The organism is Rhodococcus sp. MS16 (assembly GCF_013277795.1).
GTDB lineage: Bacteria > Actinomycetota > Actinomycetes > Mycobacteriales > Mycobacteriaceae > Rhodococcus_F > Rhodococcus_F globerula.
In genome coordinates, this window is sequence record NZ_VBTM01000011.1 from 304,853 (window position 1) to 362,523 (window position 57,671).

General features: G+C 60.9%; 52 protein-coding genes (1 of these 52 cut by a window edge). 39 read left to right on the plus strand and 13 right to left on the minus strand.

What is annotated here, in order from left to right; translation table 11 throughout:
* The 9 genes from FEZ60_RS24035 to FEZ60_RS24075 form a co-directional block, all read left to right on the plus strand.
* On the plus strand, positions 1–750 hold the 3' portion of the coding sequence (locus FEZ60_RS24035) for an NADP-dependent oxidoreductase (RefSeq protein WP_172937166.1). 285 nt of this gene lie to the left of the window's left edge; the window shows 750 of its 1,035 coding nt (coding positions 286–1,035); its start codon lies off the left edge, out of view; the stop codon is at positions 748–750.
* Positions 747–1,604 (plus strand): alpha/beta hydrolase, encoded by an 858-nt coding sequence (locus tag FEZ60_RS24040; RefSeq protein WP_172937167.1) that lies wholly within the window; start codon positions 747–749, stop codon positions 1,602–1,604. Before FEZ60_RS24035 ends, FEZ60_RS24040 begins: the two co-directional genes overlap by 4 nt.
* A 145-nt stretch (positions 1,605–1,749) precedes the next feature.
* Entirely contained in the window at positions 1,750–2,583 is an 834-nt protein-coding gene (locus FEZ60_RS24045) for an alpha/beta hydrolase (protein WP_172937168.1), read from the plus strand.
* A 135-nt stretch (positions 2,584–2,718) separates the two neighbouring features.
* A complete protein-coding gene (locus FEZ60_RS24050; protein WP_084702556.1) occupies positions 2,719–2,979 on the plus strand; it encodes a DDE-type integrase/transposase/recombinase in 261 nt (86 codons plus the stop codon).
* Positions 2,980–3,574: 595 nt separating this feature from the next.
* Positions 3,575–4,816 (plus strand): M23 family metallopeptidase, encoded by a 1,242-nt coding sequence (locus FEZ60_RS24055; protein WP_172937169.1) that lies wholly within the window; start codon positions 3,575–3,577, stop codon positions 4,814–4,816.
* Positions 4,817–4,827: 11 nt separating this feature from the next.
* Positions 4,828–6,087, plus strand: a complete 1,260-nt coding sequence (locus tag FEZ60_RS24060; protein WP_172937170.1) for a M23 family metallopeptidase — start codon at positions 4,828–4,830, stop codon at positions 6,085–6,087.
* Positions 6,088–6,196: 109 nt separating this feature from the next.
* Complete coding sequence (locus FEZ60_RS24065) at positions 6,197–7,354, plus strand: serine hydrolase domain-containing protein (protein ID WP_172937171.1); 1,158 nt, start codon at positions 6,197–6,199, stop codon at positions 7,352–7,354.
* A gap of 445 nt (positions 7,355–7,799) precedes the next feature.
* Positions 7,800–9,296, plus strand: coding sequence for a hypothetical protein (locus tag FEZ60_RS24070; RefSeq protein WP_172937172.1), 1,497 nt, complete (start codon positions 7,800–7,802; stop codon positions 9,294–9,296).
* Positions 9,297–9,548: 252 nt separating this feature from the next.
* Positions 9,549–9,974, plus strand: a complete 426-nt coding sequence (locus FEZ60_RS24075; protein WP_045065840.1) for a thioesterase family protein — start codon at positions 9,549–9,551, stop codon at positions 9,972–9,974.
* Between the two features lie 189 nt (positions 9,975–10,163).
* On the opposite strand, the gene FEZ60_RS24080 is transcribed toward FEZ60_RS24075, so the two are convergent.
* Together FEZ60_RS24080 and FEZ60_RS24085 are read right to left on the minus strand one after the other, a co-directional pair.
* Positions 10,164–11,156 (minus strand): phosphotriesterase, encoded by a 993-nt coding sequence (locus FEZ60_RS24080; protein ID WP_045065841.1) that lies wholly within the window; start codon positions 11,154–11,156, stop codon positions 10,164–10,166.
* A gap of 566 nt (positions 11,157–11,722) precedes the next feature.
* A complete protein-coding gene (locus FEZ60_RS24085) occupies positions 11,723–12,502 on the minus strand; it encodes a GntR family transcriptional regulator (RefSeq protein ID WP_172937173.1) in 780 nt (259 codons plus the stop codon).
* 471 nt (positions 12,503–12,973) lie between these two features.
* Here FEZ60_RS24085 and FEZ60_RS24090 point away from each other — a divergent pair, with 471 nt between their 5' ends.
* The 3 genes from FEZ60_RS24090 (at position 12,974) to FEZ60_RS24100 (ending at position 16,705) form a co-directional block, all read left to right on the plus strand.
* On the plus strand, positions 12,974–14,524 hold the full coding sequence (locus FEZ60_RS24090) for an FAD-binding protein (protein ID WP_346343402.1): 1,551 nt from the start codon (positions 12,974–12,976) through the stop codon (positions 14,522–14,524).
* A 309-nt stretch (positions 14,525–14,833) separates the two neighbouring features.
* Positions 14,834–15,628 (plus strand): thioesterase family protein, encoded by a 795-nt coding sequence (locus FEZ60_RS24095; protein ID WP_172937175.1) that lies wholly within the window; start codon positions 14,834–14,836, stop codon positions 15,626–15,628.
* Between the two features lie 603 nt (positions 15,629–16,231).
* Entirely contained in the window at positions 16,232–16,705 is a 474-nt protein-coding gene (locus tag FEZ60_RS24100; protein WP_045065848.1) for a hypothetical protein, read from the plus strand.
* A 254-nt stretch (positions 16,706–16,959) separates the two neighbouring features.
* On the opposite strand, the gene FEZ60_RS24105 is transcribed toward FEZ60_RS24100, so the two are convergent.
* Positions 16,960–17,256: an antibiotic biosynthesis monooxygenase gene (locus FEZ60_RS24105; RefSeq protein ID WP_045065850.1), complete on the minus strand. Its 297-nt coding sequence runs from the start codon at positions 17,254–17,256 to the stop codon at positions 16,960–16,962.
* A gap of 348 nt (positions 17,257–17,604) precedes the next feature.
* Between FEZ60_RS24105 and FEZ60_RS24110 the strand changes: the two genes are divergently transcribed.
* The 10 genes from FEZ60_RS24110 (at position 17,605) to FEZ60_RS24155 (ending at position 28,883) form a co-directional block, all read left to right on the plus strand.
* Complete coding sequence (locus tag FEZ60_RS24110; RefSeq protein WP_045065852.1) at positions 17,605–18,744, plus strand: glutathione-independent formaldehyde dehydrogenase; 1,140 nt, start codon at positions 17,605–17,607, stop codon at positions 18,742–18,744.
* Between the two features lie 987 nt (positions 18,745–19,731).
* On the plus strand, positions 19,732–21,606 hold the full coding sequence (gene dnaK, locus FEZ60_RS24115; RefSeq protein WP_045065853.1) for a molecular chaperone DnaK: 1,875 nt from the start codon (positions 19,732–19,734) through the stop codon (positions 21,604–21,606).
* Positions 21,607–21,614: 8 nt separating this feature from the next.
* A complete protein-coding gene (locus FEZ60_RS24120) occupies positions 21,615–22,139 on the plus strand; it encodes a nucleotide exchange factor GrpE (protein ID WP_172937176.1) in 525 nt (174 codons plus the stop codon).
* Between the two features lie 6 nt (positions 22,140–22,145).
* Positions 22,146–23,051 carry a DnaJ C-terminal domain-containing protein gene (locus FEZ60_RS24125; protein WP_007735552.1) on the plus strand — a complete coding sequence of 302 codons (906 nt, stop codon included), beginning with the start codon at positions 22,146–22,148 and terminating at the stop codon, positions 23,049–23,051.
* Positions 23,048–23,377, plus strand: coding sequence for a chaperone modulator CbpM (locus tag FEZ60_RS24130; RefSeq protein WP_045065861.1), 330 nt, complete (start codon positions 23,048–23,050; stop codon positions 23,375–23,377). The genes FEZ60_RS24125 and FEZ60_RS24130 overlap by 4 nt, the downstream gene beginning before the upstream one ends.
* Positions 23,359–25,992, plus strand: coding sequence for an ATP-dependent chaperone ClpB (gene clpB / locus FEZ60_RS24135; protein ID WP_045065864.1), 2,634 nt, complete (start codon positions 23,359–23,361; stop codon positions 25,990–25,992). Before FEZ60_RS24130 ends, clpB begins: the two co-directional genes overlap by 19 nt.
* Before the next feature lie 16 nt (positions 25,993–26,008).
* Positions 26,009–26,461 (plus strand): thioredoxin, encoded by a 453-nt coding sequence (trxA, locus tag FEZ60_RS24140; protein ID WP_045065867.1) that lies wholly within the window; start codon positions 26,009–26,011, stop codon positions 26,459–26,461.
* Positions 26,458–26,724 carry a UBP-type zinc finger domain-containing protein gene (locus FEZ60_RS24145; RefSeq protein ID WP_007735548.1) on the plus strand — a complete coding sequence of 89 codons (267 nt, stop codon included), beginning with the start codon at positions 26,458–26,460 and terminating at the stop codon, positions 26,722–26,724. Before trxA ends, FEZ60_RS24145 begins: the two co-directional genes overlap by 4 nt.
* A complete protein-coding gene (locus FEZ60_RS24150) occupies positions 26,702–28,429 on the plus strand; it encodes an FAD-dependent oxidoreductase (protein ID WP_045065869.1) in 1,728 nt (575 codons plus the stop codon). Before FEZ60_RS24145 ends, FEZ60_RS24150 begins: the two co-directional genes overlap by 23 nt.
* 13 nt (positions 28,430–28,442) lie before the next feature.
* A complete protein-coding gene (locus tag FEZ60_RS24155) occupies positions 28,443–28,883 on the plus strand; it encodes a DUF1931 family protein (protein WP_172937240.1) in 441 nt (146 codons plus the stop codon).
* Between the two features lie 194 nt (positions 28,884–29,077).
* On the opposite strand, the gene dnaB is transcribed toward FEZ60_RS24155, so the two are convergent.
* The 5 genes from dnaB to rpsF all read right to left on the minus strand — a co-directional run bounded on the left by dnaB (position 29,078) and on the right by rpsF (position 32,610).
* A complete protein-coding gene (dnaB, locus tag FEZ60_RS24160; protein WP_080711886.1) occupies positions 29,078–30,484 on the minus strand; it encodes a replicative DNA helicase in 1,407 nt (468 codons plus the stop codon).
* 492 nt (positions 30,485–30,976) lie between these two features.
* Positions 30,977–31,432, minus strand: a complete 456-nt coding sequence (gene rplI, locus FEZ60_RS24165) for a 50S ribosomal protein L9 (protein WP_033237098.1) — start codon at positions 31,430–31,432, stop codon at positions 30,977–30,979.
* A gap of 18 nt (positions 31,433–31,450) precedes the next feature.
* Positions 31,451–31,693 (minus strand): 30S ribosomal protein S18, encoded by a 243-nt coding sequence (gene rpsR / locus FEZ60_RS24170; RefSeq protein WP_003941245.1) that lies wholly within the window; start codon positions 31,691–31,693, stop codon positions 31,451–31,453.
* A gap of 39 nt (positions 31,694–31,732) precedes the next feature.
* Positions 31,733–32,257: a single-stranded DNA-binding protein gene (locus tag FEZ60_RS24175; protein ID WP_033237097.1), complete on the minus strand. Its 525-nt coding sequence runs from the start codon at positions 32,255–32,257 to the stop codon at positions 31,733–31,735.
* Between the two features lie 65 nt (positions 32,258–32,322).
* Positions 32,323–32,610 (minus strand): 30S ribosomal protein S6, encoded by a 288-nt coding sequence (rpsF, locus tag FEZ60_RS24180; RefSeq protein ID WP_003941237.1) that lies wholly within the window; start codon positions 32,608–32,610, stop codon positions 32,323–32,325.
* A gap of 201 nt (positions 32,611–32,811) precedes the next feature.
* Here rpsF and FEZ60_RS24185 point away from each other — a divergent pair, with 201 nt between their 5' ends.
* The 10 genes from FEZ60_RS24185 (at position 32,812) to FEZ60_RS24230 (ending at position 43,732) form a co-directional block, all read left to right on the plus strand.
* On the plus strand, positions 32,812–34,149 hold the full coding sequence (locus FEZ60_RS24185) for a hypothetical protein (protein WP_172937177.1): 1,338 nt from the start codon (positions 32,812–32,814) through the stop codon (positions 34,147–34,149).
* Complete coding sequence (locus tag FEZ60_RS24190; RefSeq protein WP_172937178.1) at positions 34,146–34,739, plus strand: GNAT family protein; 594 nt, start codon at positions 34,146–34,148, stop codon at positions 34,737–34,739. Before FEZ60_RS24185 ends, FEZ60_RS24190 begins: the two co-directional genes overlap by 4 nt.
* Before the next feature lie 357 nt (positions 34,740–35,096).
* Complete coding sequence (locus FEZ60_RS24195) at positions 35,097–36,119, plus strand: response regulator transcription factor (RefSeq protein WP_172937179.1); 1,023 nt, start codon at positions 35,097–35,099, stop codon at positions 36,117–36,119.
* A gap of 288 nt (positions 36,120–36,407) precedes the next feature.
* Positions 36,408–36,803, plus strand: coding sequence for a hypothetical protein (locus tag FEZ60_RS24200; protein ID WP_172937180.1), 396 nt, complete (start codon positions 36,408–36,410; stop codon positions 36,801–36,803).
* Between the two features lie 4 nt (positions 36,804–36,807).
* On the plus strand, positions 36,808–38,343 hold the full coding sequence (locus FEZ60_RS24205) for an Hsp70 family protein (RefSeq protein WP_172937181.1): 1,536 nt from the start codon (positions 36,808–36,810) through the stop codon (positions 38,341–38,343).
* Positions 38,344–38,372: 29 nt separating this feature from the next.
* Positions 38,373–39,491: a J domain-containing protein gene (locus tag FEZ60_RS24210; protein ID WP_172937182.1), complete on the plus strand. Its 1,119-nt coding sequence runs from the start codon at positions 38,373–38,375 to the stop codon at positions 39,489–39,491.
* 2 nt (positions 39,492–39,493) lie between these two features.
* Positions 39,494–40,000, plus strand: coding sequence for a nucleotide exchange factor GrpE (grpE, locus tag FEZ60_RS24215; protein ID WP_172937183.1), 507 nt, complete (start codon positions 39,494–39,496; stop codon positions 39,998–40,000).
* Positions 39,997–42,789 (plus strand): FtsK/SpoIIIE domain-containing protein, encoded by a 2,793-nt coding sequence (locus FEZ60_RS24220; RefSeq protein ID WP_172937184.1) that lies wholly within the window; start codon positions 39,997–39,999, stop codon positions 42,787–42,789. Before grpE ends, FEZ60_RS24220 begins: the two co-directional genes overlap by 4 nt.
* A 302-nt stretch (positions 42,790–43,091) precedes the next feature.
* Positions 43,092–43,421, plus strand: coding sequence for a hypothetical protein (locus FEZ60_RS24225; RefSeq protein ID WP_172937185.1), 330 nt, complete (start codon positions 43,092–43,094; stop codon positions 43,419–43,421).
* A gap of 50 nt (positions 43,422–43,471) precedes the next feature.
* Positions 43,472–43,732: a hypothetical protein gene (locus FEZ60_RS24230; protein WP_172937186.1), complete on the plus strand. Its 261-nt coding sequence runs from the start codon at positions 43,472–43,474 to the stop codon at positions 43,730–43,732.
* A gap of 12 nt (positions 43,733–43,744) precedes the next feature.
* Here FEZ60_RS24230 and FEZ60_RS32650 read toward each other — a convergent pair whose 3' ends face one another.
* Complete coding sequence (locus FEZ60_RS32650) at positions 43,745–43,948, minus strand: hypothetical protein (RefSeq protein WP_242484782.1); 204 nt, start codon at positions 43,946–43,948, stop codon at positions 43,745–43,747.
* A 264-nt stretch (positions 43,949–44,212) separates the two neighbouring features.
* On the opposite strand from FEZ60_RS32650, the gene FEZ60_RS33175 reads away from it, so the two are divergent.
* The 3 genes from FEZ60_RS33175 (at position 44,213) to FEZ60_RS24245 (ending at position 45,854) form a co-directional block, all read left to right on the plus strand.
* Positions 44,213–44,539 carry a DUF4347 domain-containing protein gene (locus FEZ60_RS33175; RefSeq protein ID WP_346343405.1) on the plus strand — a complete coding sequence of 109 codons (327 nt, stop codon included), beginning with the start codon at positions 44,213–44,215 and terminating at the stop codon, positions 44,537–44,539.
* A gap of 52 nt (positions 44,540–44,591) precedes the next feature.
* On the plus strand, positions 44,592–44,999 hold the full coding sequence (locus FEZ60_RS24240) for a hypothetical protein (RefSeq protein WP_172937187.1): 408 nt from the start codon (positions 44,592–44,594) through the stop codon (positions 44,997–44,999).
* A 102-nt stretch (positions 45,000–45,101) separates the two neighbouring features.
* A complete protein-coding gene (locus tag FEZ60_RS24245) occupies positions 45,102–45,854 on the plus strand; it encodes a DUF4190 domain-containing protein (RefSeq protein WP_045066806.1) in 753 nt (250 codons plus the stop codon).
* 7 nt (positions 45,855–45,861) lie between these two features.
* Here FEZ60_RS24245 and FEZ60_RS24250 read toward each other — a convergent pair whose 3' ends face one another.
* Complete coding sequence (locus tag FEZ60_RS24250) at positions 45,862–49,707, minus strand: hypothetical protein (RefSeq protein WP_172937188.1); 3,846 nt, start codon at positions 49,705–49,707, stop codon at positions 45,862–45,864.
* Positions 49,708–49,970: 263 nt separating this feature from the next.
* Between FEZ60_RS24250 and FEZ60_RS24255 the strand changes: the two genes are divergently transcribed.
* Positions 49,971–50,207, plus strand: coding sequence for a LuxR C-terminal-related transcriptional regulator (locus FEZ60_RS24255; RefSeq protein ID WP_346343403.1), 237 nt, complete (start codon positions 49,971–49,973; stop codon positions 50,205–50,207).
* 1 nt (position 50,208) lies between these two features.
* Here the strand turns inward: FEZ60_RS24255 and FEZ60_RS24260 are convergent, their stop codons facing one another.
* The 3 genes from FEZ60_RS24260 to FEZ60_RS24270 form a co-directional block, all read right to left on the minus strand.
* Entirely contained in the window at positions 50,209–51,684 is a 1,476-nt protein-coding gene (locus tag FEZ60_RS24260; protein WP_242484806.1) for a glycosyltransferase 87 family protein, read from the minus strand.
* A 155-nt stretch (positions 51,685–51,839) separates the two neighbouring features.
* Positions 51,840–53,990, minus strand: coding sequence for a transglycosylase domain-containing protein (locus tag FEZ60_RS24265; protein ID WP_033237093.1), 2,151 nt, complete (start codon positions 53,988–53,990; stop codon positions 51,840–51,842).
* Positions 53,991–54,564: 574 nt separating this feature from the next.
* Positions 54,565–55,005: a DUF5318 family protein gene (locus FEZ60_RS24270; protein ID WP_072782680.1), complete on the minus strand. Its 441-nt coding sequence runs from the start codon at positions 55,003–55,005 to the stop codon at positions 54,565–54,567.
* 128 nt (positions 55,006–55,133) lie between these two features.
* Between FEZ60_RS24270 and FEZ60_RS24275 the strand changes: the two genes are divergently transcribed.
* The 3 genes from FEZ60_RS24275 to FEZ60_RS24285 are packed head-to-tail and all read left to right on the plus strand — an operon-like array spanning position 55,134 to position 57,583.
* Positions 55,134–55,973 carry a DUF1707 domain-containing protein gene (locus FEZ60_RS24275; protein ID WP_172937242.1) on the plus strand — a complete coding sequence of 280 codons (840 nt, stop codon included), beginning with the start codon at positions 55,134–55,136 and terminating at the stop codon, positions 55,971–55,973.
* 20 nt (positions 55,974–55,993) lie between these two features.
* Positions 55,994–56,803, plus strand: coding sequence for a DUF1707 domain-containing protein (locus FEZ60_RS24280; RefSeq protein ID WP_172937190.1), 810 nt, complete (start codon positions 55,994–55,996; stop codon positions 56,801–56,803).
* A gap of 9 nt (positions 56,804–56,812) precedes the next feature.
* Entirely contained in the window at positions 56,813–57,583 is a 771-nt protein-coding gene (locus FEZ60_RS24285; RefSeq protein WP_045065885.1) for a DUF1707 domain-containing protein, read from the plus strand.
* Positions 57,584–57,671: the final 88 nt, after the last annotated feature.

Genomic DNA, 57,671 nt, shown 5'->3' on the forward strand with positions numbered 1-57,671 from the left:
ACGTTCGCGGAGCGCATCGCAGTCGCAGAGGCCGATCTTGCCCTCAAACCGGCATCAATCAGCATCGAGGAAGCAGCTTCATTGCCTCTGGTCGCGTTAACCGCATGGCAGGCGCTGGTCGAGCGCGGCAACGTCCAGCCAGGACAGAAAGTTCTCATCCACGCCGGCGCCGGTGGTGTCGGATCCATCGCGATCCAACTCGCCAAACATCTCGGCGCAACTGTGGCGACCACAGCAAGCGCCGCCAACGCGGACTTCGTCCGCGGCCTCGGCGCTGACGTCGTCATCGACTATCGCAGCCAGGACTTCGAGCAGGTCCTCCGCGATTACGATCTCGTGCTCGAGAGCCTCGGCGGGGAGAACCTCGAAAAGTCGCTGCGTGTGCTGCGTCGCGGCGGCAAGGCGATCGGGATCTCCGGCCCCCCGGACCCCGCCTTCGCCCGCGAGAACGGCCTCAATCCGCTACTGCGCCTGGCGATCACCGGCCTCAGCTTTGGCATCCGACGCCAGGCCCGCAAGCTGGGCGTGAGCTACGAGTTCCTCTTCATGCATGCCAGCGGTGACCAACTCCGCCACATCACAGGGCTCGTCGACGACGGCGTGCTCCGCCCTGTCGTCGGACAGGTCTTCCCGTTCCACCAGACCCCGCAGGCGCTCCAGGCACTGAGCAAGGGCGGGATCCGCGGCAAAGCTGTCATCAGTAACACCCGACGCAACGAACCCACCACCGAAACAGGAACATCCCGATGAGTACCGACAACGGCCCCGTCATCACGTCCTACGCGAAGGCGCGCACCCGAACCGTCACCGCCGGCGACGTCACCTATGCGTACCGCGAACTCGGACCGAAGGGCGGAATCCCCGTCGTCTTCTTCGTACACCTCGCCGCGAACCTCGACAACTGGGATCCGCGCATCGCTGACGCCATCGCGAAGGACCACCACGTCATCGCCTTCGACAATCGTGGCGTCGGTGCCTCCACCGGGAAAGTTCCCGACAGTATCGACGCCATGGCCGATGACGCCGTCACCTTCATCAAGGCCCTCGGATTCGACAGGATCGATATTTTCGCGTTCTCCCTCGGCGGCATGATCGCCCAGGCCCTCGTACTCGAGCACCCCGAACTCGTGCGCAGACTCGTCCTCACCGGGACCGGACCCGCAGGCGGTAAAGACATCGACAAGGTCGCCGGCACAACCTATTACGACCTGCTGCGAGCTACTCTGACGCGGTCCGACCCGAAGGAATTCCTGTTCTTCAACCGCAACACCACCGGCAAACGCGCCGCTGCTGCATTCGTCAAACGACTCGAAGAGCGGACCGAAGACCGCGATACATCCGTCTCGGTCAAAGCATTCCAGACCCAACTCAAAGCCATCAAACGATGGGGACGCTCCACACCGGTAGATCTGACTGCGATCAGCGCGCCCACCTTGATCGCCAACGGGGATCACGACCGCATGGTTCCGTCGAACCTCTCCGAAGACTTGCACCGCCGAATCCCCGGAAGCGAACTGATCATCTACCCCGATTCCGGGCACGGCGGCATATTCCAATTCCACGACAAGTTCGCCCCCTCCGCCGTCGAGTTCCTCTCACACTGAACGCAGAAACGGCGCCAAGACAGGTACCGGCTCACCACGGGCAGGTCGTCCTGATCTCGTCGGTGCTCGGCGTCCTGGCTCGCCTTGACCAGCGCGGATCCCAAATACAGACCTCCACCCCGACCACATCACGGAAGAAGATCTCATGACCACCTGGAAAGACGTGCCGACCAGCAACATCAACGTGGACGGAGTACGTTACGTCTACCGCGAACTCGGCGCCGACTCCGAAGTACCGGTGGTCTTCCTGCACCATTTCACCGCAGTCCTCGATGACTGGGATCCCCGCGTCATCGACGGCATCGCCACCCAACACCGCGTCATCGCCTTCGACAACAGAGGCATCGGCGGCACCAACTCCAAGGTGCCCGCCGACCTCGAGCAGATGGGCGCCGACGCTATCGCCTTCATCCGGGCGCTCGGTCACGAGAAAGTCGACCTCTTCGGCTTCTCCGTGGGCGGAGCCGTGGCTCAGATGATCGCCCTACAGGCACCAGACCTCGTACGCCGCATGGTCGTTGCCGGCACGGGACCACGCGGCGGCGGCGGAATCTGGAAGATGCCGTTCATTGTCGGCGGCGCTTACGCCAAGGCGGCGCTGGCCCGCAAGGACGCCCGCCACTTCCTCTTCTTCCCCCGCAACGCGGAGGGCAAGAAAGCCGCAAACGCCTACTTCGACCGCCTCGCCGAACGAACCACCGACCGCGACAAGCCGATCTCGAACCAGGCCCGCATCGCGCAGCTCCGAGCCATCACCACCGGCGGACTCCACGCACCGGACGACCTCTCGAAGATCACCGCGCCGGTCTTCGTCGCCAACGGCGACAACGACCTCATGGTCGCCAGCGAGCACTCCGAGGACCTGGCCAGGCGCCTGCCCAACTCCAAAATCACGATCTACCCCAACTCAGGGCACGGCGGCATCTTCCAGTACCACGAGACCTTCGTCCCCGAAGTCCTGAAGTTCCTAGCCGACTGACGAAATCCAACCCTGGGAACAGCTCGCCCCTCACGGTGAGCTGTTCCCGGTTTTCCGAGAACAGCCAAGGAGCCAGCTCGATTTTCAGCCAATCTGTTCTCCTCGAAGATTCTGCCCGCAAGTACCCCGAATACGATGCCGCCAACTGAGCACCGGCAGAACAAATATTTGACCAATCGGTGCGAGAACTCCCATCAACTGACCCGGCAACGCGAACGCACCATGAAAGGGTTTCGCACTCTCAGCTCAGCCCAACGATTCCTCGCCGTTTTCAGCCGGATCTCCCAACACTTCCACTCGCCCCGTCACCGTATGACCGCCACCGACCACCGCACCGAGATAGCCGCTCGATTCCAAATATGGAATCAGGCTACCGAACTGAACGTCGCTGCTTGACCGATCGCTCCGGGTGATTGCCTGCTATTCCCGAAAACTGCTGCATCCCAAACAACTTGACAGCGCCTGTTTGACAGCGCATTTCGCCGGGGTCGGCGTCGGGCAGCCCCGCTGCGATTGAACGTCCAGCTCTGAGGGAAACGGAAGGCGATTGTGTGCGAATGACGAACTTGCTCAGTGTAATTCTTCAAGCCTAGGTGTCGCTGGAGAAGCCGAAAGCAGCTGCTGCTCTCTGGATCGCCAATTTCTCGTACTACCCCACTGAAGCCGAGGGTGAAACGTAGGGTGAAGCGGAGGGTGAAATATTCCAGTCCGGAAACACGCATTTCTTTGTGAAAGGCCCTGCAACGACGTTGATTACCTGGTCACGTGTGTGCGAGCGAGCTTGGGTGGCCTCGACTACATGTGCGGCTCTCCAGCCGTGCAATTTCGAGATTCGAAATTCATTGATGAAACTGGCAATTCGTGCATATGCTCGAATAATACGTCGACCCGGCATATCTGATTCCGCTCTCGGGTTCATGACGACGAATGGATCTGAAACTGACTGATTTACGGCGGCGAGGAATTGCCTATTCATAAAAGGACACCATCCATGCGTAGAGCTTCACTAGTCCTCGTTGCATGTGCCGCGCTACTTGCGGCTTGCTCGTCAGCTGCCGATTCCACCAAATCGTCGGCGACATCGACCGTCGACCCCCGCGGTGGCATCCCGCCCGGCTACCCGCTTGATGCCGATGTGATGGCGCCACTTGTCATTACGGCACTAGGGCCGGATCCGATTCCGGTTACCGGTACAGACGGCAAAGTTCATGTGGCCTATGAAATTTCGGTACTCAACTTGTCGCCGCGGCCCGCGACCATCACTGAGATCGACACACTGGCCGGTGGGCCGGACGGCGAGGTAGTAGCGAGCCTGACGAAAGACGAGGTGCTGGCCCGTACCTTCCCGTCGGCAAATTTCGAAGCGGCGCCGGTTACCGACATCCCCGTCGGGCGCACTGTTGTGTTGGTACTCGATGGGGTCTACGACACTCCCGCGGACGTACCGGCTGAGGTGACCCATCGGCTGGTCACCTCGTATGGCCCCTTCATCACACAGGATTCCGGCCTCAATGCGAGATATCCGGACACCGTGACTCAGATCGGTGGAGCGGTCAAGACAAGTGCACGTTCGCCAGTGACCATCGGGCCACCCCTCGCAGGTGACGGTTGGGTGGCGGCCAACGGCTGTTGCGTGATCACATCGCACCGTGGAGCGATGATGGCGGTGGGCGGACGGATCAACGGGACCGAACGTTATGCCGTCGACTGGATGCGTATCGATATGAACAACCCGGTTCTCAGTTCCAGCGACGGTGACGGCTCGAAGAACGAGGACTACTTCGCTTACGACGCACCGCTGTTGGCGGTGGCCGACGGCACCGTTGTGTCAGTTGTGTCTGACAAGAAGGACGAGCCGCCGCATCAAGTCAACCAAAGTCTGACGTTCGATCAACTCGGTGGCAACTACGTGATCATCGACATTGGCGGCGGCAATTACGCCTTCTATGCGCACATGATCCCTGGATCGGCGTCGGTAAAGGTCGGAGACAAGGTTTCCCGCGGCCAGGTAATCGGAGACTTGGGCAACTCGGGCAACACCACGGAGGTTCACTTGCACTTCCATGTCTCTCGGGCTCCGGCGCCTTTGTCCAGCGACAACGTGCCCTACGAGATCGACCGCTTCACATTCGTGGGCTCGACGGCCACAGATTCCCTCGTGAAGGGACCGGATGCGGGAGAGCGAACCGATCAGCTCCCGCTCAATTCGGACGTCATCAACTTCCCCAAGTAAGGACACCGACAATGCGAAGGGCCCCAATAGTTCTCGTTACATGCGCAGCCCTGCTGGCGGCATGTTCATCTATCGATTCCACCGACTCGACGACAGCTTCGACACCGACCGTCGATCCTCGCGGCGGGGTTCCGCCGGGGTATCCCCTCGACAAAGATGTGGCGACGCCGTTGGTGATCAACACTCTCGGACCGGATCCGATTCCGGTCACCGGCACCGACGGGAAAGTTCATGTGGCCTACGAGATCCAGCTGCTCAACGTCACACCTCGCCCGGTGACGATCACGCAGGTCGAGACCCTCGCCGACGGGCCTGACGGCAAGGTCGTCACCACCGCAGGACAAGCAGAGGTGGCAGCACGGACTCTCCAGTTCCCGCCGACGTCCGGCGACATAGCCGCGGGTCGCACGGTAGTGCTCCTTCTCGATGACGTCTACGACAGCCGCGACGATGTTCCGGCCGAAGTGACACACCGCATCAGCGCCACGCTCGGCGCGGCGACGCCTGGATCGGAAGCACACGGCGCGTTGTACCCGGACAGCAATACCCAGATCGGCGGGACGGTTCGTACAAGTAGGGCCTCGCCCGTCATCATCGGGCCGCCGGTTGCCGGTGATGGGTGGATTGCCGACAACAGCTGTTGCGTGATGAATGCGCACCGGGGCGTAGTGATGGCGTTGGGCGGCAGGATGAACGGCGCCGAGCGCTATGCCATCGACTGGATGCAAACCAATGAGGGCGACGCAATCGCTGTCGGCGACGGAACCCGAAACGAGGATTACTCCGGATACGGCGCCGAGTTGTTGGCAGTTGCCGACGGCAAGGTCGTGACCGTGGTGTCGGACATGCCGGATGTTCCGCCCAAGATCCTTCCGGAGGGCGTCGCCGTTGATCAGTTGGCCGGAAACTACGTCATTATCGACATCGGTGACGGGAACTTCGCCTTCTACGCACACATGATCCCGGGTAGCGCGTCGGTAAAGGTCGGTGACACGGTCACCCGAGGGCAGGTAATCGGCAAACTCGGCAACTCAGGGAACACGACTGCGCCGCACCTCCACTTTCACGTGTCCCGAGCGCCGCTACCCCTGTCGGGTGACAACGTCCCATACGAGATCGACCGGTTCACATTCGTCGGAGCCGTAGGCGTGGAGGCTTCTTCTACCGGCGAAGGCATTTTCGTCAATGTCTCGGAGGGTCCCGATGCCGGAGAGCGCAAGAATCAGCTCCCCCTGTATTCCACCATCGTCGACTTTCCGCCCGCTGCCTGATGCTCCGAGTATGCACTGCAACAGACGCTTTCGCGACGGGGCCGAATGCCGGTGAACGAACCAACCAACTTCCGCTCAACGACGACGTCGTCAACTTCAGGGAGATGCCATGAAACTCACAGCCACGACACTCGCGATTGTGATGGTGACGCTGACAGCCTGCGCGAGCGGAGAAGCCAGCCAAACCGATTCGACATCAACGGAATTCGATTCTGCACAAACCTCGCTCGAGTCCGCGGTACTACCCGTCATCAACGAGCAGATGGAGGAAATGGGGATACCTGGATTGGTTGCCATTGTCGCCAGTCCCGATCGAGGCACCTACAAGATCGCGGCAGGCGTCGCAAATATCGACACGAACGAACCTATGAAGGTGGAGAACCACTTTCGAATCGGGAGTATCAGTAAGACACTGACCGCGACGGTGGTCCTGCAGCTCGCCCAAGAGGGCAAGCTCGGACTCGATGATGCACTGGCACCCTACTTTCCGACGCTCGATACCAACGGTGCCACCATCAGGCAAGCACTCAACATGACGTCGGGCATCCCCACATATACACCCGACCAATTCTTGAATGATCTTGCGAACAATCCTGCACGAGTGTGGAGTCCGGAGGAACTCCTCGCTACCACGGTCGGTCAACCGGCCGAGTTTACGCCAGGGGCGGGCTGGGATTATTCGAACACCAACTACGTGATGCTCGGTCTTATCGCCGAACAGCACGGCCGTGCCTCACTTGACGCCCTCGTGCAGGATCGCATCTTCAGCCCTTTGCAGATGACCGGCTGTTCGATGCCGGCGCAGGAAGATTCGACGCTTTCCACTCCGTACAGCCGCGGATATCAGTACGGCACCGAGTGGGACAACCCGAGCCCGCCGGCACCGAAACCAGATTTGATCGATGTGACGAACTCTAATCCCTCCTGGGGATTCGGTGCGGGCGAAGCCATTTGCACTGCCGACGATATGGCGATCTGGGGCCGCGCTCTCGTTGCCGGGGATCTCTTGGATCCCGAAATGCAAGAAGAACGACTCGACTTCGCCACCGGCGGAGCGATGCCCTACGGACTGGGCATCGCGAAGCTCAACGGACTCACCGGGCACCAGGGCCATATGAGCGGCTACCAAACCCAAACGACGCGTCGGGAATCCGACGGCACGATCATCGTTGTTCTGACAAACATCACGCAGGCACCGGACGGGGAGTTGCCGGCGACAAAGATCTCGGAGCTGATCTCGCGGGCGATTCCGTTGCAGGACAAGTAGTTCCCAGACACCAACAGCTGCCGTCCAGAACGACACAAGGCTGTCCTGGGACCCGTTATCCACGCGCTTGAAAGCCTTGTCGATCGGATTCGCGTAGTACCCCGAAGGCAGTTTCACGACTGGCCAGCCACCCAGTTTGAAAATCAACTCCGCCAGCTCGTCGCTGCCCTCAACTTCGATGGCGATCTCGCCGAGAAAGACGTCGACGTCAGCCACCGAATCCGGTGCGAAGCTCAACGGTCTACCCGTGTTCGTCTGCACGGAGAACGAAGCCGCGTCAGCCAGATTGCTCATATGCTCGACGACCGGGAGAAAGGGCAGCGCCAGCGGTCTTCCCATTTACGGCCCAGTCATGGCACAAGGCTACTGGGGCAATTATGTCGCCAGTCATTACGCGCCGATTGACGCTGGGTACTGTTGACGCTATGACTTCACCGAAAGGCGCATGCGCCGCCACCGCACGCTCGCCGTGCAGATCGAAGGACTCGCCATCGAAGATGGGGAGATACCGCCACCGAAGATCGGCATGGTGCTCGACTTCCCACTTCACTTCACGGAACTCCCGGCCGAGAACATCGACGCCGTAACGATTCGTGCGGTCCTCATAGCCGATGGGCATCCCCCGATCTTCCAGTACACGGGGGAGGATTCACCGCGCCGCTGGGAATGGAGCGGGGTGCTACGCGGTGACGGGTGGGAGGCGTCGTGGCGAGGATTTCACCCGCGCTCCGGCCACGTAGAGCTGACCGGCCGCTTCTACGGAACGCTGAGTCACCAGTTCACTTCACGAGTGCGTGGCCGTGTGACGCGGGTCCAGTTGCTCAGCTTGCGATACCGGCGAGAACCCGACAGTCACGGGTGGGCGATCGTGCCAGGACACCGCTCACTGCGCGAGGTCACCGAATCACCACGGTTCTTCGACACCGACGTGTTCATGCGCGACGACGTGTACGAGGTGGACCGCGAAAGCGGGGCATGGATCGAACTCGACCTCGACGACGTCGCACCCCACCCCGTTCGGCCGCGTTTCGTTCCGGGTGATGTGAGTGCGGCGGGAGATGTGCTGTGGACGGTCGACAGCGGACTCCCAATCGTGGTCAGCATCGACTCCGATCATGTTGCCACCGAACATGTCCTACCCGGGCCCATCGGAGTCTCACGGCACGTGTGGGCCACCCCGGGCGGATGCTGGGTGGCCGGTACAGACGGAACCTATCAATGCACAACAGGATTCGAACCTTGCCGCGTCAGCGACGTCCCGGTACACGCCGGTGCTGTCGTCGGGGAAATCTTCCTGGCCTGCTCACCGGGCGGAGTGTGGTGGTTGCACACACCGGGGGCGGATCCGATTGCAGTGAAGGCTCCGGACGAGTATGTCAACAGTATTGCTGTAGAGGGTGATTCGTTTCTCGTACTACTCGAGGCGAGAGTATCCGATCGAGAATCGAGCAGACGGCTGATGCGGGTTACCACTGCTGGTGACGTCACCACAGGGCCTGTCCTGTCATCGATTCCAGGCCCGCGTCGGCAGCGTCTCTTCCTCGCTGGATCCCCGCTGCGGCTGTTCAATCACGGTACGGCGTCAACGATCCTCCCCGACCTGTCGTTGGGCGATGAATACGATCTCGATTGGGAACCGTTCCACGTCAGGCAGGTTGGCACCTATGTTTGTACGGTGGCTCATCCATCGAGCGACGCCTCTCCGATCGGACAGCGGCCGGGTGACTGTGATCCGACACGACGGTATCGACTGCTAACGCTCCTGGATGCCGCCACCCTCGAACCGGTGAAAAGCGCACCGATCTTCGCAATCCGACCGGCAATCACTGTCGACGCAACGGGCACAGTGTGGATCATCGCCGACGGCTTGCAGTCCCTGCCTGAGCAATCCATGCAGTGGCCGAATCCGCTGGATGTCGCGGCGCTACTCGACTACCCCTAGTGGCAATATTTCCACATCGGTGAAGGTGTCCGATCCGGACCCCAGCCGGCGTGTGTGGGTAATCCTGCACACAAGTCGTTCCCGGATGGCGGGATGTGCCTCCCTGAGAGTGCTTGGGTGCATTCCGGCGCACTGATCTAGCGAACGTTGATCGGATCACGGCTCGCGAAGCCTGGCTGGGCAAGTCTCCACCAGAAGCCATCCACCCTGCGACAATGACAACCTCACCACGAGCCGAGGAGATTTCCACCGATGACCGCCCGCACCTACACCTCACACGTCATCGTCCGGTGGTCCGACATGGACATCTTCAAACACGTCAACCATGCCCGCATGGTGACGCTCCTCGAGGAAGCCCGCATCGACTCACTGCTATCCGCCGGCCCCGAGATCGCGAACCTCTTCGGGACATCCGTCGTCGCCGGGATCGAGGTCCGGTACCGCACCCCGCTCAAGCACTCCGACAGCCCGCTCGCGGTCACCATGTGGATCGAGAAGCTCCGTGCCGTCGATGTAACCCTCCGCTACGAGGTCCGCTCCGCACACGCCGCACCGGACTCGAAGCCCGCGGTCACCGCCATCACCCAACTCGCGTTCGCCGACCCTGACGCCGGTACGCTGCGTCGCCTGTCCGCGGACGAGCGGGCCGCGCTCTCGGCGTGGACCACCGAAGACTGACCCACGCATCATCGTTGAGCCCGGTTGCGAATCGCACGAGGCACGCCCAGACAATGACTTTCAGCGACATCGACGACACCACCGCATCGTCGCCGCTCAGGTGATCTCAACAACTTGACGGTGCCGCGTCGATACTTCCGGGCTGACGTAGCGTCTTCGCCCAGAAGTACGGCGGCGCGAGAACTCACTCTAGTAAGTGCTGACGTTCTCGAAGTAGCGGCGGGGAACTTCGAACAACATCGCCGTGATCTGCTCCTCGGTGACGCCTTGCTCACGCACGTACGGGAGGACCTCCTTTTCGATATGCAGGTAGTCGAACCCCGGCATCATGTCCTTGAGCGCAGGGTCCATCCAGTCGAAGAAGCAGTTCGCGTCGTGCGAGAGCACCATCTGCTCGGCGTACCCCCGTCGACACATCTCGACCAGCGTGTCCGCCCGCTCTTCGAAAGTGACATTGACGTTGAGACCGAATCGATCCATTCCTAGTATGAATCCGCTCTCCGCCAGTTCAGTCAAATGATCTAGATCCGTGCTATCGCCACTGTGGCCCAACACAATCCGCTCGGGCTTGACGCCTTCCTCGTCACACATCACTCGCTTGACGTCGAGGGCCGTCTTACTCTCCGGATGAGTGTGCACCGTAATCGGGGCGCCGGTCAGGTGGTGCGCCTTCGCCACTGCGCGCATTACTCGTTCCACACCCGGCCTGAGGCCTTCAGCATCGATCGCACACTTGAGCAATGCGGCACGGACTCCGGTGTCGGCAATGCCCACGGTGATGTCCTTGACGAAAAGATCGACCATCGGGTCAGGAACCTCCGCGCCCATCACCGAATTGAGTGCCGGCCCCCGATGTTGGAAGTAGAACGGGACGTCGGTGAAGGTGTAGCAGCCAGTGGCTACCACAATGTTCAACTCGGGTACCTGTTCGGCGATACGCTGGACCCGCGGTATGTAACGGCCCAGTCCCACCACTGTTGGATCTACAATTGTCTGCACACCTTGCGCCGCCAGGGCCCGCAACTTCGCGACCGCGTCCGCGACGCGATCGTCTTCGTCTCCCCATTCCTCTGGAAAGTTCTGTTGCATCTCGGTATTGAGAATGAAGATGTGCTCGTGCATATAGGTTCGTCCGAGCGCGGACGTATCAATCGAACCTCGAACGGTCTCAACCTGTGCCATTTCTGACTCCTCATCGGGGAACTACGCCGCACCTATTCATTTCAAGTGCAGGATTGAATACTTGTGCATGTGTTTGTTTCACCGGAGACAAGGCGAAGGAACGCAGACTTCGTCCAGACCTAGAAGCAAAATGCGGGTTACGCTGTGCCGGAGTAGTTTTCACATTCTTGTGCTATCGAGACGGCAAATCCAACAGGAAGGGCCTGGCAGCAACGAGTCGGGCACATCCGATCCGTAACTACAACCACCGCGCATACATGGACAGCAGCATCAGTCTCCATGAACTAGTACATAACGAGCCGAAACACCGCCATTCGCATAGACACTGGCGATCCGTCTGCGTCATGATTACGATCCAACGCACACCAGGGTGTCCCAGGTCTCACTCAGTGAGAACATGCCGCTAGGCCAGCCGGTCCGAGCATCAACCAACTGCCTTGAACGCTTTTGCCGGGGGCGCCCGAACGCCACCGTCGAGGTTGGTGACCACCAGGTCGCACGACGCCTCAGCTGGCACCCCGCGACGACGGCCGGTCTCAGCACGGCCATCGCACACCCTTAGGCAGTCACTGGATTCGGTTCGGTCTTTCGCCTCGTTCAGGGACAGCTGTCCTGTCGAAAGTTGCTGCGCCCCGCGCTGAATGGGAAACGACCCGCAAGCGGTCGGGTCGTGCGTGGGCAATCGCGTAGTTGAAGACTCGCCCCGGCATGTCTCGGATGGTTTGTTCCAACAACAGCAAGGGCGCCCCCTCGGTGGTTCTCAATACCGACGCCAGAGTTTCATCTGAGAGCACCGCACTGACCGTGAAATCGGACCCACCGATTTTCACTCCCGCACTCGAAAGGTAGGCATACCAATCGACAACGAAGGGAGTGTCGATCAATCGCTGCGCTTCCGGGAACAAAACGTAGTTGGTGGCCGCAGCGTCTACGTCTCCACTGATCGTGCCCGCCGCGTAGTCCACGCGCAAACACGGTGTGCCGGTTTCCACCTCGAGCGCCCTCGATGCAGCAGCGGGCGCTGAGATCACTGTGCTCTCGAAGGATGTCAGAAGCAACCTCCCATTGAAGTGATTGCCGCTCTTCAATTCTGCGATGCCTTGAATGTCTTCGAGTCGCCTGTGAGCGGTAGGGGCGACGACGTGTGTCCCCACGCCCTGAGTCCGTGCGATCAACCCTTCGTCCCGAAGGAGCGTCAGAACTTCGCGGACGATCCCCCGGCTCACCGAATAGGAACCTACGAGTTCGCGCTCGCCCGGAAGGATGCCGTCGACGAAATCTCCACGCAGCACCGCTGCCCGGAGAAGATCCCTTGTTCGTCGAACCGAATCAGGTCTTGCCTTCATCCAACCTACCTCGCGCTCCAACTCTGACGAGTCTCGACGAAGTGTAGTACAGATTTTCAATTATATTGTTGCCCCGCATATTACGCCGTTAATGTATTTTTCATAACGCTGCGAGCTGGTGTTTTGATTCTCAGTTTCGCCGATACGCCGAAACTGTTCGGCGCAGCGCACTGAGCATTCCCATGCCGCTTCGGAGTTCGCTTGTCGCAATAGGTGTGATCACCTATTGTCGGCGTGAGGCGCTGCAGGAAGTGAACCCATCTGCCGAGAAATTTGACTGCGACACAACGATTTCCGAGAGATATTCTCTATAGAGTTTTGGCGGGGTTGCCATGGCATGCAATTCATCTTCTTGTATGAACTCTTCTGCGACGGTTTCCCAACCGATGCGCTGAGACGCTCCTCGCCTGTCGACACAACACCCGGGGCGTTGGCCCTCTTCCATCAAAATCAGTATCAATCGAAAGGACAGTGACGATGGTCAACTGGAACGAAGAATGCGACGTGTTGATAGCGGGTTCGGGTGGCGGCGGCCTCACCGGCGCATATACCGCGGCGAGAGAAGGACTCGAGGTGTTCTTGGTCGAGGCCACCGACAAGTTCGGGGGCACCACCGCCTACTCCGGCGGGGGCGGTGTGTGGTTCCCATGCAACCCGGTCCTGCAGCGTGCCGGCACTGACGACACGATCGAAGACGCGCTCGAGTACTACCACGCGGTAGTTGGCGACCGCACCCCGCGCGAATTGCAGGACACGTACGTCCGGGGTGGAGCACCGCTGATCGAATACCTCGAACAGGATGAGAACCTCGAGTTCGAAATGCGGCCGTGGCCTGATTATTTCGGTAAAGCGCCGAAGGCCCGACTCGACGGCCAGCGACACATCGTCCCGACGCCGATTCCGGCAGTAGAGGTGGGAGACCTCCGCGCGTCCATGCGAGGACCTCTCGACACGGAACGTCTCGGGGCTCCGCTACCCGACGTGCTGGTCGGGGCCCAGTCGCTCATAGGTCGACTCCTCAAAGCAATTGCGAAGTATCCGAACGCCGACCTGCGGTTGAACACACCACTTGTCGAGCTCGTAGTCGAGGAGGGTGTTGTCGTCGGCGCAATGGTCGATCACCACGGCGAGCGCCGGGCCATCCGGGCCCGCAAAGGCGTGTTGCTCGCGGCCGGCGGCTTCGAGGGCAACGATGAGCTTCGCCTGAAATACGGTGTGCCCGGCACCGCCCGCGACACCGTGAGCCCCCGGGGCAACCTCGGCGCGGCGCACCAGGCTGGAATGGCAGTCGGTGCCGACATCGACCTGATGAGCGAAGCCTGGTGGGCTCCGGGGATGACTCATCCGGACGGCCGCTCGGTGTTTGCGCTGTGGTTCACCGGCGGAATCTTTGTCAATCAGGACGGCAAGCGGTTCGTCAACGAATCGTCGGCCTACGACCGCCTCGGCCGTGATGTCATCGACCAGATGGAGGATGGCTCGGTCACCCTGCCGTACTGGATGATCTACGACAACAAGGAGGGCGAGCGTCCACCGGTTCGGGCCACCAACGTCTCCATGGTCGAGACCGAGAAGTACGAGGCGGCCGGCCTGTGGCACACAGCTGACACCCTCGAGGAACTGGCCGAAAAGATCGGTGTGCCAGGCGATCACCTGGTCGCGACCGTTGCCCGGTTCAATGCGATGGTCGCCAAGGGTGTCGATGAAGACTTCGGCCGCGGCGACGAGGCCTACGACCGTGCGTTCACGAACGGTGAATCACCCTTGGTGGCAATCGACAGCGGCCCGTACCACGCAGCCACCTTCGGCATCTCCGACCTCGGCACGAAGGGAGGGCTACGGACCGACACCGCCGCGCGGGTACTCGACACCGCCGGCAATCCGATTCGGGGCCTCTACGCGGCAGGCAACACGATGGCCGCACCCAGCGGCACCGTCTATCCCGGCGGCGGAAACCCGATCGGAACCAGCATGCTCTTCAGTCACCTCGCCGCTCTCGACATGGTCGGCCGTCAAGCTTGAGAACGGATCCCTCCGCCAACTGAACCATTTCGAATGAGAACGCGCTGGGGCCGCAGACGTCGCGGCCCCAGCGATCTGCGAACGAAACCTGCGCCGCATGATCACAGTAGCGCCGATAGGACGGTCAGTACGCATGGCGAGGCCGGCGAGCCTGTGGTGGGTGTTCACGCTGAAAGCGTTGTCTCATAACACTGTTCAGCCTTCCTGGAATCGGTATCGCAAACCGATATTCACCCAGAATAAACTAGAACATGTTACATTTCGAAATATTCGAGCAGACGAGATGAACTGAAAAGGAAGTCGGCAACGATGGTCAGTTTCTTCACCAAACGCGGGGAGCTACTCATAGCGGAGCAGTTGGCGGTCAGCGCCTGGGCACCGACCCAGGTCGGCGGTCATGCCGTATGTGGTTTACTCGCTCGCCAGCTCGAGACTCACTGTCCGACCGGCTTCGTTCCGGCCCGGCTGACAGTGGACTTGTTCAAGCCGGTCTCGACTGCCCCGATCGAGGTACGCAGCGAGGTTGTCCGCCAAGGCACGCGAATCACCGCCGCGGATGCTTTCATCGTGCAGGACGAGCAAATGCGGGCACGAGCCTCGGTGGTGTTCCTGACTACTGGATCGGAGCCGGCCGGTCGTGTCTGGAGTCCGGTACTGGACCTTCCGGTGCCTCCGGAAGGATGCGTTTCGCCGCTGGGGTCGCCGCCGCTGTTCAAGAGTAGCGACCGTGAGTGGACACACGATTTTGCAGCGAACCAGAATGGCGACCGCAAAAATGCGTGGCACAGCCTGCCTGCGCTCGTGGACGGGGAACCGATCTCGCCGTTCCAACGCGCCGCGGTGCTCGGTGACACCGCAAACCTCATATGCCATTGGGGATCCGAGGGTGCCGGGTACATCAATGCGGACATGACCCTCACGTTGTCGCGACTGCCTCTCGGTTACGAACTGGGAATTCGCGCAGACAATACTGTTGCCTCCGAAGGAATTTCGATCGGTACTGCGACCCTCTACGACAGGACCGGCCCGCTCGGCACCTGCGTGGTCACTGCGCTGCCCAACGCTCGTCGGCAGATCGACTTCGCTGCTTTTTCTCCACTTTAAGAGGTCATCGTCCACCAACGTGGTGGAGGTCCGACGCACTCGGCAGCAACGCACACCGGAAATTTTCCAGCGGCGGCAAGGCAGTTGTAAGTTCCGGGTCTGCTAGTCCGATCGACCCGCGACTTTCGAGAAATTCCGCGACAGTTGTCGGCGAAATTCCGGGCAAAGATGGCCTTGTCCATAGCTGAGAACAATCCCAGCAGCAGGCGGTCAACGCTGACCACTCTCCCTGGACCCGACGTGATGAATCCGTTAGGAACGGAGCAATCAATGAGGCACGGAGTGTCAGGATTAACCAGTGGTCGATCCACCCGGGAGTGACTGCCGATAAAAACCGCTAAGCAAAACAATCAGATAACATCCAACGACGAAAACGAAACTACTGCAACAATATTCAAGTTAACCCAAATCGGGACTCACACCGCTCCGCCGGGCGCGCACGACTCCCCCACACTGCCAAGCCGGAGCCTCCGCGGCCCCAACCGTCGGCCCCTCAATTCGCCGGCGCCCCAAACCCCTACAACCACCCAGGGAATTGTCATCACCACAGTTCAAACCCTAAAACAGCCACCCAGAACCCACCCCTTCACATAAGGTTTCTAGGTGTCCACCAAGAACACGAACGAACCGCAACAGGTCGAACTCATCGGTTTCACCGCCGGGATGATGACGTACTCGATCGCCGGTGGCCTCATCCTGGCCGGGCCGATCGCCGGGTTGATCGACGGTTCACTCGCGACCGGCCTGTGGTGGGGAGTCTTCACCTTCCCGATCGGAATCGGGCTTGCAATCAGTACCTACGGGTGGCGCTGGGATGAAAAGCGATTCCAGGCAGCCGGGATCGCAGCGACCGCAGAAATCCTCGCCGTCAACCGCATCCGAGACAGCGATGAGGGCCAAGACACCGCCGAACTGACCGTCCGTATCAGCGGCCCGGGTTTCGACACGTTCGACGCTGACTGCGAGGTGCCCACAGGTAGCGTGCGACCCCAGGTCGGTGACCGGCGCACGGTGATGGTGAATCCATCCGACCTCACCTTCGCCATCGGCTATGACCACCTATTCCAACAGGACTAGCACCGATCGTCCGTGCTCGATGATCCGTGGTGCTCCACTAAGCTCTCCTCCAGAAACGAGAAGTCCTGCTTCACTTTCCAGGCAGGTCAGTTCAAACTCGAAACACTTTGCAATAAAACGAGAAAGTGAGCGACGGACAGTACGCCACAGCCGCGCACGCCGGCAGGCTCTCGTGAATCGGGTACGGCTGTGGCACAACTGTATTCACAGCAGAAGAGTGACAGTCGCCGACAGGGATTTTTCCAGTCGGTGGTTCAGAGTTTTTCAGCGAGAACGTCGAGATGGCTGATTTCGGGCGGCGCAGCAAAGAGTTCGTCGGCGCGTTCGCCGAGGGCCTTGCCGACCGGACCATTGAGATGTGTCTCGCGGGCGGCCTGGTCGGGGAATGCGTCGATGATGCCGAATGACGAGGGCCCGAACCGCACCGCGAACCAGGGTTTCGTGCCTGGCTCCTGTTCGACGAGCGGCAGTGCCGATCGGAGGAATTCCTCGACCGCTTCTTCCTTGCCGGGCTTGGCTTCAAGTCGGACCAGCAGCGCCTTGGTGGCCATGTCGAGTCTCCTCTTCGAGGTGGTGAACACTGTCAAGCATCACACCATCCATGGGCTAATGGAAGGAACCCGAGCCCACCGATCGAGGAAAACCGATCCCGCCCCCCTAGCGATCGTGGAGCCGAAAGAGGAGACTCCATGGTGAGGGAATGCGACGCCTGGAATACAGCCTCAGCTGCGGGCCGCGGCGGGAAAAATGTTGGTGCGCCGATATTTTGGCACGGTCTTGAGTTCCGTGCGCCGTGGGCCTACCCCGAACAGCACGATTCATTCGGTCGGTCGCTCACGCGTAATCACCTGTGACCGGACGACATCAACCGGAAATGCCGCAGCTAAGGGAGTGTCGCCATGAAAGCGCTTGTGTACGACGGGCCTCGTGAGGTTCGTGTGAAGGATGTGCCCGACGCGAGGATCGAGGCACCGACAGATGTGCTGGTGAAGATCACGAGCACCAATATATGTGGGTCGGATCTACACATGTACGAGGGCCGCACCGATCTGGAGCCGGGAATGGTCCTCGGTCACGAAAACTTGGGCATTGTCGCCGAAGTGGGCAATGCGGTGGTCAAAGTATCGCCCGGGGATCGAGTGTGTCTGCCGTTCAACATCGGCTGTGGTTTCTGCCGAAACTGCGAGGAAGGGTTGACCGCGTTCTGTCTGACGGTGCACCCCGATCCGAAGATGGCCGGTGCCGCATTCGGTTTCGCGGGGATGGGTCCGTTCTGGGGTGGACAGGCGGAATATCTGCGGGTGCCGTTCGGCGACTTCAACTGTCTGCGACTACCCGAGGATGCCCAAGACAAGGAAACCGATTACGTGATGCTGTCGGACATCTTCCCGACCGGATGGCATTGCACCCGCCTGGCCGACATGCAACCCGGCGATTCGATGGTGGTCTACGGCGCTGGCCCAGTCGGTTTGATGGCCGCGTATTCGGCGATGATCCAGGGAGCGAGCAAGGTGATGATCGTCGACCGTCACCCCGACCGGCTGCGCCTGGCCGAAGAGATCGGCGTCGTACCCATCGACGACTCGAAGGGCGACCCCGTCGAGCAGGTCCTCGAGCAGACCAACGGTCACGGCGCCGACAAGGGGTGCGAGTGTGTCGGGTATCAGGCACACGACCCGCAAGGTCACGAGGACGCCGCTATGACGATGAACCGGCTCGTGGATTCGGTGCGCTTCACCGGCCACATCGGGGTGGTCGGCATCTTCCTGCCCCAGGACCAGAACGGCCCCGACGAACTCGAGCGCAACGGCAAGATCGCCTTCGACATGGGCAAATTCTGGTTCAAGGGCCAGAAGATCGGCACCGGACAAGCGAACGTCAAACACTACAACCGGCAGTTGCGCGACCTCATCCACGAAGACCGGGCAAAGCCCTCCTGGATCGTCTCTCACGAGCTCCCGCTGACCGAGGCCGAGTCCGGCTACCAGCACTTCGACGCCCGCGACGACGGTTGGACCAAAGTCATCCTGCATCCCTGAGGCGGCTCCGGACCGAGACAAACACAACCACGGCCAGACCTGGCACACCTGCGCCACGACGGGGGAGAGAGCAAACCGACCCTCGACCGAGTTCCTGCCAAACGATGTCGCACAGGAACAGACGAGATCCCACGTAAGTCCCGATCATGCGCGGTGATCGAAACTTGTTGAATTGCAAGCGTTCCCGATCATGTGGCCTGCTGATCAGTCCCAGAACTGGATGTTGATCTGTGCAGCACGCGAGCTGTCGCCCCCACTCGTAACCAGCTGGAACCGTCGAGATGTAGGTCATTGCCTCTCTACCACAACGAAATTCGACAGAGCCACAATGAATCTCGTCCAGGTTCAACGAAGCTACTGTCCACTGGCTGCGAAGATCTTTCACAAAGGGAGTTCTACTTGTGGATGCGCCGCGGTAGTGTGGACGTACCGCAGTAGCGGCCGACATTCGAGTTTTCGTGTAGCGGCCGATACTCGGAGTTTCGTGCGATGGCCGCCTCGATCGGGTTCCGGCGGGCATCTTCGACCAAGGGCAGGTGTGGTCGCCACTGCCCTGTTGCACCCCACCTATCAGGCGAATGTTGTTGGCGCCCTTTAGATGGACGAAAAGACTCATGATGGCTGGGCCGTTCGTGAGCTCAACCGGTTGACCGGCGGTCGGCCCTGTCGGTACGCACAGGCCCGGCGAACCCCACAACATCAACGCTGAGGGGCGTGATGTCAAAGCTCAGAATCCCCGCTGCGGCTGCTCTTGGGCCTCACGCCCGTCGTCCATGAATTGGCGTCGGGTGCCGTTGTCGGCGCCCTGCTCGGCCTGCTCCTGCATGGGATGCAGGAGCAGGCAGCGTGATTCACCTCAATCCAGTCCTCAATCCAGTCCTCAATCCAGTCATTGAAACCAGGTCACCACGAAGTCCTTGCCGACATCGAGGTCGCGGGCGGAACCGTGCACTTGCTCACCGGCCAGGCGATCGAAAGGAATGAGTCATGACAACTGCTGTAGGCATCGACTTGGGCACAACCAACTCGGTCATCGCAAGCTGGCAAGGCGGCGAGCCGGTGGTGATCTCCAATGTAGAGGGAGCACGGACGACGCCTTCGGTGGTGGCGTTCACCGAGAACGGTGAGCGTCTGGTGGGCCAGCTTGCCCGACGGCAGGCGATCTTGAATCCGAAGGGCACGATCTACTCGGCGAAACGCTTCATCGGACGTCACTACGACGAGATCTCCGAGGAGGCCAAAGCGGTCAGCTTCGACGTCGTACCGGGTGACAACGGTGAGGCCCGATTTGACGTGCGCGGCAAGAAATACGCACCAGAGGAGATCAGCGCTCTCGTGCTGCGCAAGCTCGTCGACGACGCGAGCAAGTTCCTCGGTGAGAAGGTGAAGGAAGCGGTCATCACCGTTCCTGCTTACTTCAACGACGCGCAACGAAACGCCACCAAGGACGCCGGCCGTATCGCGGGCCTCGAGGTTTTGCGGATTATCAACGAACCGACCGCTGCGGCACTCGCGTACGGCATGGACAAACAGACCCACGAAACCGTATTGGTCTTCGACCTCGGCGGCGGAACCTTCGATGTGAGCCTGCTAGACGTCGGCGAGGGGGTAGTCGAGGTTCGTTCCACGGCCGGCGACTCCCACTTGGGCGGCGACGACTTCGACCGACGCATAGTGGACTACCTTGCCGACGAATTCCAGAGCACGGAGAACATCGATCTGCGTAAGGATGCACAGGCGTTGCAGCGACTGTTCGAAGCCGCGGAGAAAGCCAAGGTCGAGTTGTCCTCAGTGACCCAGGCCCAGGTCAACCTGCCCTTCGTCACCGCCGACGCGAATGGTCCCAAGCATCTCACCACTACGATCATGCGATCGAAGTTCGATGATTTGACTGCGGATCTGGTGGAACGCTGCCTCGGCCCGGTGAAGCAGGCGATGAGTGATGCCAAGGTCGCCGCCAACGACATCGACGAAGTGATCCTGGTCGGCGGTTCGACACGTATTCCGGCTGTTCAGGCACTGGTTCGCCGGCTGACCGGCGGTAAGGACCCCCATATGGGCGTCAACCCGGACGAGGTCGTTGCACTCGGCGCCGCAGTCCAGGCGGGCGTGCTCAAGGGCGAGGTTTCCGATGTGTTGTTACTCGATGTCACCCCACTGTCCCTCGGCGTCGAGACGCAGGGCGGGGTGATGACCAAGATCATCGAGCGCAACACGACGATCCCGGCCCGGCGCAGCGAAGTGTTCTCCACGGCGGAAGACAATCAGTCCGCCGTGGACGTCGTGGTGCTGCAAGGCGAACGCGAACGTGCCGCCGACAACCGGGTGCTGGGTCGGTTCCGGCTGGAAGACATCCGCCCCGCGCCACGTGGCGAGGCCCAGGTGGAAGTTATTTTCGATATCGACGCCAACGGCATCCTGAACGTCACCGCTCGAGACAAGGACACCGGCAAGGAACAGAGCATCACGATCAGTGAACAGGGCAACCTGGATCAGGGTGAGGTCGAGCGCATGTTGGCGGAGGCCGAACGGAACCGGGGTGAGGACGAGGCGCTGCGCAAGGCGGTCGACGCGCGCAACGGGCTCGATTCGGTTGCGTATCAAGTGGAGCGGCGACTCGCCGAACTCGGTGACAGTGCCCCGCCGCATGAGAAGGCGCGGGCCGAGATGCTGATTGCCGACGCCCGAAAGGCCGTGCAGGACGGCGCTTCACCCGCGGAGGTTCAGCCACTCACCTCGGAGCTGCAACAGCTGCTCTACGGACTTGTGCCGGACCAGTCGGACGACGGCCAAGCAGGCGGCGCTGATGCTGCGTCGTCGGATGACGGCGACGTGATCGACGCCGAATTCGATCGAAGCTGAGGCGCACGATGGAAATGTCTGCAGATCATTCGACGACTGAGGCGACTACCAACAGCGCCGACACGGATCAGAGCAAGACCGCGTCCGATCGCGCCGAGACGGCAGACGAGCTGTCCCAACTCGAGGACCGTTGGCGCAGGGCCCTCGCAGATCTGGACAACCTGCGCAAGCGATACGCCAAAGATCTGGACCGTGAACGCGCCGCGGAAGTAGCGAAGGTTTCGGCGGCGTGGCTGCCGATACTGGACAACTTGGAGCTTGCGCTTGCACACGCAGGCAGCGATCCGCAGGCCGTCGTCGAAGGTGTGAAGGCGATCCGGGACCAGGCGGTACAGGTGCTCTCACGACTCGGCTTCGAGCGCCACGACGAGGTCGGTGTGCCGTTCTCCCCGGAACTCCACGAAGTGGTCAGTGTGGTAACCCAACCCGACCTTCCGTCCGGGACCGTGGTCGAGGTCTTGCGCCCGGGTTATGGAGAGGACGGGCGACAGTTGCGGCCCGCCGCGGTGGTCGTCAGCCGCCCAGAGGGGTGAGCACCGATGGCCCGTGACTACTACGAAGTACTCGGCGTACCGAAGGGCGCCGGCACCGACGAAATTCAGCAGGCGTACCGCAAGCTTGCCCGCAAGTACCACCCCGATGTGAACAAGGATCCCACTGCGGAGGACAGGTTCAAGGAGGTCAACGAGGCCTATCAGGTGTTGTCCGACCCGGACACCCGGAAACGCTATGACCGATTCGGTGACGACTTCCGGCATGTACCCGAGGACTACGACGAACGGGTGCGGGCAAACGCCGCCGGGTACGGCGGTGGCGGGAGAAGGGTGCACTTCGGCCACGGTGTCGGTGGTGAGGGTGCCGTCGACTTCGAAGACCTCTTCGGGCAGATGTTCGGCGGAGGCGGTGGGTTCGGACCGATTCCCGGCGCCGATCAGGAAGCCGAACTGGAACTGGCTCTGGAAGAGGCCTATCAGGGCGGAAAACGCACTCTCAGACTGGACGGACGGCAGTATGACGTCGACATTCCAGCCGGCGTCCTGGACGGCCAGCGAATCCGGTTGGCCGGGCAAGGAGGCCGAGGCAACGGTGACGCGCCGCCTGGGGATCTGTACCTCGTGGTGCGGATCAAACCGCATTCACGGTTCCGCGTGCAGGGTCGGGACATCTACGTCGATCTGCCCGTATCGCCATGGGAGGCGGTTCTCGGGTCGACAGTCGTCGTTCCCACACCGGGTGGAGAGGCGAAAGTCAAAGTGGTGCCTGGCTCTTCGACTGGTAGGAAGCTGCGCCTGCGCGGAGAGGGAATGCCCAATCCGCGCGGTGCCAACGGCAACCTCTACGCCGAAATCAAGGTGATGGTTCCGTCGAAACCGACAGCACGCGAACGTGAACTGTTCGAGCAGTTGGGCGCCGAATCGAACTTCAATCCGAGGAAAGAGACATGAGCACCTCAACGCCGATCACTCAGTACGTATTGGTTCGCCGTACCGGATTGTCGCCAGACGCCTTCGCCGAACGTACTGGGCTGCACCCGGATCTGGCACGAAAACTCGTGGCTCTCGGACTGCTCGACGCCCACCGCTACGCCGGCGGTGAGATGTCGTTCGACCCATCCGAAGTAACCCACGCCGCACGCATCCAACGGCTGCGGACGGGTCTGGGCCTTAACTACTCGGCAATCGGGCTCGTGCTCGATCTGCTGGATCGAATCGAAAGACTCGAAGCAGCGGCCCGCAGAAGGAGGACGTCCTCATGGACACCGGCAGCTTGACTGAAAAGTCACGAGAAGCCTTGCAGGAAGCCCAGAATGTTGCAACCAGAATGGGCCACACCGAGGTCGACGGAGAGCACCTGCTTCTCGCATTGGTCGATCAGCAGGATGGGTTGGTGCCCCGACTGCTCGAACAGGCCGGCGCGAACGTCGACGCACTGCGATCCGATCTGGATCGTGAACTGTCGCGTAGGCCGAAGGTCAGCGGCCCCGGCGCAACTCCCGGTCAGGTGATGATCACCCAGCGTCTGGCCAAGCTGCTCGATGCCGCAGAGCGGGAGGCGAAGAGACTCAAGGATTCCTACGTGTCGGTGGAGCATCTTGTGATGGCCCTCTCCGAGGAAGGGTCGGCAAGTGCGGCCGGGCGGGTCCTCGCCAGTCATGGGGTCACACGAGACGCCTTCCTCACAGCGCTGACGAAAGTGCGCGGCAATCAGCGTGTCACGTCGGCGACCCCGGAGGGGGCGTACGAGGCATTGGAGAAGTACGGGCGCGACCTCGTCTCCGAGGGGCGGGCAGGCAAACTCGATCCGGTCATCGGCCGGGATGCCGAGATACGCAGGGTAACTCAGATCTTGAGCCGGAAAACGAAGAACAACCCGGTGCTGATCGGCGACCCCGGTGTAGGTAAGACTGCGATTGTCGAGGGTCTCGCCCAACGGATCGTCCGCGGCGACGTGCCCGAGGGCCTGCGCGACAAAACGATCTTCTCGCTCGACATGGGTTCACTGGTGGCCGGTGCGAAGTACCGCGGCGAGTTCGAGGAGCGGCTGCAGGCCGTGCTGTCCGAGGTGAAGGCGGCCGAGGGGCGCATCCTGTTGTTCGTCGACGAGTTGCATACCGTGGTCGGCGCAGGATCAGTAGGCGGCGAGGGGTCTCTCGACGCCGGTAACATGCTCAAACCGATGCTCGCCCGCGGCGAACTGCACATGATCGGTGCCACCACTCTTGACGAGTATCGCAAGCACATCGAATCCGATGCGGCACTGGAGCGTCGATTCCAGACCGTTCTCGTCGACGAGCCCAGCGCCGAGGATGCGATCTCGATTCTGCGCGGACTTCGCGAACGCCTCGAGGTGTTCCACGGCGTGAAGATTCAGGACGGTGCATTGGTGGCCGCCGTGACCCTCTCGCACCGATACATCACCGACCGATTCCTTCCGGACAAGGCGATCGATCTCGTCGATGAGGCGTGCGCTCGGCTCCGTACCGAAATCGATTCGATGCCCGCCGAACTCGACGAGCTCACCCGGAAGGTGACCCGTCTGGAGATCGAAGAGGCCGCACTGTCCAAGGAAACGGACGCGGCCAGCAAGGCGCGCCTCGAAGAATTGCGCAAGGAGCTGGCCGACCTGCGGGCCGAGGCAGACGCCCGGCACGCTCAATGGGAGGCGGAACGGCAGGCAATCCGGCGGGTGCAGGAGCTGCGAGGAGATCTGGAACGGTTGCGCCTCGCAGCCGAGGAAGCCGAACGCAACTACGACCTCAATCGGGCAGCCGAGTTGCGATACGGCGAGATTACCGAGCTGGAACGCCGGCTAGAGGCGGCGGAGGAGCAACTGACCACCAGACAGGGCCAAAATCCGTTGCTACGTGAAGTGGTCACCGAAGACGAGATCGCCGAGATCGTGGCCGCATGGACGGGCATCCCGGTCGCCCGGCTGCAGGAAGGCGAACGGGAGAAGTTGTTGAAGCTCGACGAGATCCTCCACGAGAGGGTCGTCGGTCAGGACGAGGCGGTGCAACTGGTCGCGGACGCGGTGATCCGGGCAAGGTCCGGTATCCGTGATCCGCGTCGGCCGATCGGTTCGTTCATCTTCCTGGGCCCGACGGGCGTCGGAAAGACCGAGCTCGCAAAGACGTTGGCCAGCGCCCTATTCGACAGCGAAGACAACATGGTGCGCCTCGATATGAGCGAGTACCAGGAGCGGCACACGGTGAGTCGGCTCATCGGTGCACCTCCCGGGTACGTCGGGTACGACGAAGGTGGCCAGCTCACCGAGGCGGTGCGGCGCAAGCCGTACTCCGTGGTGCTCTTCGACGAGATCGAGAAGGCCCACGCCGACGTCTTCAATACCCTGCTGCAGGTGCTCGATGACGGCCGGATCACCGATTCTCAAGGGAGGCAAGTCGATTTCCGGAACACGGTGATCATCATGACCTCCAACATCGGATCCCAACATCTCCTCGAGGGGGTCACAGTCGACGGCGAAATCAAGCCGGATGCCAGGGAACGGGTGATGGCAGAACTGCGCGGGCACTTCCGCCCCGAATTCCTCAACCGGGTCGACGACATCGTGCTGTTCTCCCCACTCACCCTGCCCCAGATCGAGCACATAGTGGAACTGCAACTCACCGACCTGCGAAACAGGCTGTCGGAGAGGCAGATACACCTGGAAATCACGCCGGAGGCGCGCCGACTGATCGCCGAACACGGGTTCGACCCTGTCTACGGTGCTCGGCCGCTGCGCCGATACATCGCACACGAGGTTGAAACCAAGATCGGCCGTGCACTGTTGCGCGGCGAGATCAAACCGGACGGCACCATCAGCGTCACGGTGGACGGCGGCGAGCTTGCCGTCGCGTATGCCGAACCCGCCTTCGCGGCGGCCTGAGAAGAGGTAACTGGTCATGGGATCCGAAAAGGTGAAGTGCCCGAACTGCGGCAAGACCAACAACATCCCGGCAGCAGGAGAAGGAAGACCTCGCTGTGGGAACTGCCATGAGCCGCTGCCCTGGATCGCCGCAGCGGGAGACGGCGACTTCGCGGAGATCGTCGAAAAATCCTCGGTGCCTGTGCTCGTGGATCTGTGGGCGACGTGGTGCGGCCCGTGCCGCATGGTCAGCCCCGCGCTCGAGCAGCTCGCCAGAGAACACGCCGGCCAGATCAAGCTGGTCAAGGTCGACGTGGATGCCGCACCCCGGACGGCCGAACGATTCACCGTCCGCGCCGTGCCGACTCTGCTGGTGATGGACCGGGGTGAGGTTCTCGCTCGTCAGTCGGGCGCGGCTCCCGTGCCCCAGTTGCGCACGTGGCTCGATCAGGCGCTCTCGGAAAATGCCGGCGAGGAGGCGAAGTCATGAGTCCTGTCCACGCGGACCCACATGTAACCGCGATCCGGGCCGTGGTGCCCCGTACCCCGCAGGGTTGCGAGGAATGTCTTCGCCTCGGCACCCCGTGGGTGCATCTGAGGCTGTGTCTGACGTGCGGACACGTCGGTTGCTGCGATTCTTCGCCGGGCAGGCACGCGAGTGCTCACGCTCACGCCATCGGCCATCCGATCGTCCAGTCGATGGAGCCCGGTGAAGATTGGCGGTGGTGTTATGTCGACCAGAACTTCGTCTGAGCGCGCCTCACCCGTTGGGGACAGTCCGCCGGTCGACGACGAGACCGCGGACGAGGAGGGTGCTTTCCCGCGTCTGACGGACGACCAGGTCGCGACGCTCGAGCTCGGAGGCTCGCGTCGGTCGGTTCGCGCCGGCGAGGTGCTGATCCGAGAAGGCGTGCCCTGCAACGATTTCGTCGTGGTCCTTTCCGGCAAGGTCGCAGTCGTCGACGAGGGCGACGGGGACGGCGAGCGGCGGATATTGCGCGTCCACGGGCCCGGGCGCTTCCTGGGCGAACTCGGACTGTTGGAAGGCCAGGTGGCGTTCTTCACCGCCGAAGCGATCGAGGACGGCGAGATACTCGTCGTCCCGGCCGAGCAGGTGCGCGAGCTGATTACCCACGATCCCGTGCTCAGCGATCTGATCCTGCGCGCCTACCTGGTGCGTCGACACCTGCTGATCGGGCTCGGCTCGGGGTTCCGGATCATCGGCTCCTGTTTCTCCCCCGATACATTGCGGCTTCGCGAGTTTGCCATGCGAAATCGTTTGCCCCACAGGTGGTTCGACTTGGAGCAGGACGAACGGGCGGAGCAGCTGCTACGCAGCCTGAACGTCGCCCCCGAGGACACACCCGTCGTGATCTGGCACGGCGAGAAGGTGCTGCGCAATCCGACGAATGCGGAACTCGCACGCGTCGTCGGGCTTGCCGTCCCGGCATCCGTCGCGGACGCAGCCAAGGACGTATACAACCTCGTCGTCGTGGGTGCCGGACCGGCCGGTCTGGCCGCGTCGGTGTACGGCGCCTCGGACGGGTTGAACACGGTGACGTTGGAGCGGATCGCCGCGGGCGGCCAAGCCAGTACCTCCTCCCGGATCGAGAACTATCTGGGCTTCCCCGCCGGGGTCTCCGGCTCCGAATTGGCCGAGCGAGCCGTGCTCCAGGCCGGGAAGTTCGGCGCCCGCATCCTGGTGTCGGCAGAAGTGACCGGTTTGGGATCCGACGCCGGGAACCATGTGCTCCGACTGGCGGACGGCGGCACGGTTCACGCCCGGGCCGTTGTGCTCGCCGCCGGGGCGCGATACCGCAAGTTGGCCGTTCAGGGGATCGAGGCGCTGGAAGGAACGAGCGTGTACTACGCCGCAACCCACCAGGAAGCGCGGATATGCGGCACCGACCCGATAGCCATCGTCGGTGGCGGCAACTCCGCCGGCCAGGCTGCCGTCTTCCTCGCCGAGCATGTCTCACACGTGCACCTGCTCATCCGCGGCGATGACCTCGGAAAGAGCATGTCCCGTTACCTGGTCGACCAGATCGAACACCACCCGCGCGTAACCGTGCACCGGAACACCGAGATTCGTGCGGTCCACGGCGAGAAATACCTCGACGAAATTGCGGTCGAGGACAATCGCAGCGGCGAGCAGGACACGATCCGGGTGCGCGCCCTGTTCGTCTTCATCGGGGCAGTACCGCACACCGGGTGGCTGGCCGAAGCGATCGCACTCGACGACCACGGCTTCGTCCTCACCGGCATGGACGCGATCCACTCCCGAGCAGACGGCAACCTGCCGATCAGCGATGGCCTGTCCAGGACGCTCGAAACCAGCCTGCCCGGCCTGTTCGCGGCGGGCGACATCCGCCGAGGCTCGGTGAAACGAGTCGCATCCGCCGTCGGTGAAGGAGCGATGGCCGTACGCCAAATCCATGAATACTTCGAAAGGAGCTGACGACATGCCAGTAATGGGCACCGTGAAATTCCAGCGGTTCTTCAGGGCAGCAGCTGGACTGCAGGTCGACCGGAACGACCTCAAGCGCTATACCGATTTCATCGACGACAAGATCTACGACGTGCTCCTGATCGGCAAAGCCTCCGCAAAAGCAAACTTGCGCGACGTGATCGAACCGTGGGACCTGCCGATCACCAAGGGATTACAGGAGAGCATCCACCGGTTCGAAAAACTCGACGAGGAGATCGAACTTCAGCCGCTGCTCGATCAGCTCACGGCCCACCCACCCTTGGACGTGGCCCTCTCGGAAGAGACCGAGCAACGACTGCCGCTGATCGCAGGAGGCTTGAGCGTAGCGCTGGCGCATACCTTCGCCACGGTCGAACCGGACCGCAAGAACCCCGGCACAGCCCAATGGACCGTCGCCTTCGACATCTTCCACCTACTGCTGTGACTACCACCCGTCCCGGCGAACCAGTAGATCGCCGGGACACCACACCGTGGTCGGGAATCACGAACCACGGTTGTCGACACCACGCTTCCTGAAGCAGAGATGAAAATACGCAGTTCAGGGGCTTGCTTCGGTCGAAACCCTTGTTAATCTAGCGTCGCACTTTGTTAACTTCGCTGCATCTCGACAGGCAGTTGCTAGCCTCGCGCCATGTCCACGAACTTGGACAGGTGAAGTTGGTGCGCCACAGTGATTGTGGCGGTCGGACCGTTACGGTGCTTACCGAGAATCAGGTCGGCTTCACCACCGCGAGGATCGTCGCGCTCAGTCGCATCAGGGCGGTACAACAGGATGACCATATCGGCATCCTGCTCCAGCGAGCCCGATTCACGAAGGTCGGCAACCTGGGGGCGCTTGTCGGTTCGCTGCTCAGGACCACGGTTGAGCTGACAGATTGCGACAACCGGAACTTCGAGCTCCTTCGCCAAAAGCTTTAGGCTACGGGAGAATTCGGAAACTTCCTGCTGACGCGATTCGACCTTTTTACCCGAGCTCATCAGCTGCAGGTAGTCGATGACGATCAGGCGAATATCGTGTTTCTGCTTGAGCCGCCGAGCTTTTGCGCGAATCTCCATCATCGTAAGGTTGGGGGAGTCGTCGATGAACAGCGGCGCCTCACTGATCTCACTCATACGACGCGCGAGCTTGGTCCAGTCGTCGTCGGTCATCTTGCCGGAACGCATGTCACCGAGCTTGATCTTTGCCTCGGCGGAGAGCAGACGCATGACGATTTCGGTTTTGCTCATTTCCAGGGAGAACATGACGCTGGCCATGCCATGGGTGATGGAGCAGGAACGCAAAAAATCCATTCCTAGGGTGGATTTCCCGACTCCAGGTCTAGCCGCAACGATGATCATCTGACCAGCGTGAAGACCGTTGGTGATTTCGTCGAGATCCTTGAACCCGGTGGGCACGCCGAGGGAGATGCCACCGCGGCTGGCGATGGAGTCGATCTCATCCATCGTGGGCTGGAGGAGTTCGGTGAGGGGCACGAAGTCCTCGGTGGTACGACGCTCGGTGACCTCGAAGATTTCGGCCTGCGCGCGGTCGACAACCTCGGCGACATCCTGGCCGTCGGTGCCGGCGTAGCCGTATTGAACGATCCGGGTGCCGGCGTCGACGAGGCGTCGTAGCACCGATTTCTCGGCCACGATCTCGGCATAGTAGGCGGCATTGGCAGCGGTGGGCACTGTCTGGGTGAGAGTCACCAGATACGAAGCGCCACCGATTTTGCGGAGCTCACCGCGACGGTCCAGTTCAGCCGAGACGGTCACCGGGTCGGCAGGCTCACCGCGGCTGTAGAGGTCCAGGATCACGTCGTAGACGGACTGATGGGCCGGCCGGTAGAAGTCGCCGGGCCGCAGGACCTCGAGGACGTCAGCGATGGCATCCTTGCTCAGCAGCATGCCGCCGAGGACGGACTGCTCGGCAACCATGTCTTGGGGTGGTTGGCGGCCGAATTCCTGATCGGGCTCGGACTCGGGCGGCCCCGGGTAATCCTGTCCGGAGTAGTCGGAAGGCCCTCGATCATCCACAACAGCCATCAGAGAGACCTTCCCGTAAAACATTCGATGACACTGCGAGAAAAACGCAGGGCCCTCACTATTTGTACCTGCCCCCACCGACATCGTGCTGGTGGAAAATCACCGGTCGGTAGATAGACGCCGAGACGACGTTAGGGACTTGCCAGCCCACAAACAAACGGACCTGTGGATGAATCTGTGGAGTAATTGTGGAAACTCCTGAAAAACTGTGTGCACCATCTGGGGATAACCTGGGGACAACTTTTGGTGTTTCCCATAAAACCCCAGCTAGAGATACATGTGCAATTTCACACACCTGTTGATGAAAAAACTATCTCCGCAGTCGGCGCGTCGGCGTGTCGGGCGTGTTGCGGAGCCCGAATGATCACGGATCATCAAGTTGAACGTCACACTGTGACAGTTATCCCCAACCCCGGATCGAGTCGCTATGTGCACAAAAAGGTCGAGCCCCACACACCGAAGTGTGCGGGGCTCGCCCGGAGAACGAATCGACTATGCGCCGACGACGTTCAGGTTGAACTTGGCAACCACATCGGGATGCAGGTTCACGGACACGGCATGCTTGCCCGTGTTCTTGATGTGAGCCTTCGGCAACGCGATGGTGCGCTTGTCGATAACCGGTCCACCGGCAGCCTTGATCGCAGCAGCGACGTCAGCAGCGGTAACGGAACCGAAGAGCTTGCCCGAACCACCGGCGGTCTTGACCGACAGCGTTACGGACTCGAGTCCCTCGATAGCGGCCTTGAGCTCCTTGGCGTGGTCCAGGCCGCGCACTGCGCGCAGTTCCTGTGCACGACGGATTCCTTCGACCTGCTTCTCGGCGCCACGAGTAGCGACGATTGCCAGCCGGCGGGGGAGCAGGTAGTTACGGCCGTAGCCGTCCTTGACCTCGACGGTGTCGCCAGGCGCACCGAGGTTGTCCACGTCAGCGGTGAGGATGAGCTTCATGTTCTTTCCTCCCTTTCCTTAGCGAGCCACGGTGGCGTAAGGCAGCAGTGCTACCTCACGTGAGTTCTTGACGGCAATGGCAACGTCGCGCTGGTGCTGGACGCAATTGCCGGTGACACGACGAGCACGGATCTTTCCGCGGTCGCTGACGTACTTACGCAGCAACGTCGTGTCCTTGTAGTTGATCTGCGTGTTCTTCTCTTTGCAGAAGGTGCAGACCTTCTTCTTCATAACCTTGTCGCGCAAGGGCGGCTTCGGCATGTCTTTGCTCTTTTCTGGATGTCCCTGATCAGGTACGGATCAGAAAGGCGGTTCGTCGTTGCCGCCGCCACCGAAGGAGCCCGAAGCCGGAGGGGCACTGCCCCACGGATCGTCTCCACCGGAAGGTGCAGCGCTCGGACGTCCGCCGCCCGATCCGCCGGAGGAACCTCCGAAGTTGCCGCCGCCACCGCCGCCACCACGGTTGGCCTTGTTGACCTTTGCCGTGGCGTACTTCAGTGAAGGACCGATTTCATCAACTTCGAGCTCGACGACAGTTCGCTTTTCGCCCTCACGAGTTTCGTACGAACGCTGCTTGAGCCGGCCGCTCACGATTACTCGTGAGCCACGGGTCAAGCTCTCCGCGACGTTCTCGGCTGCTTCGCGCCAGATGTTGCAACGCATGAACAGCGCATCGCCGTCTTTCCATTCATTGGAATTACGGTCGAAGGTGCGGGGCGTGGAAGCAACCGTGAAGTTTGCCACCGCAGCACCCGCCGGGGTGAAACGAAGCTCAGGATCAGCCGTCAGGTTTCCGATGACGGTGATGATGGTGTCGCCAGCCATGTGGTTCCTCCTGCTTTTGATGTAAGTCTGTTGGGTGCGAGGTTAGAGTTCGCTACCGACAGAAATCACTTGTTGTGGCGCAGAACCTTCGTGCGCAGAACCGACTCGTTCAGACCGAGCTGACGATCGAGCTCAGCAACGGTGGCGGGAGTGGCGTTGATGTCGATCACCGCGTAGATACCTTCAGCATGCTTCAGGATCTCGTAGGCGAGACGACGCTTACCCCAGACATCGACCTTGTCGATCGTGCCGCCGTGCTGGCGCACAACATTGAGGAACGTATCCAGCGAAGGAGCGACAGTGCGCTCGTCCAGGCTGGGGTCAAGGATGACCATCAATTCGTAATGACGCATAAGACCTCATCACCTCCTGTGGACTAAGTGAAAACGGCCACGGACTATCCGTGGCAGGAGGGTCGTTGCGTCAGCAACCCTCGTAGGTTACACGAGGTGCCCCTGACCAGCGAAATCGCGTCCCCGATCACAGGAAACGCCCAGAACGCTTACGGACGCTCGTCGAACCGTCTTGCAGCGCGAGCCCCTAGGGTGGGCTTCATGCGAACGGACCGGAAAACCTCGGCGTCGATCCTGACGCTTGTCGTCGGTCTCTGCGGGCTGGCCATGACTCTGGGCTACTTCAACAAGGCGCGATGCGCCGGCGCGCCCTTCGCGCCGGACGGCCGGAGCCTTGCCTTCGATGTCGATAAGAACGTCCGCGTCTGTTACTCCGACATCCAGCTTCTGTGGCTCGGACGCGGCATCGACCAGCACCTCTTTCCGTTTGTCACTGGAGGCATCACGCCAGAAGGTTTCCTCTACGGCGGAACCGTCGAGTATCCGGTGCTCAGCGGAATCCTGATGTGGCTGGGTGGAATCGGATCCCACAACGATGCCGAGTTCCTGCTGCATTCCGCGTTGATCCTGGCCCCGTTCGGCTTGCTGACGGCATGGATGCTTGGCCGGATGAGCGGCGCCTACGCGTTGATCTGGTCGGCCACCCCGCCACTGGTGTTGTACGCGTTCCACAACTGGGAGCTGCCCGTCGTTGCAACCAGCGTCGGCGCGATCTTCGTGATGACGTTCGAGCGCATACCTTTTCGGACGCGGGCGCTACTGGCGTCGATCATCCTGGCCATCGGTTTCTGCCTGAAGTTGTATCCGGGAATCTTTGTTCTTCCGCTTCTCGCGTATGTCCTGACACGCGGCCGAGACGGCAAGAAGTACGACGTACGCGGCGCGCTGATGACGGGTGGTGCCGCGGTGGCGACGGTGGTTCTCGTCAACCTTCCGTTTGCCCTCATCTCGTACGACGGTTGGCGTGCGTCCTTCAGTTTCCAGGAGAAGCGCAGCGCCGACATCACCACCAATTCGCTGTGGTTCTGGGGTCTTCGACCGTTCTACGGCTTCGGTGTACGCGAACTCAACGCGGACTACGACGCATTGGTGAGCATCCTGTCCCCCCTGATGATCCTGTTGTCGTTCGCGTTGGCGATGTATCTGGGCTGGCGACGCTTTGTGCGCGACGGTTATTTCCCGTGGATCGCGGTGAGCGCGGCAATGTTGTGCGGATTCATCTTGCTGCACAAGGTGAACTCGCCGCAGTACACCTTGTGGCTGCTGCCGTTCCTGGTTCTGTTTCAGATCCGCTGGTTCTGGATCGCCGCGTATCTCGTGGCCGATGCCGCCTTGGGAATCGGGATCTTCCGCTACTTCTACCAACTCGACATGAATCTCGATCCGAGCAAGTACGAAGCCGTCGTACAGGCCAGTGTGTGGGGTCATGTCGTGTTACTGGCCGTGTTCTTCTTCCTGTTCTTGCGGGTACCGCTGCGCTATCCACTCGCCGGGATGGCTGTCGAGAAAATCCCACCGATACCGGAGCTCAGCAGATGACCGAAAGCTGGTTTCAATCACCGACATTGACCGGCACGCATGTCCGGCTCGAACCGTTGGTCCGTGAGCACGCCGACGCACTCATTGCCGCGTCGGACGATCCGAGCATCTTCCGCTGGACAGCCGCCCCGATCAACACTCACGCAGAGGCGGTCGCCTACATCGAGGCGGCCGAGTCGAATCCGGATCGGGTAGCGTTCGCCCAGATCGACACGCGCACCGACGCCGTAGTGGGCAGCACCTCGCTGTATCAAATCGCCCCGGCGTATCGCAGTCTTGCGATCGGGTACACGTGGCTGTCGAAGTCCGCTCAGGGAACTCGGATCAATCCGGAGGCAAAACTTCTCCTGCTGCGTCGGGCATTCGACGATCTCGGCGCCGTCCGCGTCGAATGGCACACGGACGAGTTCAACGAACAATCCCGGGCCGCCATCGCCAAGCTGGGCGCGCAGTACGAGGGCTTGCTCCGCAAGCACCGCCAGCGAACGGATGGCAGTTGGCGCACCACCGCCCTCTTTTCCATGACGGACGAGGATTGGCCGATGATCGCACCGCAATTGGAGCGACGCGTCGGCGCGACGGTCTTGTAGCCGCCAACACCGAACTTTGAACGCCCATCGCCGTCACATTCCAGCTCAGCTGAATGCGGCGATTCTTTCGTCGTGCAGAAAACCTAGCTTCGAAGGTTCATTACCCGATTCACCACATACAACAAAAAGCCTGATCAGAGCACTTTCCCGTGTATTGATCTAGTACGGATTCCGCAAATCCACTTCACAAGCGGTTGCGCCGACATCGATCATGGTCTCGGCTCGGTCCAGGTCGGGGGACGTCTGAGAAATGTGCCCGAGTTCCGGTCGATGGCCGGCGACCGCATCGCGAATTCGACGTCTCCGTGAATCCGTTGCGTGCGACACCACACCCTCTTTCCGAAGCATAGGTAACTAATGCATCGCCAATCATCAGATCAGCAGGAATTGACGGCATTCGTGCCGGGTGGCGCAAAACCCAGTTATACAGGCAAGCGACATTTCACCTACACCGACGAAGATTCGTTGGCGTTAACACAGTGGTGCCAGGAACAATCGTTCCCACCGATCGATGCCATGGACGATAGGCACTTATATTGCTACCTGGTGTCTCGTCGCGGACAGGGAAGCTCTATCCAGCAGTTGCAGAACGCCGCAAGTGCATATGCGGCTGCCTCATCCCTTTCCGCCGATGAAGAGCACCTCGCCGAATTGGTCGACCAGGTCATGAGAATAGGTAATGAATTTGTTTCTATTCTCATTGTCTCCGATGATTCTCTTATCGGCACGGGACTCGAAAAAGTACTCACCGAGGCCGGATTCGCGTGCGCGGTAGTTCAATCGGAGGCTGCACATTCATATGCATCATCGATTTGGGACTACATCCTCATCTCTTCCTTCACTCCGGCAGGAATGGACAGGCACGCCAGCCTCGATCATGTTCCGAAACTCGTTGCAGCGATGCCACAGGCCTCGACGGTGTCAATCAGACTGGGGCCGAGCAATCCAGTGCTGAACCTGCGCCAAGCCGAAGCGGGTATTCAGTTTCAGTTCTCCTACGAGGACGTTGTCAGAGACCTCGCGCGTTTCATCGACAATTTGCGATCCGGGTCGATGAAACCCGAGCACCAACTACCCACGCCTCTCGCGATACGTCAATCACAAGGGCTGCGTCTGACCGGGAGCATCGTTGAATTTCTCGAGGTCGCGCGAACACTGCCACCCGAAATATGGACATCGAATCGAACACAACGCGACTTGTCGATCAAGCGAAGCGTGATCTCGAACATCCGCCGTACCGCCTGGGAAGTCGCGGGGATACCGGCTCCGGAATACGCGCGTTTCGCATCCTCCGCCGCAAGGTCAGCACCCGAATATCCCGAATGGTCCACGGTCCGAAAGTTCGTCCGCGAGTGCTGGCAATTGATCGAAACCGACTGAGATAAGAACCAATATGGACTTCCGCCTGTGAATAACCTTGCTTCTTAGCACACAGGAAATCGACAACGCAAGTACCTGCCGTTGTCAACAGAACCGAAATTATGTTTGTCATCAGTCGACCGCCACCCGCCATTGACTCGACAAACACAGAGGCGTCTTCTGCAACGACGGAATTCGATCTCTGGGCACGAGCAGAACGAACACATTGTCGGCATCCATCCAGAACTTATCGATCGAAATCAACCAACCACTCTATGAATGGACTTCCGTCCGCGGAAAAGAGGAAACATGAACGTATTAGTCGCGGTCGTCGTAATCTTCCTGGCAATCTTCGGACTTGCCATCTGGATCAGCGTTATGGCGCGGAAGCAGGCGGACTTTCAGGTAAAAGCCCCGCCGCTCGAAGTCGCCAACGCTGTGCAATCCCACTTCGGATCCGTCTGGTGGAAGCCAGTGAACGGCGATGGCGATCTGAACTACCAGTCGAAAGGTCTCGGACTCAGCTCGTGGGGCATGGACAATCCCATTATCTCGATCAATATCGCCGAAATGGATAACGGAAACACCGACGTCTCAGCCTGGATGTCTTTCGCCGCCAGCCGAATGGGCATCGTCTCATCTGCTGACCGGGTCTACCTCAAGCGCCGCAAGATGATCAAGAAGCTTGAAGAGATGGGCGTCTGAGACGATGTCACATGCAATCGGAATCGACCTCGGCACAACGTATTCAGCTGTCGCGGTCATGCGAGCAACCGGCGTCCCGGAGATACTCTCGAACAGCGAAGGCGAGGACATCACCCCGTCGGTCGTGATGTTTCAGGATATCGGCGGCAAGGACGAACCACTTGTCGGTGCCATGGCCAAGCACGCAGCCGCGAGCGCTCCGCACGACGTCGTCGAGTTCGTGAAGCGCAGTATGGGCGATTCCGCATGGCGATTCGAATCCCCAGCCGGAACGAGCTACCGACCAGAGGAGATCTCTGCTGTCATATTGCGCAGATTGAAGGCCGACGCCGAACTTGCCCTGGGCTCGACTGTGACCGATGCCGTGATCACCGTGCCTGCCTACTTCGACGACGCTCGCCGCAAGGCAACTAAGGACGCAGGCGAAATAGCCGGGCTCAACGTGCTACGCGTGCTCAACGAACCAACGGCTGCCGCACTCTCATTCGGACTTGATACAGCATCCGACGGTCTAGTCCTCGTATACGACCTCGGCGGCGGCACGTTCGATGTCACCTTGATGCGGATCGGCGGAGGTCAGTTCGAGGTTCTGGGGACTGACGGCGACCGCAACCTCGGCGGGTTCGACTTCGACAACCGACTGATGGTGCACATCGCCGAACAAGTTCAGGCGCAGGGTGGGCCCGATGTACTCGATGACGCCATGCAAACCGCATCGTTGCGGGAAAAAGCCGAAATGGCCAAGCGCAGTCTGACCACAGTTGCGTCGACCATGGTGATCGTCGCGGAGGGCGGCAGATCCTATCGAGTTCAAATTGATCGCTCGACTTTCGAGCAACTGACCATGGACTTGGTTCGCAGAACAGAGGATCTCACGGAATCTGTGCTCGACGAGGCCGGCGTCGCATGGGATTCTCTTGACCATCTGATTCTCGTCGGCGGGTCCACTCGCATGCCGATGATCAGAAATCTTGTCGAGAAACTGGCTGGCCGTCAGGCGGACCGGACTGTTCATCCCGATCAGGCCGTAGCTCTCGGAGCGGCTATTCAAGCGGCAGTGCATGTCTCGGCCAGCGCCGGCACCACTCTCGATGTATTCGAGGGCAAGGGTCTCCAGGTGCTCGATGTCACGTCGCAGGCACTGGGGACGCTCGCACTGGATGGCAACGACTCGCGAACAATGATGAACAACATACTGATTCCCAGAAACACCAAGATTCCGGCCAAAAGTTCTCAAGACTTCTACACCTCCTCCGACCAGCAGACCTCGGTTCACGTCGAGGTCACCCAAGGCGACGATACCGATCCTGAATACGTCGTCGTGATCGGTGAAAAAACACTGCCTATTCCGCCGTATCCACAGGGGGCACCCGTTCGAGTGTCGTACGCGTACGACATCGATCAGACGGTCTTCGTGGAGGTCACGGATCTGACCGCCAACAAGTTGATCGGAACGTTCGACATCGATCGCATCGCCAATTTGACGGACGACGAACTCGGCACCGCTAAAGACCGAGTTGCCCGTCTCACGGTTTCCTAACGCCCCACACACGACCATGAGGATCTGACATGGACCTGATCGACTACTACGAACTCCTCGATATTCCACGTGAGAGCGACGTCGACACAATCAAGAAGGCCGTACGAAACCAACGCAAGGACTGGACTCGCAAACAAAATCATCCCAATCCTGACGTTCGCGCACGCGCCGAGAAACGAATTCAGGGGATCTCCGAAGCAGAGCAGACACTCCTCGATGCGAGCCGTCGAGCGGATTACGATCGAAGACTTGCTGCCCACGTCGAACAGCCACCTCAACAATCCGGCGCGACACCAGGACGAAACTGGGTCGGAATCGCCCAGGAATACCTCGATGCCGGAAACGCAACACAAGCGCACATGGCAGGAACCGAGGCAACCAATCAGAATCAGTCGAATCCGGAAGGCTGGTACGTTCGTGCCCAGGCGTCCCTCGAACTCGAGAATCTGGCCAATGCTCAGTTCGAAATCAGTGAAGCATTGAGGCTTTCGCCCAATCACGCCGAATACCACAGTGTTCTCGGAGATATATTCGTAGATGCGGATCAATTCGACACCGCGAGAAAGTCTTACGAGCATGCACAATCACTCGAACCTTCCAATCCGTACTACGCGTTGGGAATTGCTGACACATACATGCGGTCCGGTAAGCCGGACCTGGCCTTGCCACTTGTCGAGCGGGCCCTCGAGCGCGATCCTGGCAACCAGGGCCTGAAAAATGCCTTGGCCTCGGTCATCATGGGTGCCGCATCAAACAAGTGGAGCACCCACGCCGACGACTCTATGACCATCACCAACGATGCCCAACTCGAATGCGGCAAGAAGGCTCTCGTCAGAATCGAAACGTTGGGAATCACCGACAATGAGACACTGGCCTCGATCGACGAGTTCCGCAGAGTCGTAACGGACGCCGGGACAGTCAGGTGGTACAGCTCCGACAGCCTCATCGGATACGGTGGGGCCCTCGCTGTAGCCGTAATTATCATGTTCGTTGCCGGCGGCGGCCTGTCATTCCTCGCTTTCGCTGCCGTCGTCGCGATCATCGCGCTGTACGTCTATCGCCACCGGATGGTGGATTGGAAGTGGCGAGGCCGGAAGCTGCCGAACAGTGTCACCAGGACCGGGATTCAAACGTCGGTTTCGGTTTGACAATGACAAACCCCGCCGATATCACCGACGTCCACAAGGCCATCGAGACGCTTGGCTCGGAGATCGAGCAACTCAAGGATCTCTTCCGTCGTCGACTCATGGACGACAAGTCACGCGCTGCGATGTTCGAGAGCCTGCAAGACGAGTTGCGCATGTCGAAGGATCAGCTCAGCCGCCGAGAATTCGACGGCTTGGCCAAGGAAATCCTCCTCGTTGTCGATCGATTGACTACCGCAGGTGGCAGCCAATACCAGGATCTTCAGGAGCTAGCGCTGACCGGTGCGGACGAACTACTGGAAGTGTTGTGGCGCCGCGGGATCGAGCAGGTTTCCGCAGACGGTCCTCTCAACCCTCGAATCCACGAGGTCATCGCTACAGTCGAGGTTGACGACCCGGAGAGCGTCGGCAAAATTCACACGTTGAACCGACCTGGGTACACGGCCGGCGACCGCCTCCTCCGCCCGGCGCAAGTCACCGTGACGGTAGCGAACTCCGGAAGTTCGTCATGACCAACGGCACCTCGCCCCGTGAAACGCAAACGTTGAACAGCGCTTTGCAACAGGTACATTCACGGCTTCTCGGTTCGCTCGACGCCGCCGTTGCCGAAATCGAGCGGAAATCCACCCGGTCACTGGATTTACTACGAAAGGAACATGCGCGCTCAATCGCTCTTGCGCGCAACAACTCAGCCCAGCAAGTCATCGAACACAGCGCAAGAATCCGGGAGTTCTCAGAGAGCGTCGAAGTTGCCGACAACACTGATTCCCTGGCCACCGCAGACTTTATTCGGCTGGGAACCATCGAATTCCCCAGTGCGAAAATCGGAGTGAACGACAACCTGACGGTGCCGTGGATCGTACCGCTCCTCGGCCGTTCCAACATGACAATGGTGGGACCGCCAACGACGGAGCTGAAAAGCGCTGTCCACAAGATTGTCCTCGAGACACTCGCACACACTGCACCCGACCAGGTACAGGTAATCGGATACGACCCGCATTTGCGCGGATGGCTGGCGCCCTTCAGCGGCTTGAAAGACGCGTCATCCGACTCGATTCAAAGTATCACTCGGACAGAAGATTTCGATGATCTACTAGACACTTTGCTTACCGATGTTCAGCGCATCTCTGACACTATGCGTGGTAGTGACACGACACTTCTCGACTATCGTCGAGAGATTGGACATCCCATCGAGCATCTCCGACTCGTGACGGTTTTCGACTATCCCGATGCTGTCACGAATTCGATGCACCAAAAGCTGAAAACTCTTGCCCGCGTTGGTCCTGCCGCGGGCATCTCTCTCTTCATGGTGCGCGAGAATCGAAGCGGCGGATCAGAATCGTCGACGACAACGGCGGTACCGGCCTCCGAGATCGATGCATTCGGTGAACTCCTGATCAACGACGACAAACTGATCTGGCAGCGACACCGAGATATGGAGGTGCGGCTGCAAGGCCCGACTGTCGACGAGATAGTCACCGTCGTCGGTTCGCTGGCGAAGAGACTCAAGGACGCTGCCGGACCCAAAATCGAGTTCCCCTCAATTGAGGCACTCGACCGACAATGGCATACTTCCAGCGCCGACGGCATCACCTTCGCAATCGGTAAGACCGGCCGCGACGTAGTAGAGGTGACAATCGGAGACGAGCGCGAACAGCGACATAACCTCCTGGTCACCGGTGCCGTGGGGCAAGGAAAGTCCAATCTTCTGAAAACGATTATTCACAGTGTCGGACAACGGTATTCGCCGGAGGAAGTTCAGATGTACCTCCTCGATTTCAAGGATGGCGTATCGCTCTATCCATACATGTCGACTACTGATGCACCTGAATTTCTGGTGCACGCGCAGGTCCTCGGACTCGAGAGTGATCGCGACTTCGGGTTAGCAGTGTTGGAAGAACTGGACGCCGAACGCGTCCGCCGAGCCACCACTATAAAACCACACGGGGACAGTATCTCCCGCTACAGGAACCAGGTTCCGCATGCAGTGATGCCACGAATTATCCTCATGATCGATGAGTTTCAGCGACTCTTCGAACCTTCAGATGATCCGATTGCCGCTCAGTGCGCTCAACTCCTCGAAGGGATCGCACGACTGGGTCGCGCATACGGAATCCATCTACTTCTCGCCTCACAGTCTATCTCCGGCATCTCAGCACTCATGGCACGCGAAAATGGTTTGTACGGACAGTTTCCTATCAGAATCGCACTGAAGAACTCACCTCAAGAAGCTGTGAACACGCTTACCCCGGGCAACGACGCTCCGGCGCGTCTCAAGTACCGAGGAGAAGCAATCGTCAACCTGGACTATGGAACACGCGAAGCGAATCGCACCGTCGCCATCGCTGTCGCCGACGACGACGTGCTGGAGGTACTACGAAGAAAGTGGTGGAACGACGCGAAGGATCGCACTGACGCACCGACAATATTCGATGGAGCGCAGTCCCTTCGGGTGCGGCAAGCGATTTCCTCCGTCCAACAGCTGCGCTTATCGACGCTGGAAGGTCCGCGTGCGCCAACCGCAATCATCGGGAACCTGATCTCGGTAGCGCAACACACTGCCGGGGTGTCCTTCAGCGCCGAACCCGGACGCAATTTCGCCATCATCGGCGCCGGCGAGAAGGTGAATCAATTTGGAAGCTCGCTCGGACTGTCCGGGAACAACACTGCGGTCGGAATCCTGCAGAGCGCGGCGCTGTCACTCGCGATGCAACATCCTCGTGGAGATGCTCGATTCGTGAGTATCGAATTGATCGACGATACGGTCAAGAGTCAGAACAATATTGGGTTGTGGCATGCATTGATGGAACGCCTCGGATTTCCAGTCGAGGTCGTAGGACGAGATGGAGTGCTCGACATCCTGCAGCAACTGTCCGAAACAGTCACCAATGCTGTCCCGGGCGGCCCCGTAACGTACGTATTGGCCTTCGGATTCGACCGGATCGGTCGGCTGGACACACCGGACGCATTTGCCAACACTCCCGCAGACATCCTCAGAACAGTATTACGAGACGGCCCGACCAAGTCGGTTCACTTTCTCGGATGGTGGACCAATGCGGCGACGTACCAAGCGCATCTAGGGTTCGGAGGCGAGGGCATGGTCGATGTCATGGCGTTCCTGCGGGCCGATCAGTCGACAGTTCAGGACTTCCTAGGTCCGTTTGTCACATGGTCAGTCCGAGACAATCGAGCGCTCTGGGTCGACCGAACACAGCTTGCCAATCCGACAGTCATCATTCCTTTCTCCCCTGTCGACCGCGCAGATGTGAGCGCCTATTCGACTGCCGAATGGGGTGCGTGATGACCAGAACGGACTCATCCTCGTATTCGTCATATTTGGACGCGCTCACGATGATCGGGCAAATTCCGACCCGCCTCGAGACGGCGTGCGCGAATTCGGAAACAAAGCAACAACAACAGCTATCCAAGATCCGAAATGACGGTCGCAATCGCAAACAAACGATCGAGCAGATCCGTATTGCAAGCAGCGCTGAATACCAGTCAGCTGCACAGACTCTGGCCAATCTTGGTTCCCGACCACCGAATGCAGTTCGCGCAGCGTCGGGGATGACCGCCAGTGACAGTGAACTCGAAGAACTGCGAATGACACAGAGACAGATAGTGGAGGAGATCAAGAGTGCGTCACTGATGGCCGAGAGCTCCGCGCGCGCTCGAACTCGTGAAGCTATGCGTCGTGAGGCCGAGGCGCAAGAGCAAGCACAGCTCGCGGGCGAAGCCTTGCGAAAGCGTCAAGAACTGTCCCGAAAGGCGCTGGCCGACGCGGCTGAAGCACGCCTTCGCGAGGAGATACGGCTCGAGGACGAGAGACGACGTGCAGAAGCTGCGCGTGTCAGACGGAAGAACACTCTTCGTGCAGCTTCAGGCATTGTCGCTCTTCTGATCATCCTCATCGTCATATTTGTCCTGCTCTAGAACCACTGCTCTCGAATGCCCAGTCCGTCCACTAACAAAGGGAAACGACCATGTCACAGTTGACACAGCTCAAGCAGCGAATTGCAGCCGTAGGCAATGATGCAAAAACAACTGCACAGGGACTCGCCGGCTTCAAATCGAAATTCTCGACAGCCGTCAGCCAGGTGTCCGCCACCCTCGGCGGCAGTTCACAGAATGTCGATCGTGACATGGTTCAGGCTCTCCAAGCCGCTGAGAAGCAAGTCGATCAGGCGATTGCCGCACTGCAACAAGCCGCGCAGGTTGCCAACCGATACGCATCATCGTTGTAGTGAACCGATCGTTCAGTGAGCCAACTCGAAGAACTGTGCCGAACGCTCGACGGAATCGACGCCGATATCGTTCGGATGGCATCCCATATTGCGCAGAAATCGCAAGGATTGAGCAATGCAGGTCGCACGATTGTGGCGTTGAGCGGGCAGGAGAGAAACGCTCAGCTCACAACAGCCGTCCTTGCCGTTGACGCCGCTGCCCAGGCGTGCCGCCATGCTGCCCGTCTTCTGGAGGAGACCAGCCGCCTGGGGCAAAATTTCATCGCCCAACACGTCGGCGGTGCAGCCAGTGGGTCAGCGGCGAGCAACACGGCAAGCGTCGGGCGACACAGCGATTCATCCGCTGTAGACCAGAGGCTTCTCGATCAATCGTTTCCGACAACGAATTCCACAGGCAAGTGCTTCCTGCCGAAAGGTGATCCACTTGTCCCACTTGCGCCGTCAATCCCGGCAGTAACAGATGGCTCGTATCTCGCTGTTGTGCATGGAAATTCGCAAGAAGTTGGCGTAGGAAACACTTCGTTGAGCGCATCCGGACTTGCTACGCTGATCCGGATGGACAGCAACTACTCACCCGGACAATCCATTACGCTCTTTTCCTGCTCAACCGGCGCAGAAGAGGGCGGCTTTGCGCAACAGTTGGCCGACGAACTCGGCGCCCGCGTGGCCGCGCCCACCGACAGCATCTGGTTACCACCCGACCCCGACGGTAGCGTGATCATCAGCCCGCACGACTCCACGGGTCAGTCACAACGGGGAGCAGACGGACGCGGACTAGGAGGCTGGCGTGTATTCGAACCGAATTAATCTGCAATTTCCTTCAGCGAACACTCCGCTGTCTTGTCGGATCGGACGAACTATGAGCAAAGAATTGACGTCCATCAGTTTCACTCCTCGACCCGAGGCGCCAAAACTCGATGATGCACAGAGCGTTGCCGACTATCTTCGCGGCGGGAGCATCCTGGTCATCGCAGTGGGAAAGGACGACGATCTGATCGATTCGTCTGCGGGACGAGTCGTTCCGATCGGCGCAGCCACCGACGGCGATTACACCTGGCCTCTATCTCTGACCTACTACGTGGAACAGTACGGACTCAGCTTCGACGATCGACTGCTGAGCGAGATCAGACGTCGGCGCTACCGTTGCCCGATCATCTCTTCCTTGACAGTCCAGGAGTTGCGAAAGACGTCGGCGTCAACACACCTCGCCGCGGATCCGGAGTCTCCACCGCAGACCGACAAGAAAGCGCACAACCCGTTTGGTTGATCCACCGATCTAGGAACAGTTCCACCAGTAATCAGGACGACGCGTCCGCAGCTACCCAACCGCCTGCGCGGTTTGCCTGACTTCGTACCGCAAAATCAGTGCATGAGCGAACCGGGACCGTACGGATACCAGCAGCAGTACCCAAAACAGAACTGGCAGCAACCGCAGCCAACGAACGTCTTGGCGGTCCTGGCGCTGGTATTCGCGTTCCTCTTTGCCCCACTGGGAATCGTGTTCGGCCACATCGCGCGCAGTCAGATCAAACGGACCGGTGAGCAGGGCGACGGCTTGGCACTCGCCGGCCTGATCCTCGGTTACATCTTCACCGCGATCGGCATACTCTTCTTCATCGCGTGGATCGCCTTCTGGGGACTGTTCGCGACCGCTGTCACGGAGGCTGCTGACGACGCCCGGTCGAATACCTACACCTACACCACCGCGCAGTCGTACGCAGCGACCACGGCACCCCGGACCACAACGGTTCCACAAACAACCACCGTGCCCCGGGTAACCACGACGGTGTCCGGCCCACTTCCCACCGTCACCGGGACGGACCGGCAAGGTTTCATCTCGAACGGTCCCCGCTGCAATGCGTCCAACCCCGCCGTTGCTGTTGCGATCACTACCGGTTCACGAATCGTCGTCTGTGAAACCGGTGTCGGCCGCTACTACTACAAGGGTGAAAGACTCAGTGACGGAGCAACAATCGAGATCGACGATCCGATCCGCACCAGGGAAGGCTTTGCCGCCCGCAACGACGATGTCACCTACCAACTCAGCCCCAGTGGATTACTTGTCCTGGACGGCGGAAGTGAACTGGGCAGCGAACCGGCCGTCGAAGTCTGGTTGAACTGAGAGGCTTCTAGGCCTCGCACAGATCTCGGTACGGCACACCGGGGAGGTATCGCTCCCATTCGGCCTCGGTGATGAGAGTTCCGGCGGTACTGCATATCCGCGCGGAGACAGCATCCGGATCGGTGCCCCACACGCGAATTGTCTTCTCGGTGCCACTACCCGCAATCAGGTCGGCCGCACCCGCGAATTGTGCATCGTTGACTCGCACGGGTTGCGCCGTCAATACTGCAAACCGCTCGGGGTCCTGCGGCGCCGTGATGTCCCACAACCACACCGTGCCATCACCCACGCCGGCCGAGAGCAACTCACCTGCCCGATTGAAGGACACTGAGTAGATCGCCGATTCGGGACCGACCATTCGTGCGAGTTGCCTTGGTTCCGAAGGATTCTCGACATTCCACAACTGCACACTGTGGTCCGCACTACCGGTCGCCATGAGCGTACCGTCCGGACTGAACATCACCGCCTGGGCATAACTTTCGAAACCGCCGACACTGGCAACAATCCGCGGAGCAGCTCGATCGGATATGTCCCACAGATCGACCTCGTTCTTGGCGTTGGCAACGGCCAGCGTGGTGTCACCCGGCCGGAACGCCATCATCTGCGGGTACGACCCGGCATCGGTCCTCGACAGAAGCTCGGGCGCCGCAGGATCGGAGACGTCGACCAAGGCAAAGACGTTGTCATCCTGTGACGACACCGCCAACAGCGTTCCCGACGGGTCGAGTGCAACAACGGCCACGATGCCATCGACGTACTCCTGCCGGTCACTGGCGAGTCTCGGCGTCGTCGGATCGCTGATGTCCCACAAATACGCTCCACCCGTACCTGTTCCGGCCACCGCCAGCCGGCCATCTGCCGATATCGCCGACGCCCCGGTGAACCTGTCCTCACCGCGGGGTGTCATCTCGGGCATCAACACTGGATTGTCGAAATCCTCGGTGTTCCACGCCAGCAACGCACTACCCTTGGCGCCGACGCCAGCCAGAAGTCGCGAACCGTCACCGGCAAAAGGACTGGTGTAGATGGTGTCTCGTGCTCCCGCCCACACTGGCCCCGGCATCGACCACACGCGTGTCACCCCGTTGAGTCCGCCGGTGACCAGAATCTGCCCGTCCTCGCTGTAGTCGACCGTGGTGATGGCGCCGGAATCCGGCAGCACCTCGATCAGCGCTGCGGTACGCGGATCCCACACTCGCACGGTGTTGTCGGAACTACCTGCAGCAAAACGGGTTCCGTCGTTGCTGTAGTTGATTTCGTTGACGTAGCTGGAAAACCCGGTGAGCGCAGCCAATGGGCGCGGGCGAGCCGGGTCTGCCATGTCCCAGCGCACCACTTCTCGCGCCGTAGATCCCGCAGCAAATTCCCGCCCGTCGGCGCTGAACGCAACACCCAGATAGTGATTGGTGGTGCCGTCGGGTTCGGTTGCAAAAATCGGTGGCGCAGCGGGATTGTCCCACTGCGTCACATCCCACACCCGCAGAGTGCTCTGGCGCCCACCGGCCACGAGCAAACGGCCATCGGGACTGAACGTGGCAGTGACGGTTCCCGAAGCCGGATGCGGAAGCGGCGGCAGTGCAACCGCGTCGGCAGTGTCGTCGATGTTCCATCGCAACACGTCCGGCGTCGAAGTGCCGGCAATCAACTTGGTTCCGTCCGGACTGAATTCCATGTCCTGCACCACGTGATCCGCGTCGACGAACAGTGTTCCGCGCACCGGGTTGGCCGGGTCCGACACATCCCACAGCGCGCCGCCGCCTGCTCCACCGGTCGACAGCAAACGCCCGTCCGGACTGAACGACGCCGCAAACAGAGCCGTCCCTTCCGCCACCCCGAAGAATTCCGACACCGGCGTTACCGACGCGGCACCCTCGACTATCGGATACAGGCGGACCATTCCGTCGGAACTTGCCACGGCCACAATGGTTCCCGCGGGATTGATTCGAGCTTTCATGGCACCGGGCGGGCCGACGATGCGCGTCGCCGCATGCACACCCGACGCGTCGAGCAGCGCCGAGCGGGCTTCCGTGGTCTCGCTGACGTCATACGCGGCCAATGCAAGCTGCGCCGCCAACGACGGATCCTTGGCGCGCATCCGCGTCGCCTCGGTGGCAACCTGGCGGGACATCGCTTCGTCACGGGCCGTATCTGCCTCGGCGCGTTGATGATTGGCACTGAACCCGGCGACCATCGCGACCACGGCCAGCACCAAAGCGATCACCGACGCGGCAGCCAGCGCCGAGACAAGCCGTCGTAGCACGCGGGTCCGTCGCCGATCTGCACTTTCCTGCTGATCCCGATGCGCGATACTTGCGGCGAGAAATTCTCGCTCGGTCGCGTTGAGATCGGCGATGCGGGTCTCGCTTGGTTCCAGTTCGAGGCCCAATTCACCGGTACGTAGCCATTCTTCGGTCAGATGTAGGCGGGCAGCCCCGAGCAAAGCACCGGGGTCGCGGCCACTGTCTTCCCACACCTGCGCCGCATAGGTGAATCGGCGGTGGACCGCCAGACCGGCGCGATCCGAATCGATCCAATCGCGCAGCCGACTCCACGCCGACAGCAATACCTCATGCGAAACCTCGACGGTCTCCTCGTCCACAGTCAACAGACGCCTCAGCGCAAAAAGGTCGATGACGGTATTGACGTCGCCGAAGTTGTCGCCGAGAAAAAGCTCGGTACGGGGAGCTCGTCGACGCGTCTGCGTGACCTCGTCGACGTTGACCAACCGGAGGAAGATCCTGCGCGCCAACTTCTGCTGCCGCTCGGTCAGCTCGCCGTACACCTCCTCGGCGCTCTGCTGAACTGCACCCGCGATGCCGTCGGTTGCGTAGTAGTCGGACACCGTCAGGGTCTTACGCGTGGAGCGCTGCCAGGTTCCCAGCAGTGCGTGGGACAGGAGGGGGAGTGCCCCCGGGTCACTTGCCGTGTGCGAACCGCGCGGCGTCAGCTCACCGACCAGAACCTGAATCAGCTCACTCTGAACCGTCATCCCGGCCTTCACTGCCGGCTCGACGATCACGTCACGCAACTGCTCCTCGGTGAGCGGACCGACCACCATCGGCGAATCGTCGAGCAACGGAAGCAGCAACGGCTCCTCGGCCGCAAGCCCGTAGAAATCGGCCCGCATCCCGATCACGACGATCGTGTTCTCACCCAGATCAGCGAGCGCCCGAAGGAATTCCTCGCGACGATCACGATCGCGCTGCGTCCACAGTTCCTCGAACTGATCGACGATCAGGACCGTGGGAGTGTCGCCGATCGACGACGGAATGTCCTGCGAACCCGGGTGCAGAACCTCCACGTGCCAACCGTCGAACCGCGGATCGCCGTCGGCAATCTTCGGAGCCAGACCAGCCCGCAGCAACGACGACTTACCGGAGCCAGACGCTCCGATGACCATGAACTGACGGCTGCCCTCACCCCGCGTCGCCGCCGCGACCCGATCGACCAGAGCAGTGGTGAGTTCACCTCGCCCGAAGAACCACTCGGCGTCCTCCTGACGGAAGGATTCGAGTCCGCGATACGGAACGACGGTGTCGCCGCGGCGGCGGGCAGTCAGTTGCCGCACGCGCTGGACCGCGCTGATCCAGCTCTCCTGTTGCTCGCCCGAATCGACTCCGCATGCTTTCAACAGCGCAACGAACTTCGGCATGCTGTTCGGTGTCGGAAGGTGCTGCCCGGAAAACCACCCGGCCACGGTTCCGTGGAGACCGCCTGACCGTTCGACGGCGTCGCGGACTGTCAGCCCCGCGGACTTCCGCAACGCAGTTAGCGATTCAGCAAACTGCCCCCGCGACTCGATATTTGCGGGATCGACATGATTTTCGGTGCCGGATTCCGCCTTCGAGTTCATAGCGAGGCACTTTATCCGACCAGGTCAGAGAATCGCGCGTTGTATGGACTGTGTATTGATCGCGCCTTCGACCGGAATTTCGAGCGAACGCCTGGACATACTGATCACGTCGCATTCCGGCCCGCCCGCAGCCCTTCTGCAAAGTTGCGCCGATGCGGGCACTTCCTCCCTTGGAACCTCAGCCGAAAGGTGTCTTTGTCATGGAGCTTGTCCAGTCGACGCGAATGGCCCCAACATGCATGGTTCTCGTCAGGGGACGCCGCGTGAACTCCCGTGCACCGCGCTTGAGCGCCCGCGAAATCGAAGTCCTGCTTACCTGGCTTCGGGCAGATTCCAAACAGGAAGTTGCGCTCGAACTGAGAGTGGGCGTCGGCACTGTCAACACGCACATCTCCCGGATCAGGACCAAGTACATCAACGTCGGGCGACCCGCGCCGACCAAAGCGGCACTGTTCGCGCGCGCCATCCAGGACGGTCACACCACTCTCGACGAATGGTGATTCAGACGGACGAAAACTCCGGCTCTCGCACCGGTTTCGGACGCAGCCACCCCGGGAACCACGACGGCTGCTTGTCCGGTGCCTGATCGAGAACACCACCGGCCGGGTCGTCGATGAACCCGTACCGCACGAGGTCTTCGTCGGGGCGGTAGATCTGGCGAAGAATGACCGCACACAGCACCAGAACCGCAATATCGCGCAGCACAACAGTTCCCGTGAACCACTGCTCGGGCAGACCCTTGTTCGAGACCCCGAGGTAGTACATCATCCGCGGAACCCACACCAACGCGTCGATGGTCATCCAGGCAAGAAGCAGTCTGCGATGCGGCAGCGCAAGAACCGCGAGCGGCACCAGCCACAGCGAATACTGCGGACTCCACACCTTGTTGGTCAGTAGGAATCCCGCGACAAGGAGGAAACACAGTTGCGCGACGCGGGGGCGTCGCTGCGCCGTCAAAGCGACGTAACCGATTCCCACGCAGACCACAGCAAAGAGAATGAACGACACGGCATTGAGATTCGACGGCGATTCACCCTGCGCCAGGGGACCGTCGAGGCCCGTCCACGACGTGAACGACGCGATCACGTTGTAGATCGAGTCCGGATCGGCGCCGCGCTCGGAGTTGAGCCGGAAGAACTCGTACCAACCGTGCGGGTAGAGCGCTGCGATCGGAAGATTCACCGCCAGCCACGCCGCGGCCGCGCTGAGCGCCGTCACCAGCCACTCACGCGTCTTGCCCGCCCGCAGGCACAGAACCAGCAGCGGGCCGAGCAACAACAGCGGATACAACTTCGCGGCGCCGCCCAGCCCCAACAAAATGCCCGCGAGGACCGGTCGCTTACGCGCCCATGCCAACAAACCGCCCATGGCAAATGCCGTCGCCAACGGATCGAAGTTGGTGAACACGTGCACGATCACGAGCGGTGAACACGCGACCAACGCGCCGTCCCACACCCGCCTGCCGGCTAAGAGCGTCGTCGCCCACACTGTCACCAACCACGCCAACGCCAAGCCGAACGCAACGACGTTGAAGTACAGGGCAACTTGAATTGCGCCCGGCAGCCACGTGATCGAATCCCACGCCTTTGCGACCTTCATGGAGCCGTACTGATAGAGCCCCGAGAGAACCGGATACTCCATGTACCGCGTCTGCACGGAACCGTCGGATCGGGTTTCCTCCCACGACTTCTTGTACGGGAACGCACCCTGATCGAGGCGCTCCGCACCGTACAGAGGAACTGTGTCCGAGTAACACAAGGCGACGTACTGGCGGGAGCCTCCCCAGTCCAGACCCAGCTGCCCCTGCTCACCGAACGGCGCCTGTTGAATACACGCAGCCTTGGTCGACCACCCCAACGCCAGGAACACGACGGCCAACAGCAAGATGACCCGCATCGGGGTGAAAAAACGGGTCCGGCCGATCAGCGCATGCCGACCGACCGGACCACCTACCGTGCCTGACAACGCAGACACCATTACATCGTTACGACTGGGAACGTCACGCCAATCTGCCGACCGCGTGTCCTCCGCCAACGGCGCAGGGGACTCGATCGCCTGCGACTCCGCATCGTCTGTCACAGAAGTCGCATCGGCATCATCTACATTGGCGGCCACTCCGCGAGGCTACCGCCTTAGCGGCCGGGACTGACACCCGCCGGAGCCTCTTCCGTCGTGGTGACGGCGCCCGGTTCCTCGGTTTCCGTGGTCGGCCTCGAGATTCCCGGAATCGGAATCGTGATGCCCGGCAGGATCTCCACGTCCGTCGTGGTCACGACAACCGGCGGCGCCGTAGTCGTACTGGGCTCTGCCGTGGTTGTCGGCGGCGCCGACGTCTTCGGAGCAGCGGGAGCCGTGTACTCGGGAACACCACCGGCCTGGCCGTTGATCTTGCCCGGCTTGGGGAAGGTCTCGTTGTCCGTACCGTCCAACGCACCGTCCATCGTGTCCTTCCAGATATCGGAAGGTAGCCCGGAACCGTAGATCAATCCGCCGTTCGAGTTGGTGATCGCCTGGCCGTCCGCGGTACCGACCCACACAGCAGTCGACAGCGACGGCGTGTAGCCGACCATCCAGGCGTCCTTGTTCTGACCGGTGTCACCGAGCTGAGCGGTACCCGTCTTCGATGCGGACAGACGTCCACCGGCCAGGTTGTGCCCACGTGAGTACGCCGCGATGGGCTGCATCGCGGCAGTCACGTTGTCCGCGACAGCCGGATCGATCCGCTGCTCACCGGTCGGCGTACCACGGTCCAGGAGAACCGTTCCGTCTGCGGCAACAACCTTCTCCACGAAGTGCGGAGCGTGGAACGTGCCTGACGCCGCGAGAGTTGCATACGCCGACGCCATATCCAGTACCCGAGACTGGTACTGACCCAACACGATTCCGTTGTTCGGGCCGGAACCGTCGGGCTCGGTCAGCGACTCGCCGATACCCGGAATGTTCTCCGGGATACCTGCCTTGTGCGCGATGTCCGCAATTTCCTGCGGTCCGTTGCCGTCGAGGCTGAGCATCTGACGGTAGAAGCTGGTGTTCAGCGAACGCTTGAGAGCCTCTGCGATGGTGCAGGTTCCACAGCTTTCACCTTCGACGTTGCCGATCGAGATGCCGTTGATCGTCAGCGGCGAGCTGTCGTACATCTGTGAGAGCGGAATTCCCTGGTCGAGCGCTGCCGCCAGACCGAACACCTTGAACGACGAACCGGTCTGCAAGCCGGCATTTGCGTAGTCGAAGCCGATTCCGTCGTCGCCGCCGTAGTACGCGCGGACGCCTCCGGTACGTGGATCGACGGAAACAACGGCGGTCCGAAGCTCCTCGTTCTCACCCTCCATATTGGTGCGCACGGCGTCCATCGCCGCGGCCTGAGCCTGCGGATCGATAGTCGTAGTGATCTGCAGGCCTTCGGTATTGAGCGACTGCTCAGTGATCCCGGCATCCGCGATCTCGCGGAGTACCTGGTTCTTGATCAGGCCCTCGGGCCCCGTTGTACCCTGACTTCCGTTCTCCACCTGGGAAAGTGGAATGAAACCTGGGTACTTCATGGGCGCACGGGCGGCTTGATCCAGCGTCCCCGCAGACACCATGCCGTCGAGCACATAGTTCCAACGCGATTCCGCGCCAGTCGGATTGGTCTCCGGATCGAGAAGCGACGGCAGCTGGATCGACGACGCCAGGACGGCGCCTTCCTCGACGGTCAGCTGGTCGACAGGCTTACCGAAATACGCGTTCGACGCGGCTTCGATGCCGTACGCACCACGACCGAAGTAAATGGTGTTCAGGTACGCGGCAAGAATGTCGTCCTTGGACCACTCGTTTGCCATCTTCGACGAGATGACAAGTTCCTTCATCTTTCGCGTCAGCGAACGCTCCGAACCGACAACCGCCGTCTTCACGTACTGCTGCGTGATCGTCGATCCACCACCCGCACTGTCTCGGCCGAGGACATTGTCACGGGCCGCGCGTGCAAAACCGGAAATCGAGAATCCGGGGTTCGTGTAGAAATCCCGGTCCTCGGCAGCAAGCACTGCGTTACGCACGTGCACCGGAATCTGATCGAGCGCCACCTCGCGACGGTTGCCTTCTTCCGGCGGAACAACGGTACTGAGCACCGAACTTCCGTCCGACGCGTAAATCGTCGCAACCTGATTGGTCGGGAGGTCGCCGGGTTTCGGTACGTCCTGCACGATGTACGCCGCCATGAAGGCCAGCACCGGCAGCACCAGGCCGAGCGCCACCAACACGTACGCCGAGCGGCGAACTGTGCGCCACTTCGACTTCTTCTTCACTGCTTTCTGTCCCTTCGGGGGCTCTCCACCATTGCCGTCGCCACCACCGGGACCGCCTGTCGGCGGCTTCGTCGGCGGGGGTCCAGCGGGCGGACGGGAACCGGCATCAGTGCGAGGCAGTGCCGCAGCGGCTGCGACGCGCTGTGTGGGTTCGGCGCCCGGTGCCGGTCGATTCTGGGGTGCGCCTTGCTGCGGACGGCCCTGCTGCGGACCTTGCGGCGGCGGGCCCATCGGGCGGCCCTGCGGCGGGCGTCCTTGCTGGGGCCCTTGCGGGGGTGGGCCCATCGGTCGGCCCTGCGGGGGCGGGCCCATCGGGCGACCCTGCTGCGGCGGGCCCATCGGGCGTCCCTGCTGAGGCGGGCGTCCTTGCGGCGGCGGGCCCATCGGGCGGCCCTGCTGCGGACCTTGAGGCGGACGGCCTTGCGGGGGGCGCCCCTGCGGCGGACCGCTCGGACCACCTGGTCCCGAGGGACGGTCGCCGGGGGTGTTGTCGGGGGAACTCACGAAATCAAATCTCCAGTGGTCATGGACCGATCACATGGGACTTCGATCGGGCCCTTTTTCGGGTGTGGCGTTACTCGCTGGCGGTGCGCCGGCTCGCAGACTGCGTTCGTCTGCTCGGTGGACGTGCTCTCCGCGGTCGCGGCGGCGCAGGCACTGCGCCGAGCACATAGGACTGCACCAAGTGGTTCCAGCTGCAGGAACGGCACACTTCTACGTCGTGCACCGTGAACTCCTCTGCTGTCTCCGCAAGCCGAGCGAGCTCGTCCGTCGTTCGGGCTGATCCCGAAACCTGGCCGAGCTTCTCGCCGAACACCCAGGACACGAGCGTCAACTGTTCCTTACGGCAGATGGGGCAGAGAACGTCACTGCCCCGGCCGTGGAACTTCGCGGCTCTGAGTAGGTAGGGATCGGCGTCGCATACCTGCTTGACGCCAGTCCTACCCGCAGACACTTCGGCCAGCACAGACCGACGCGCGAGCGCGTAGTCCACAACTTGCCGCTGTATCCGCACTTGACCAGAGTACGTGCGTCCAACCGGTCACGGACGGTTCGGGAGGGTCACGATGAACACATTTTGTGGTCCGGAGGCATGGCGACCAGCCATTACGATCACTTCCTGTGAAGTCATCCCGTTCCCCGATGACGCGTGCTCGTGATCTCGATCGCGTCGAAACGTGCAATGTGTTGGACGCCGCGTACGCCGAAGGGCAGTTGAGCGCGGAGGACTACTTCGACCGGACCGAGAAGGCGAGGTCCGCGAAGACCCTGCTCGAGCTCGCGCGCCTGGTCAACGATCTGCAGGTGCCGAAGATCGATACCACAACGGCACCTCGGACGTCGGTGACACGCAAGGCTGTGTACATCGGTGGCGCTGCTCTGATCGTCGTCGGCGCCGTCGCCGCTGTGGCCTGGAGTCGCTCACCGTTGACGCCTTCGGAACACATCACCGCCAGTTATGCCAGCAGCACTTCGCTCGCGCCACCGTTTCCGACCACCACTCTGGTGCCGGAGCCGACCGTCGAACCGATCCTGATCGCACACATCGACACGTTGACTCCAGAGGGTATCGGCGCATTTATCGAGAGGTATCGCGACGAGTTCGGCGACATGTTCATCGATGACGCCAGCTTCCACGGCGACCACTCTCTGGTGAGCCGGGCGGTCCCCGACGCTCCAGCTCTCACCGAGCCCATCAGTTTTCGCGACGGCTTCGAGCGAGATGTGACATCCATTCCGCGGCGAACGGGCCAGCCGACCTTCGACCTCGGTTCCATCCAGATCGACAAGCTCGCGCCGTACATGGTGAACATCGGCGGCTACATCAATGTGCCGGACGCCGCGATCACGCACTTGATCGTGGACGTGAACTACGGCGTACCGAAGATCAGGATCTACGGCGAGAACGGACTTGGCCACAAAGGTCGCATCGAGGTCACGCCGTGGGGCGAGATCTCTCGTTCGTACCCGTACGAGAACTAGGGTGGGTGGGTGAGCGGGGCATGACTACTAACTCTTCGCGTACGCGAGCGCGTGACGTCGATCGTTCCGATACCTGCGCTGTGTTCGATGCCGCCCTGTCCGACGGCCAGATCACGGTCGACGAGCACGCGACCCGAACGGCGTCGGCCATGACCGCGACCACGCTCGGACAGCTCGACCTATTGGTCCACGATCTGCAGAAAGCGACGCTGCGGAACGCCGTCGCGAAAGTTCGTCGTATCGACAAGATCTGGTACGTCGCGGCCGCGTCGGTTGTCCTCGCGGCCATGGTCGGCTTCCTCACCTTGTCCGCCGACGATTCGTCCCCGGCGCCGTTGCCGGTTGCAGCCCAGGGGGCCGAACCACTTGCCCCCATCGTGAGTTCGACGCTGAACACGGTCACCGCAAGCGGAATACGGGAGTTCATAACCCGGTACAACAACAAGTTCGGCACGACGGTGATCGATTCTGCGAACTTCTTCGACGACCATGCAAGCGTCACTCGCGCAGCCGCCATCTCGCCGAATTTGGAGGAGGACATCGACTTTCGAGGCGGTTTCACGACCAGCGAGGGGTCCACCTCCCGATTGGCCAGCACCACAACATTCGACCTCGCTACCGTCGACATCGACAAACTCGCCGGGTATCTGGCGGGAGCGTCGACAAATCTCAACGTCCCCGACGCCGAGATCACACACATCAGCATGAGTTCGTCGAGCCAGGATCCACGCATTTCCATCTACGCCAGCAACGACCTCGGCGCGAGCGGCTCGATGGAGTTGACCCCGGATGGCCGCCCGATCCGCTTGGCTCCCTTCACTCCTCGATAGGCCCCGGACATGCCGAACGATCTGACCAGGACCACCCGTGCTCGCAATGCCGATCGCGAGGCCACTTGCGCAGTGCTGGACTCCGCCTTCGCCGACGGGCAACTCACCGCGACCGAACACGATGAACTGACCGAACTCGCCGCGGTTGCAGTGACTCTCGGCGATCTCGAAGATTTGACGTCCGATCTGCAGACCGAAGCGTCTCTGCCTGTTCTCCGGAAAGAACCTTCGCTCGACACGCGTTGGATCGCCCTTGCGATCATCGCTCTGTCACTGGTCTCGGCTATCGGTTTCGGAATCAAATACGCCGCGTCCGACGCCACGATCTTCTCGAGCCCCGAGCCACAGTTGCACACCGTCGACGGCCTGGGTGCGATGTTCCGTGCCATCGAAACGGAGTACGGCAGCGGACTGGTCGACGAGATGACCATCTATCCCACTTACGCACGCGTAACGCGCGCCGATCCTGCCGCACCTCGCAAGGCCCTCGACAGCTACTACCGAGGCGACCTCGAGGACACGACTTCGGGAGGATCGCGCGAACCCGACGTGGCACAGATCGACGTCACACAGCTCGATCCTCGCATCGTGATCGCCCTGCTCGACGGCGCCGGAACCACGACGTCGGTGCAAAATCCGTCCACTCGGTACGTCTCTGTCGACGGCACCGAAACTGTGCCGACCATCGAGATTCACGTCCGCAACGACCTCGACGAAAGCGGGTCCCTGACCGCTGCCCTCGATGGGGAAATCATGTCGATCAACCCGTTCACCCCCTGATCTAGCCGTGACACCTTGGTACACGTATCGGGCCGCAGTATGGTTTTATATATCGGCGCGATATAGTTGGTTATCGCATCAAGCGGTT

Bases quoted from the DNA above. Each gene is read 5' to 3' on its own strand.
- FEZ60_RS24080 (WP_045065841.1), bottom strand. From the start codon at position 11,156: ATGGCACAGGTTGAGACCGTTCGAGGTTCGATTGATACGTCCGCGCTC.
- FEZ60_RS24060 (WP_172937170.1), top strand. From the start codon at position 4,828: ATGCGAAGGGCCCCAATAGTTCTCGTTACATGCGCAGCCCTGCTGGCG.
- FEZ60_RS24275 (WP_172937242.1), top strand. From the start codon at position 55,134: ATGACGCGTGCTCGTGATCTCGATCGCGTCGAAACGTGCAATGTGTTG.
- FEZ60_RS24085 (WP_172937173.1), bottom strand. From the start codon at position 12,502: ATGAAGGCAAGACCTGATTCGGTTCGACGAACAAGGGATCTTCTCCGG.
- grpE (WP_172937183.1), top strand. From the start codon at position 39,494: ATGACAAACCCCGCCGATATCACCGACGTCCACAAGGCCATCGAGACG.
- FEZ60_RS24075 (WP_045065840.1), top strand. From the start codon at position 9,549: ATGACCGCCCGCACCTACACCTCACACGTCATCGTCCGGTGGTCCGAC.
- FEZ60_RS24245 (WP_045066806.1), top strand. From the start codon at position 45,102: ATGAGCGAACCGGGACCGTACGGATACCAGCAGCAGTACCCAAAACAG.
- FEZ60_RS24125 (WP_007735552.1), top strand. From the start codon at position 22,146: ATGGCCCGTGACTACTACGAAGTACTCGGCGTACCGAAGGGCGCCGGC.
- FEZ60_RS24120 (WP_172937176.1), top strand. From the start codon at position 21,615: ATGGAAATGTCTGCAGATCATTCGACGACTGAGGCGACTACCAACAGC.
- FEZ60_RS24220 (WP_172937184.1), top strand. From the start codon at position 39,997: ATGACCAACGGCACCTCGCCCCGTGAAACGCAAACGTTGAACAGCGCT.
- FEZ60_RS24145 (WP_007735548.1), top strand. From the start codon at position 26,458: ATGAGTCCTGTCCACGCGGACCCACATGTAACCGCGATCCGGGCCGTG.
- rpsF (WP_003941237.1), bottom strand. From the start codon at position 32,610: ATGCGTCATTACGAATTGATGGTCATCCTTGACCCCAGCCTGGACGAG.
- rpsR (WP_003941245.1), bottom strand. From the start codon at position 31,693: ATGCCGAAGCCGCCCTTGCGCGACAAGGTTATGAAGAAGAAGGTCTGC.
- FEZ60_RS24155 (WP_172937240.1), top strand. From the start codon at position 28,443: ATGGGCACCGTGAAATTCCAGCGGTTCTTCAGGGCAGCAGCTGGACTG.
- clpB (WP_045065864.1), top strand. From the start codon at position 23,359: ATGGACACCGGCAGCTTGACTGAAAAGTCACGAGAAGCCTTGCAGGAA.
- FEZ60_RS24195 (WP_172937179.1), top strand. From the start codon at position 35,097: ATGCATCGCCAATCATCAGATCAGCAGGAATTGACGGCATTCGTGCCG.
- FEZ60_RS24285 (WP_045065885.1), top strand. From the start codon at position 56,813: ATGCCGAACGATCTGACCAGGACCACCCGTGCTCGCAATGCCGATCGC.
- FEZ60_RS24225 (WP_172937185.1), top strand. From the start codon at position 43,092: ATGACACAGAGACAGATAGTGGAGGAGATCAAGAGTGCGTCACTGATG.
- FEZ60_RS24185 (WP_172937177.1), top strand. From the start codon at position 32,812: ATGCGAACGGACCGGAAAACCTCGGCGTCGATCCTGACGCTTGTCGTC.
- FEZ60_RS24150 (WP_045065869.1), top strand. From the start codon at position 26,702: ATGTCGACCAGAACTTCGTCTGAGCGCGCCTCACCCGTTGGGGACAGT.
- FEZ60_RS24230 (WP_172937186.1), top strand. From the start codon at position 43,472: ATGTCACAGTTGACACAGCTCAAGCAGCGAATTGCAGCCGTAGGCAAT.
- trxA (WP_045065867.1), top strand. From the start codon at position 26,009: ATGGGATCCGAAAAGGTGAAGTGCCCGAACTGCGGCAAGACCAACAAC.
- FEZ60_RS32650 (WP_242484782.1), bottom strand. From the start codon at position 43,948: ATGGCGGCACGCCTGGGCAGCGGCGTCAACGGCAAGGACGGCTGTTGT.
- FEZ60_RS24210 (WP_172937182.1), top strand. From the start codon at position 38,373: ATGGACCTGATCGACTACTACGAACTCCTCGATATTCCACGTGAGAGC.
- FEZ60_RS24040 (WP_172937167.1), top strand. From the start codon at position 747: ATGAGTACCGACAACGGCCCCGTCATCACGTCCTACGCGAAGGCGCGC.
- FEZ60_RS24130 (WP_045065861.1), top strand. From the start codon at position 23,048: ATGAGCACCTCAACGCCGATCACTCAGTACGTATTGGTTCGCCGTACC.
- dnaK (WP_045065853.1), top strand. From the start codon at position 19,732: ATGACAACTGCTGTAGGCATCGACTTGGGCACAACCAACTCGGTCATC.
- FEZ60_RS24055 (WP_172937169.1), top strand. From the start codon at position 3,575: ATGCGTAGAGCTTCACTAGTCCTCGTTGCATGTGCCGCGCTACTTGCG.
- FEZ60_RS24095 (WP_172937175.1), top strand. From the start codon at position 14,834: ATGGTCAGTTTCTTCACCAAACGCGGGGAGCTACTCATAGCGGAGCAG.
- FEZ60_RS24110 (WP_045065852.1), top strand. From the start codon at position 17,605: ATGAAAGCGCTTGTGTACGACGGGCCTCGTGAGGTTCGTGTGAAGGAT.
- FEZ60_RS24250 (WP_172937188.1), bottom strand. From the start codon at position 49,707: ATGAACTCGAAGGCGGAATCCGGCACCGAAAATCATGTCGATCCCGCA.
- FEZ60_RS24260 (WP_242484806.1), bottom strand. From the start codon at position 51,684: ATGGTGTCTGCGTTGTCAGGCACGGTAGGTGGTCCGGTCGGTCGGCAT.
- FEZ60_RS24045 (WP_172937168.1), top strand. From the start codon at position 1,750: ATGACCACCTGGAAAGACGTGCCGACCAGCAACATCAACGTGGACGGA.
- FEZ60_RS24280 (WP_172937190.1), top strand. From the start codon at position 55,994: ATGACTACTAACTCTTCGCGTACGCGAGCGCGTGACGTCGATCGTTCC.
- FEZ60_RS24050 (WP_084702556.1), top strand. From the start codon at position 2,719: ATGCCGCCAACTGAGCACCGGCAGAACAAATATTTGACCAATCGGTGC.
- FEZ60_RS24065 (WP_172937171.1), top strand. From the start codon at position 6,197: ATGAAACTCACAGCCACGACACTCGCGATTGTGATGGTGACGCTGACA.
- FEZ60_RS24175 (WP_033237097.1), bottom strand. From the start codon at position 32,257: ATGGCTGGCGACACCATCATCACCGTCATCGGAAACCTGACGGCTGAT.
- FEZ60_RS24240 (WP_172937187.1), top strand. From the start codon at position 44,592: ATGAGCAAAGAATTGACGTCCATCAGTTTCACTCCTCGACCCGAGGCG.
- FEZ60_RS24070 (WP_172937172.1), top strand. From the start codon at position 7,800: ATGCGCCGCCACCGCACGCTCGCCGTGCAGATCGAAGGACTCGCCATC.
- FEZ60_RS24205 (WP_172937181.1), top strand. From the start codon at position 36,808: ATGTCACATGCAATCGGAATCGACCTCGGCACAACGTATTCAGCTGTC.
- dnaB (WP_080711886.1), bottom strand. From the start codon at position 30,484: ATGGCTGTTGTGGATGATCGAGGGCCTTCCGACTACTCCGGACAGGAT.
- FEZ60_RS24105 (WP_045065850.1), bottom strand. From the start codon at position 17,256: ATGGCCACCAAGGCGCTGCTGGTCCGACTTGAAGCCAAGCCCGGCAAG.
- FEZ60_RS24200 (WP_172937180.1), top strand. From the start codon at position 36,408: ATGAACGTATTAGTCGCGGTCGTCGTAATCTTCCTGGCAATCTTCGGA.
- FEZ60_RS24190 (WP_172937178.1), top strand. From the start codon at position 34,146: ATGACCGAAAGCTGGTTTCAATCACCGACATTGACCGGCACGCATGTC.
- rplI (WP_033237098.1), bottom strand. From the start codon at position 31,432: ATGAAGCTCATCCTCACCGCTGACGTGGACAACCTCGGTGCGCCTGGC.